Here is a 56,515-nt window from a genome sequence, read left to right on the forward strand (position 1 = left end):
ACACCCGACCGCAAGAAGCTAGGCGGCGTGGACAAATTTGAGCCAGTATCTTGCGGCGACGATGTGGACCATGCTGAGGAAGCTTTCAGCGAGCTGGTCATAGCGAGGGGCGATGGCGCGGTTGATTTCCCTCTCCGCCAAAGGGTCTAGAAGAACGCATGAAAGCTGGAAATGACCGGTTTTCCGTGGTCGATGCGAAAGCCCTCAAATCGCAAATCGGGGGTGAGATAATTTTCCTTTACCGGTTCCTTGCGAACCAGATCGGTCGATAGATATTTCGTTTGGTTGTCGCACAAAACAGTGCCGATCACCGCCGTACGACCAGGGTGTTCCCGCAATTGCAATTGTGCCGCCTTGACCGCCGCCACGATGTTGCCGCCAGACGATATGCCGACGCCGACGCCCAGTTCGCGGGCCAAGCGTTGCGCCATCAGTATGGCGTCGCCATCGTCCACCGCGATGATGGCCGACAGTTCGTCCAGCTTGACGATCGCCGGGATGAACTCATCCGATATTCCCTGCATCCGGTGCTGACCGACCTTGTGGCCAGTGGATAGAGTTGGCGACGAAGCCGGTTCGACTGGATGGACGGGCATTTCCTGGCCTGCCCTAGCGAAATAGCGTGCGGCTCCCATGATCGTGCCCCCAGTCCCGACGCCGGCGACGAAGCCGGTCAGCACGCGGCCGCAGCGGGCCGCCTGCGCGGACAGTTCGGGAAGCGTAGCGTCCAGGTGCACGTGGCAATTGTCCTCATTGGCAAACTGGTCCGGCAGGAAATGTCCTTGGGCCGCCGCCATATCCTCCGCCATCGCGACTGCGCCGAGGAACCCGCCCTCGTCGCGCGAAACCTGGCACACGACGGCGCCATAGCTTTCGATAAGTTGGCGCCGTTCCACGCTCATCCAGTCGGGCATAAAGATTGTGACGTGATGGCCCAGCGCGGCGCCGATGGCTGCAACGGCAATCCCTGCATTGCCGCTGGTCGCCTCAGCAATGGGCTGACCCGGCACCAGGGCACCCCGCCGATAGGCACAGCGCAGGATGTTGAGCGCCATCCGGTCCTTGATGCTGCCAGACAAGTTGTACATTTCCATCTTGGCGATGATCTCGATGCGCTGTCCGCGAAGGCTGCACGCAAGGTGCAAGGCGGGGGTATGGCCGATGGAGGCGTCCACCACCGCGAAGGGGCAGTCGGGTATGAACGGGCGAAGCGGCGCGGTGTCGAGATCAAGCATGAACGAAGAATACCGTGCCGGATAAGTAAATGCATTGCAGAAATATTCCGTTTTTGTATGAAAATGGCAAGACCATCCCGGAACAGCGAGGCTTTGCCGAATGATCGATGAAAACGATAGAGCGATCCTGCGACTGCTGCAGAACGACGTGACCCTGTCGATGGAGGCGCTGGCAGCCCGTCTAAGCATGTCCGCGAACACCGTGTGGCGACGAATCAAGCGGCTTCAGACCGACGGCGTGATCGCGCGGCGGGTGGCTCTGGTCGATCCTGCGAAAGTCGGCCTGGACCTCACCGTGTTCGTGACCGTGCGCACCACCGATCACAGCAGCGAATGGCTGGAGCAATTCGGCAGTGCCACCCAGGCGATGCCCGAAATCATGGAATTCTATAGGCTGGCGGGGGATACGGATTATCTCATCAAGCTGATGATCCGCGACGTCGCGGATTACGACCGTGTGTACAAGAAGCTGATCGCCTCCGTGCCGATCGCCGATGTGACTGCCAGTTTCGCGATGGAAACGATCAAGAACCAAACCGCGTTACCGGTCTGACGCTTGCCACTTACCGTTTGACATGAGCCGTCGTTGCGGCAAACTTGTCCGGACAAATTTTGTCGCGAGAAGCATAATATGACAGCCGATCTTCCCCCGCCCTATACCGCGCTGACCCGGCATCCGATGATGGCGCGGACCAGCCATGACGAGGCGGCGCGGTTCAACTTCCTCACGCATTTCAACCGGTACCTTTCCGGCACCATCGGCAAGGGCAATACGCTGGCTTACGCAAAGCGCGCGATGCCTGCCTTTCGCGCCGAACATGGCCGCGAGCCGACGGACCGGCACGAGGTGCGCGATGCGATGAACCGTGATCCATGGCACCGAACCTGGTCCGCGCTGAAGCGCAATTCGATGGAGATGCGCCAGCAGAACGGGCGGCAGACCGTGCTGCGGCAGTTGGACGATCTCGACGCCCGGGCCCAGCGATACAATGCCGCCTCGGGCCAGCTGGAGCTGGACCCGGCGGTGGACCAGCCCTGGTACCAGCGCGCCATCGACATTCACTGCCAGCCCGGCGGCTATCACTCGGTCGAGCGGGCAGGCGATGTGGTGGCCGGCGCGAATTACGACATCGGTATTTTCGCCACGACCGGCGGCGCGCTGGGCGGGCTGAACGATGGCGGGGGACAGGCGGTGGTCGAATGGGCGCAGCGCGAGCGCCCCGAGTGGCAGCCGAAACGCATTCTCGATATCGGTGCCACCGTGGGCCACAACGCCGTGCCGATCGCGCAGGCCTATCCCGACGCCGAAGTCGTTGCGATCGATACGGCGGGTGCATCGCTGCGTTACGGCGCGGCCCGGGCGGCGGCGATGGGCGTGACGAACATCCGCTTCGTCCAGGCAAGCGGCGAGGATTTGTCGCGCTGGGACGACGGGCATTTCGATTGGGTGCAGACCACCATGTTCCTGCACGAACTCAGCGCGAAGGCCCTGCCGCGGTTGCTGGCGGAGGCGAACCGGGTGCTGGCCCCTGGCGGGCTGATCCTGCATATCGAACAGCCGCAATATTCGGACGATATGCCGTTGTTCGAACAGTTCATGCGCGACTGGGACGCGTTCAACAACAACGAACCGTTCTGGACCGCGATGCATGCGCAGGACCTGAAGCAGGTCATGGCCGAGGCTGGTTTCCCGCGCGACAGCCAGTTCACCGTCGGGGTGCGCGCGGTGGTCGATCCGGCCATCTTTCCGCCGTCGCCCGACGATGCGGAAGAGGATTTCGGGCGCGCGGCGGTGTGGAACGCTTATGGCGCGTGGAAGCCGGCTGTCTGGGCCATGGCGGCATGAGCGCGGGCGACATGGACGAGACCGAACCACTCGACTGGGTCGCGCTGTCGGGCAAACGCGCGAAGGGCCGACGGCCGGAGTTCTTCGAGGACCCGGCGCTCGACCGGTTGTATTCGGTGGTGTTCGCATTGGCGGGGGAAGTTTCCGTCCTGCGGGAGCGGCTGGATACGGTGGAGCGGTTGCTGGAGCGGAACGGATCGGTGAACCGCGCGGATATCGAAGCATACGAGCCCGATCGTCAGGCCGGGGAGGAGCGGGGCCTGGCCACCCGGGCCTATCTCGCGCGGATCATGCGCGGCTTCCAGCAGGAAGTCGAAGCGATGGAAGCGGACGACCCGCCGATCGGCGAGCTGGTCGAGAAACTGGGCAGGGAGTAGCGCGCCATGCCCGCTTACATGATCGTCACCGCCAAGATCGCCGACCGCGAGGCCTTCATAGCGGGATACGGCAAACAGGCCGGCGCGCTGGTCGAGCAATTCGGCGGGCGCTACGTGCTGCGGGGTCCGGGCGTGGAACTGCTCGAAGGCGAATTCGGAGACGGCGCTTCCATGGTCATGTCCGAATGGCCGGACAAGGCGGCGGCAAGGGCGTTCTGGAACAGCGCCGAATACGCGACGGTGAAAAAACTGCGCGAAGGCATCGCGGATTGCCAGGTGCTGCTGATCGAGGCGCCGAAAATCGAGTGACTCACCCGCGCCACGCCGCCCAGGCGACAAAACAAAGCGGCACCACCGCGACCAGATCGACGATCGCGATGGTCCGCAATGCCCCTTCCGGCATTCCGGCACGAACATAGAGGAACAGGAAGCCGAGCACGCTGACGGCGACAACGCCTGACATCGCGCGCCGGACCCCGGGATCGACGATCGCAAACAGCGTGCCGACGATGATGGCTAGAAACAGCGCACCCCGATGGATGATCAGCAGGCCGACATCGCCCGTCGGGCTGATCCCGTAAAGCTTCTCTGTGGAGCGAACAACACGGCAGCCGGCATCGCATGGACGAGAGCCAGGCTGAACCATGCAGCCTTCAGTATGATTTCCATGCTTGGTTCCCTGTTTAGAAGCAACATCAGGCGCGTTGTCGCCGCAGGGCCATTAGTTGAGCAACTGGTTGATCTCCACCGCGATGCCGTCGGGGTCGAGCACATTGCACCCCATCACTCTTATGTCCGGCCCGCCGTCGCGCGAGGGATAGGTCTGCAGGCGCGGCTCGCCCGTGACCGTCACGCCCGGAACGCGCGCTGCGGCGGCACAGCGTGCGGGCACGTCATCCGTATTGACCACGATCACCGTGCTGCCGACTCCCAGTCGCCGGGGATAGTCGGGTTCGGGGAGTTCCGGTTCGATCAGCTCCATCAGGCCTATCCAGCCGATGAAGGCGTCGTTCGCGTTGAGCAGCACCAGCCGCGCCCGCGTTCCGGGCGATCCCACGGGCAGTGCCACGCCCGATAGCTTTACCTCGGTGTCGTAATTCATCTTCATGCCGAGCACGCCCTGCCAGAAGGCGAGGCTGCGACCCATGTCGCGCACGATCAGGGTCGTTCGGCGGATGTCGGTCGGTGCGCGGGTGCTGGTGTCGACAGACGACAGGCTGGAGCCCGGCGCCGCAGGAGCAGGCGGGGAAGGCGGGCCGGGGGTCCCGCCATCGACCACCGAGACGCATCCCGCCAGCAACGCTGCCATGGCCACAACGGAATATTTCATAGACTGCTCCCTGCCGCGCCGCTTTCGATCAGCCGCGTGATTGCCTGTTCATCATAACCCAGGTCCGCCAGAACGCGGCGGGTGTCCGCCCCCGCCTGCGGCAAGACATGATGCGCGTTCAGGCGGTTGCCGCCCATCTCCAGCGGGATTGCCGGCAGCCGCGCAGCCCGGCCGTCCGCCAGCGTGACCTCTTCCAGCCCACCTGCCGCCATGTGCGGATCGCCCAGCAGATCCTCCGGTCTGCCGATGGGTGCGAAGGGCAGGCCGCTGCCTTCGAGCTTCGCAAGCGCTTCCGCGCGGGTCAGCCTGCCGATCAGGGTTCGGATAACCGGCATGATCCGGTCGCGCGCCGCCACCCGGGCGTTGTTTTCGCGCAGGGTCTCGTCCGCCCACAACTCGTCCAGCCCGAACAGGTCGCAGAACTTCGCCCACAGCGCATCCGTAACCACGCCGATGAACAGCGGCTCGTCCTGGGTCTGGAATACGTCGTAGATCGCCCAGGCCGAAACGCGCGCGGGCATCGGGGCTGCGGGTGTTCCAGTGACCGCATATTGCGCCATGTGCTGCCCGACCAGATAGGCCGTCGTTTCGAACAGGCTGGCGACCACCTTCTGCCCGCGCCCGGTCCGGTGGCGTTCCTCCAGGGCGGCCAATATGCCAATCACACCGAACATGCCGCCGGTCACGTCGATCACGCTTGCGCCCGCCCGCAGGGGCTGTCCCGGGGGCCCGGTCATGTAGGCCAGTCCGCCCATCATCTGCGCCACTTCATCCAGCGCGGTACGGTCTTCGTAAGGTCCTGGAAGGAAACCTTTTTCGCTGCAATAGACAAGGCGCGGGTTCGCCTGGGCGCAGGCGTCGTATCCCAGGCCGAGCCGGTCGAGCGCGCCGGGGCGGAAGTTCTCCACCAGGATGTCGACGTTCGCGATCAGATCGCGTGCGACCTGCAGCCCCGCCTCGCTCTTGAGATCGAGACAGATCGACGCCTTGCCGCGGTTGTACATCGGGAAATAGCCCGCGCCCGACCCCTTGAGGGTCCGCGTGCGGTCCCCGCCGATGGGTTCGATACGCGTGACCTCCGCGCCCAGCCCGGCCAGGATATGCCCGACGGTGGGCCCCATCACCATATGGGTGAATTCGACGAGTTTCAGCCCGGCGAGCGGGGTCGGCGCGCTGGCTTGTGCGCTCCGGATCATACCGCGCCCCCGCGCAAGACGCGCGCCGCATAGTCGAGCATCGGCCCCGCATCGGGGGTGAAGCCGTACAGCGGTTCGTCCGGCAGCGCCTGTTCCACGATAGCGCGCACGCCCAGCAGAGCCTCCAGATCGATCCCCGTGTCGCAGCCCATCGCGTTCAGCATCAGCACCAGATCCTCGGTCACCAGATTGCCGCTGGCCCCCGGCGCCCACGGGCATCCGCCTAACCCGCCGAGCGAAGCATCGAAGGTAGTGATCCCTTCCTCCAGGCCGGCAACCACATTGGCGAGACCCAGCCCACGCGTGTTGTGCAGATGCAGTGTGGTGAGCAGGCCGTCTCCCACTGCGCCGCGAACCTTGCGCACAAGGCGGCGCACCTGCGCGGGATCGGCATAGCCGGTGGTGTCCGACAGGCTCAGTTCCTGCGCGCCCGCCTCCACCGCTTGCGCCGCCAGCCGCACGACCTGTTCCTCGCTCACCGCGCCTTCCATGGTGCATCCGAAGGCGGTGGACAGGCCGACCGCGAAGTGGATGCCGTGTTCGCGGGCGATGGCTGAACACGCCGCAATCTCCTTCAGCATCGCCGCGTGGTCCTTGCGCAGGTTCTTGATACTGTGTGTCTCGCTCATGGAGAAAGGCAGGCTCATCGCATGCACCCGCGCCCTGGCGGCGTTGGTTGCGCCCGTGGCATTCGGCACCAACCCGACCACGGTCAGCCCGCCGATCCCGCGTGCGAAATCGACGAGCTCGGCTGTATCGGCCAGTTGGGGCAGCAGCTTTGCCGGGACGAAGCTGCCGACCTCGATTTCCCGCACCCCGGCAGCGGCTTCGGCTGCGATCCAGCGCTTCTTCGCTTCGGTCGGCATCACCGCGTCCACGGATTGCAGACCATCGCGCAGACCGACTTCGGATACGAGAATCACTGGCGCCGTCTTGTGGGATTGCAATATCGCATTCACAGCCCAGCTCCCCGCGGACTGATTGCCGCCACCAGGTAAATCCAAGGCCGCGCGATGCGGTCGGTTGCGAGCCAGCCTTCGATCGCCTCGGCCTGCGTCATTGTGAGATCGATCGCGTCCAGCCCATGGGTCAGCATAAGGTGCGCTTCCGTGTCGAGAGTGAAAGGCAGCACCATATCCAGCGCATTCACCTCTCGCGCTTTCAGATCGACCATGACGCGCGCATTCGCCAGGCTCTCCACATCCGCCCGCCCCAGCGCGATCGGCACGATGCCGTTGCGGATGCAATTGCCGTGGAAGATCGGAGCGAAGCTTTCCGCGATAACGCAGCGAATGCCCCATTCCCTCAGCGCCCAGACGGCATGCTCTCGGCTCGACCCGCAACCGAAATTGGCGCCGCCCAAAAGAATGGAGGCACCGCGATGCTCGGAGCGGTTGAGCACGAAATCCGGGTTTTCGGTACGCAGATCGGCGTCGCTGTAGCGCCAGGGCGCGAACAGCCCGTCTGCAAGCCCTTCGCGGCCGGTCGAGCGTATCTCCCGGCTTGGGATAATCGTGTCGGTGTCGACATTATCCACGATCAGCGGCGCGGCGATGGAAGTGAGCGGTTGGGGGAAAGGAGCATTCATCGCGCATATTTCCGTGGGTCGGCGATGCAGCCGGCAAGCGCGCTGGCGGCCACCGTTTCGGGCGAAGCGATATGCGTGCGGATGCCCGGACCCTGCCGCCCTTCGAAATTGCGGTTGGTGCTGCTGATCGTGCGGCTACCAGGCGCGAAGCCTTCGCCGCCGGCATAGAAGCACAGCGAACAGCCGCTCATCCGCCATTCGAACCCCGCTTGCGTGAAGATGCGGTCCAGCCCTTCGGCTTCGGCCTGACGTTTCACCGCCATGGAACCGGGGACGACCATGGCCGTCCTGATCGATGGCGCGATGCTGCGCCCTTCGAGCAACGCCGCCGCGCGGCGCAGATCCGAGATGCGCGCATTGGTGCAGCTGCCGATGAAGGCGACATCCACCGGCGTGCCGGCGATCCGCGCGCCTGGGGGCAAGGCGATATAGTCATGAACCTTGGCCGGTCCTTCCGGCACCACCCCGTCGATCGGGATGGCCTGTTCCGGGCTGGTCCCCCAGCTGACCATCGGGCGGATATCCGATGCGTCGATGCGGATTTCGGCGTCGAAGCGCGCGCCTTCGTCGCTGTGCAGGGTTTGCCAATAGGGCGCGTCGAAATCTTCCGGGGCGTAGCGGCGGCCGGACAGATAGGCGAACGCCGTGGCGTCGGGCGCGACGAAGCCCGCCATGGCGCCGAATTCGGTGGCCATGTTGCACAACGCCATGCGCGCTTCCATGTCCAGCGCAAGCACGCCGTTCCCGGCGAATTCCACCGCGTGGCCTGCACCGCCGCCCGCGCCATGCGCCGCGATCAGATGCAGCGCCATGTCCTTCGCCGTTACGCCTGCCGCCAGTACCTTGTCGAACGTGACGCGCATCGATCCGGGTCGGGCCAGGCGCAGCGTCCCTGTCGCCATGGCGTGTTCGGCTTCCGAGGATCCGATGCCCCAGGCGAGCGCACCGAATGCGCCCTGCGTGCAAGTGTGGCTGTCGGGTGCGACCAGCGTGCAACCGGGCAGCACCACACCCAGTTCGGGCGAAATGACATGGACGATCCCCTGATCGCGGTCGTTCACGTCAAAGAGGGTGATCCCGGCCGCTTCGCAGGCAGCGCGCGTTTCGGTGATGAATGCCTGCCCGCCCTTGACCAGGGTGCCATCGCCGCGGCCCAACCGCGTGTCCACGATATGGTCCATCACTGCGAACACCCGCGCGGGATCGCGCACCGTCCGCCCCATCTCCGCCATCCGGCCGAGCGCCGCTGCGCCGGTGCGTTCGTGCAGGAACACCCGGTCGATCGCGATCAGCGCCGCCTCTGCCGCGGTATCGGCGACATGGTGCGCGTTCCAGATCTTGTCGAACAGTGTCTGCGGCATGGCTGACCCAGTCTAGCCCCCCAGTCCGGGCCCGCTGCCGAATTCGACCACGGTGCCGCTGTCCGCCGCTTCCTTCATCCGGGCATCCATTGCGCGCCAGTCCCTGGTCACAAACACCTCCTGGATCGCGGTGCGCGTTTCCAGGACACCGTTTCTGATCCAGTGCCAGGTGCGGCAGCGGTTCTGCCCGTCGTCGGAAATCTGGATCTGTTCGTAGAGGTAGAGGCTGGGATCCCCGGTGCGCTGCCAATAGAGCATCATCGTGCGGTTCTTGTCGTCGAGTGGAACCTCCGCCGCCCAACCCTGGATAAGGTCGTTGTCCCACCAGATGCGCCCGTCGCGAAACTCGGCGGGAAACTCACGGATTTCCGTCCTTCCGTCGGCCCAGCGATAGTGGTTCGTCTGGTGGTAGGGCGTCTTCTCGCCCCCTTCCTCGGCGCTCGGCATCCGGCACAGGAGGCGGCTGGCATGTTCGTCCACCTTTTCGTTTTCGCCGTTGAAATAGGAGTAGGTTCCGTCCCACACCCCTTCGTGCCGGGCCAGCAGCGGCATCTCCTTGGCGATATCGATCATGGTGCGTCTCGCTTCTGCGTCAGGACATGGTGATAGCGCGCGGCTGCGTGTCCTGCACGCAACCGCGCCCGCGCGCGTTTGGCGATGGCGGAGGGGGCGAGCGCGCAAGGGTCTACCGGCAGCGCGTGACTAGGCTCGGCGGCATACCACGGATCGAACAGCGCCTCAGCCCGCGCCGCGCCCCATGCGCGAGCGAGATGCGTTCCGAAGCGATCGGGCGCAAGGCTTGGGTAGAGCAGGGCGGGATCGCCGGCGGGGGCGGCGGGCCAGTCGATCTCTCGGGCTCCCAGAACCTGGGCTGCGCGTTCGATGCTTGCAGCGATATCGCCCGCATCGTCGCTAAGCCCATGCCCCGGCACGTCGATGGCGAGCGTTCCTGCCGACGGCGTCTCGGCTTCATGCGCAGGGGGATGCAGCACGAGCCGAGCCGAGCCGCGTTTCCCCATCCAGTGCACGAGCGTGCCGTCCAGATTCAGCCATCCTTCGTCCCCATCTTCGGCCAGGGTGGGGCTGGGCTCGTCGCCAGCAAAACTCCGCAGGAAGGCGAGCGAGCGGTCTTGGTGGGCGACGGGGGTGGCGACCTTTGCCGCTTCCCACCCCGCTGGCATATCGCCCAGCCGATCGATATGCTCCTGCAACGGGTCGCCATCATAGGCGGTGATCAGCACCGGGGGCGTGTCGGCGTTGGCGGGCGGAATATCGCGCGATGCGCGCAGCACCGCGCCATAGCCCGCACGATAGGCGTTCCCGGCGTCGAGCATCTCAGTCACCGCCTGATCCACCTTCGCCACATCGGCATGCGCGACCGACAGGCGCGCTGCGTCCCGCACGTCGAACCAGGGAAAGAACCAGCTTTGTTCCAGCATCCGGCTCCAAAGCCAAGTCAGGTGCTCGCCGTAAGCGATCGGATGCCATTCGGGCAGATAGCGCTCGCCGAACAGCGCTATCTCTTCCGGCGTCCAGATGGCGTAACCGCCCACCGCAAGGCAGCTGAACAACTCCGGGTGCCGCTTCAGCGCGGTCACCAGAATGATGCCGCCCGAATGAAACCCGTAAGCGGCGCAGCGCGTCACGCCGAGCGCGCCGAGGAACGCTTCCAGGGCATCGGCGAAATCGTCGATATGCGGCTCCTGTCCGTCTGTCATCGACAGCGGATCGGATTGGCCGAAGCCGGGCGTATCAGGCGCGATGCAGGTAAAATGCGCGCCCCAATGCTGCATCAGCGCGGCGTATTCGGCGGAACTGCGCGGGCTCTGGTGCACCATAAGCACCGCGGGCCCTTCGCCGCAGCGCCGGTAATGCACCTTACGGGCCGGCTGCGAGCCGGTGGCGGGAAGGGTCAGGATGTGCCGTGTGATCATCGATGCTGAGTTGTCCGGACAAATTCTGCTCGACTTCGCTCTAGGCCTGATTAATGTCGGGAGTCAAAGCAGGATTTTGGAGCAGGGTTATGGCGGGACTGGGGACGAAACTTAGTGCGGAGCCGGTCGCCGGAATGGTCGGGATACGGATGATCGAGGACGGCAAGACGGCACGCGAACTGTTTGATGCGGTAATGGCCAATCCCGCGCGCAAGAAGTTCGGATTTGGCGAAAAGCTCGCCATTGTGAATGTCGATGTGCAGCAGGCCTACACCCGGCCCGACCTGTTCCGCACCGCATACGAGACTGATCCCGCACAGATCGAGCATATCAACCGCATCAGCCACATGGCGCGCGAACGCGGCCTGCCGGTAGTATGGAGCCGGGTTGGGTACAAGGACGATGCGGGCGATGCGGGTGTATGGGGCACCCGCACCGATTCCGAAGATAGTCTGCAGAACATCAAATACGGCAGCGAGCGCCACGCTTACGATCCGCGCTGCGACATCCAGCCGGACGATCTGCAATACACCAAACGCATGCCGAGCGCCTTTTTCGAAACGCCTCTGGCCAGCTATCTTACCTGGCACCGGGTGGATACGGTAGTAGTTACCGGGGGCAGCACGTCGGGATGCGTGCGCGCGACGGCGGTGGATGCGTTGAGCCATGGCTACCGCACCATCGTTCCGATCGAGACAACGGCAGACAAGCACGCAAGCTACCACTTCGCCAATCTGACCGACCTGCAGCTGAAATACGCCGATGTGGAGTCCGTGCAGGCGGTGGTGGACTGGCTGGAGGCCGGTTGATGGGTTCTCGCCATTGCGAGCGTAACGAAGCAATCCAGGGCGGCTGGGTGCAACGCCTGATTGCCGCGCCGGATTCGCCTCCTCGCAAGGATGGTGGAAACCTATGAACGAAAACGCCCCCGATCCCGCCCTGTACGACTATCACCCCTACAAAGACCGCCAGAAAATCGTCTGGCCCGGCGGCAAGACATGCGCCGTATGGGTCGCGCCCAATCTGGAATATTACGAGATCGACCCACCTACAAATCCGCACCGCAAACCGTGGGCCCGCCCGCATCCCGATGTGGTCGGCTATTCTTACCGCGATCATTCCAACCGGGTCAGCCATTGGCGCATGGCCGATGTGATGGAACAGCACGGTTTCCCCGGCAGCGTCAGCCTGTCGGTCGCCTTGTGCCAGCACCATCCCGAAGTGGTGGCGGACGGAGCCGCTCGCGGGTGGGAGTTCTTCAGCCACGGCATTTACAACACCCGCTATTCCTACGGCATGGACGTGGCCCAGGAGCGTGCCATCATTGAGGATTCCATTCGTACCGTGCGCGAAGCGACCGGCCAGACCATCCGCGGCTGGCTCGCTCCCGCGCTTACTCACACGCCGCGCACGCTCGACCTGCTGGCGGAGTACGGCCTCGATTACACGTGCGACCTTTACCACGACGATCAGTTGCAGGAGGTGAAGGTTACCTCGGGCAAGCTGGCCTCCATCCCTTACAGCCTCGAGGTCAACGACCATTACGGCTTCAATGTCTATGGCATGAGCGGGCGCGAATACGCCGATTGCCTGATCCGGCAGTTCGAACGGCTCGCATCGGAGGGCGAATATTCCGGCACGGTCATGTGCATCCCGCTGCATGGCTATCTGATCGGCCAGCCGCACCGGATCGGCCCGTTCGCCGAGGCGCTGCGTCACATCGCCGCCGATCCCCGCTGCTGGCAGGCGAAAGCCGGCGAGATCGTCGACGCATGGAGGGATCGGGCAAACAACCCCTCTCCCCACGTGGAGGGGAAGCGATGAGTCTGCCTGACAGCTATTTGGATTATTCCAGGCGCCGCAAGGGATACGACCACGATCTCTACCGGTGGTCCAATATTCACACTCGCGAACCGGTCCGCTGGCCCGGCGACGCGTCGGTGGCGGTGTTCGTGTGCGTCAGCCTGGAATGGTTTCCAATCCTGCCGGTGGACGAACCCTTCCGAGCGCCGGGGCACATGGTCACGCCGTATCCAGACTACCGTCACTACACCGCGCGCGATTACGGCAACCGGGTGGGGGTGTTCCGCATGCTCGAAGCCTTCGCCAGAGCTGGCGTGACCGTTAGCTTCGCGGTGAACGCGCTGGTGGCGGAACGCTATCCCGAACTGATCGACACCGTTAAGGCGGGCGGTCACGAGATCATTGCCCATTCTACTGATATGAACGGTACAATCGATTCCAGCCTGAGCGAGAGCGACGAGCGCGCCTTGGTTGGTGATGCGCTCAATCGGCTGGAAGCGGCGACCGGGGTGAAGCCCGAAGGCTGGCTGTCCGTCGCCCGCTCGCAAAGCTGGCGAACGGCGGACCTGCTGAAGGAACACGGCCTAGCCTATTGCTGCGACTGGGTGAACGACGAACTGCCCTGGCGCTTCGCCAACGGGCTGATCAACCTGCCGCTTAGCGTCGATCTGTCGGACCGGCAGATCGTGGCGGTGCAGCAACACTCGGCCGAAGCGTGGGCGCAGATGATGCGCGATGCCTTCGACTGGCTGGCGGCAGAATCAGTCGCGCAATCCTCCGCTCGTGTCCTGCCAATGCAGTTGACGCCCTATATTATGGGTCAGCCATTTCGGATCGACGCGCTGCAAACTCTCCTAGTCGAACTGGCCGCGCGAAAGGAAGCCTGGTTCGCCAGCGGCAACGCCATCGTCAAAAGCTGGGCGGCGCAGTCGTGAAAGCGGTGAACCCGCGCACCGGTGAAGCGGACTACACGTTCAGCGCGGCGTTGGCGAAGGATGTGGCGCGGGAGGCCGAACGCTTGCGCGCTCGGCAACCCGCTTGGGAGGCGTTGGGGCCGGAAGGGCGGGCAAAAGTGTTCCTGCGCCTCGCCACCCGGATCGAGCGCGGCGCACAGGGAATCATCGATGCATTGGCGATCGACACCGGACGCCGCGCGATCGCCAGGATCGAGGTTGAGGGGCTGGCGCGGTCCCTGCACAAATGGGCACAGCGCGGGCCTGAGCTTTTCACGGCGTTATCGTCCGGGCCTGCACCTTCGGCCACCCCCGGAATCGAAATGGTGCCCAGCTTTTCGGCTTACCCGTTGTTCGGGGCGATTTCGCCGTGGAACTTCCCCGTGGTGCTCAGCCATATCGACGCGGTGCCGGCACTGATGGCGGGCTGCGCGGCGATGGTGAAACCATCGGAGATAACCCCCCGGTTCGTCGAACCGATGCGCGCCATCCTGGCCAAATGTCCCGAACTGCCCTTCGCCTATGTGCTGGGCGGGGCGGAGACGGGGCAGGCTCTGACGGGTGCGGTCGACTATATCTGCTTCACCGGATCGACTGCCACCGGACGCAAAGTGGCGGAGGCGGCAGCCCGGGCATTGATCCCCGCCAATCTGGAACTGGGTGGCAAGGATCCGCTGATCGTGACTGCCAGCGCCAACCCAGTGGCGGCAGCGAAGGTCGCGCTCCGGGCGAGCATCGTGGCGACCGGGCAGGCATGTCAGTCGATCGAGCGGGTCTATGTCGCGCGCGCCATCGCCGAGCCGTTCCTGGCGGAGCTTGTCCGTGGGGCCAAAGCGGTCCGCCTGACCGATCCGGACTCGGCAAGCGGTCACCTGGGACCGTTCATCTACGCGCAGCAGGCGCAGAAGGTCGCGGCGCAGATCGCGGATGCGCGGACCAAGGGCGCGAAGATCCTGACCGGGGGATTGGTCGAGCATCTGGGCGGAGGCGCCTGGCTCCGGCCGACAGTCCTTACAGATGTGACGCCGGACATGGCGGTAATGCGCGAAGAGACCTTCGGGCCGCTGATCCCCGTGATCGTGTTCGACGATCTCGACAAGGCGGTGGAGTCAGCGAATGCGAGCGAATACGGGCTGAGCGCGGCGGTGTTCGCAGGCTCTCTGGACGAGGCCGAAGCGGTCGGTCGCCGACTGGATGCGGGCGCGATCAGCCTGCAGGACGCCGCTCTCACCAGCATGGTCGGCGACGCGACGAACCATTCGCGAAAAGGGAGCGGTCTGGGTCCGAGTCGCATGGGCGATGAGGGCATGCTGCGGTTCCTGCGGCGCAAGGTGCTGATCTGCCAGACCGGTGCGCCTCTGCCCATCGACGCCTATGCCGAGGGCGCCGCATGATGGGCAATTGTGCGCAAGTTCGAGCCGCCATGCCCGCCATGCTGCTGCACGAAGGGTGGTGGGACGGATGGTACCGCGATATCGACACCAACGGCAGCCTTATCGACGAAAAGCGGGTAAAGACGCGTTGTGAATTCCCGGACACCGGGCCCTGGCATTACGTCCAGCACAATTGGCTGGAATGGGCCGATGGCCGCAAGGAAGCTTACGAATTCGGCGGCGCGTTGCGGGGCGACCGGCTGGTCTGGGACACGGATCGGTTTGCCGGTTCGTGCTGGCAAACGGATGGAGACGTACTGCTGCTGCGGCTGGAACGACGCGACGTGGGCAGCGCCTATTATGTCGAGATGATCAATTTGTCCCCGGACGCCCGTACGCGCGCGCGAACCTGGCAATGGTTTCAGGACGGCACGCCCTGGAAACGCACACTATGCGACGAATGGAGAATTGACGGATGATCTGGCTCACTGCTCTGGCCCTCATGGCGCCTAATGGGCCGCCCGCAGACACCCCTGGTCCCTCGCACCCCGCGTGCGACAAACCCGTGCTGATGGTCATTACCGGGACCACGCACGACGGCGTTCGCATGCGCGCTTACGGCCAGGCGATCGCAGACAGCAAATTGTACGAGGAACTGGGCGGTTATTACCTCAACTTCCCTGCTCCCCTGGCGCATTTCGAAGGGGAAGCGGAGCCGGGCCATACGACGCTCATCGTGCGCTTCCCGTGCATCGAGAACGCGCGGTCCTTCTGGTATAGCCGCACATATCAGGAGGAAATCCGCCCGCTGCGCCTCGATCCAAGTGCAGGCGATTACATCGTGCGCGTCTATGCCGAAGCGCCGATGCGCGGGGATCTGGCGGGAAAGGTGGAGAGCAACGCTTATCTCGAGAAGTTCAATCCCGACGGTATCGAACAGGTGGAAACCCAAGCTGCGCCCTAGCGGTCTAGCGCGACCAATTCGTAGCGGTTCATCATGTAACCGCCCACCGCGCCATAGACGAGTACCGCGTCGTCATCCGCTGTCACCCAGATATCGTAGTCGGGATGCGATGTGCCGCCCATGCCACCCGCGCTGTCGTCCACGAAGCGGAAATGCCGGCAGGCGAAACTGCCTGCTGCCACGGTGCGCGGCTCATCTCCCACATATTCCAGCCTGATCGTCACCTCTGCGATCTGGGGCGGGGTGGCGCCGCGATGGTCGGGAGAGGGGAGGAACACGCGAAGATTTCGCGCATGCGGACCTTGCGACACATCCATCACCCGGCTCAGGAACCCGTCGCCGACCACCGGATGCGTCCCGAAGCCGTCGAACGCGCCGACATCCGCGCGCATCTCCGAATTGCGGCCGATATCCGGGCCGTAGCTTTCACATTCGAGTGTACCAGCGCCCGCATCATGGCGCATCCAGCCGGACCCCAGGAATTCGTCGTCCAGCGTCAGATGCACTAGCAGATGACGGGGCATCATGTCCGGTCCGATATGGTAGACTATATCGCGCAGGACGGTGGGCTCCGGCTCCTCGATTTCGCACCGGGCGCGCAGGATGACGGACCCGTCGGAATGATGGGTGAAGGCGAATTCCTCGCGTCCTCGTTCCGTTCCTTCCATGCCCGGCTTTTCGGAAGTGTAGCGGATCGTGCCCGAGACCGTGCGGTGGCGCATCAGATCACCCCGGCCTTGTCCAGCCGGGCAATAACGGCCTCCTGCGTCCGTTTGAAATAGTCGCGATCGGGTATGGTGGGCGCGCCGCCCTCGATCATGCCGTCTGCCCTGTGGAAATCCTTGCCGAACTCCGCATAGGCCCGCGCGAACAACGAGGGGCGCTGGCGGGCCGGATAATTGGTCATCGCCGGAACCCGCCGCGCTTCGCGCAAGGCGGTTAGATCGATCGGGGCAAATGCGGTAAAGGTTTCTCCGTCGCCGGCTTGCGCCATGATCTTACCCCTGTAATCGGCCACCTGGCTGTTGCCGTCGGCTGAGGCGAGCGGCATTGCCGTGCCCGCGATCCCGGCGGTGTTGGCGCTGACGACATAGGCCATGTTCTCGAACGCGCGCGCCTGTTTCGCCACGTCCTTGTGCGTGGCGACAGGCGATCCGATCTCACTTGAGGAATGGCAGAACACCTCCGCCCCTCGCATCGCCAGGATGCGTGCGATTTCGGGATAGAGGATTTCTTCCGAAGCAATGCAGGCCAGCCGACCGATTTGCGTTTCCGCCACTGGAAACACACCGTCCAGACCGTATCGGTCCAGATACGCCTCCCACACATCGTGCGGGCTCGGCGCGAACATCGACAGCAGCCTGCGATAGCGTAGCACGACATCGCCCGATGGCGCGACGATGAAGCTGGTCTGGAAATAGAAGTCGGGAAACGCTGCATCGGTTTCATAGGCGTTACCGGAGAGGAAGATACCGAGCCGCTGTGCCAGCCCGCCCAGCGCCGCATATTCCGAGCCGTCTGCCGCAAAACCTACCCGTGCGGCGAATTCGGGGATGGTGACGCGTCCCGGATAGGAGGTGAACAGATATTCCGGCAGTACCGCCAGCTTCACCGGCCGCCCCGAATATTGCTCCACGAAGATCGCCGCAGTGCGGATTTGCGGTTCCAGTGCGGCGATATGGTCAAGCATCGCGGCGCGCGCGGCAGTCGTGTCGGCATGTTTGTCGAGCGAACGGGCCGTCAGCTGCATCGCCACAGCGGAATAGATTGGGGGCGCGCTCACAGGCCGAGCGATCCGGGGTTCATCAATCCGCGCGGATCGACCTCGCGCTTGATCGCGAGCAGCAGCGCATCCGCCCGCGGGTCGAGCGTTTCGCGATAGGGGTAGGCGCGCCCGATCTGAAAATGGGCCGCATCATGCGCCTGGAAAATTGCGATGATCGCGCTTTTCAATTCCTGCGCCAGCGCCCAGGCGGGGGCGTTCGTGGCCAGCTTCGGCACTTTCTTCAGATGGGCGGGTTCGATGGTCGCTTCGATCACCGGGTTGCGCGCATCGGGCCAGTAGAGACATGGCTCAATCAATGTGCCGCCACCACCGACCGCGGCCACGAGCGTGCCGTAATGGATGCCGAGTGCCTCCATGCGCCCGGCATGTTCAGTGAACAGCGCCAGCAGGGAGTCGAAACAGGGCTGCGCTCGGCCGTGCGAAATCAGCCCGTGAATGGGCGCCCAGCGTTCACCATCGGGACCGAGGATGGAGTTCAGCGGTCCGAACGGGTTGGCGCGCACGATTTTGGGGATGGTGTTTTCGACCTCACGCCCGCCAAATTGCTGCGCGACGTCGCGCGCGGCGGCGATATCCGCATCGGCGGCAGCTTGTATCCTTCCTTCCGTCAGCACGTGGAGCGAAAAGTTCGCGTTTTTCAAAAAATCCCGCCCGGCGGCGACCACCTTCGCGCCTTCCTTTAATCCCTTCAGAAACCCGCCCTGCCTGCGCATCATGCCGATTAGTTGCTTTGCGTCGGTGGCCAGGCTGTCCCGCTTCATGCGGATGGCGTTCAGATAGGGATCGAAGCCGAAACATTCGGTGGCAATACCGCGCCGCTCGATCTCGGCGGTCGCATCCAGCCATTGCGCATGAGTATCGAAAGCGAAACTGGCATAGCCATGGCACTCCGCTTCCCGGACCAGGCGCAGCGTGATTTCTGTCTTGATAGCCAGCGCGCCGGTATCGGCCAGGAACAATCCGGCAAGATCGGGCCCATAGGGGCGAGTGTGATTTTTGCCGAGAGCCATCAGCGTTCCGTCCGCCAGCGCCACCTCCAGCGCGGTGCAGCTTTGCACCGCGCTGCCGTGCCGCCCGCTGCCCCAGAACATCCCGTTCTGGCTCATCCCGCCGCCTACGGTTGCCTTCAATCCAGACAGCGTTCCCCACATGGGCGTGCGCAGGCCGAGCGGGGTGAGGGCATCGCGCAAGGCAGCCCATCTGCAACCCGGCTCCACCGTTACCGTCATCGATACGGGATCGACGGCCAGCACGCGGTCCATTCCGGCGAGATCGAACATTACGGCGCCCGCCGCGTTCGCAGTGTAACCGCCGGTATAGCTCATCCCGCCGCCACGTGGGATCACCGCGTGGCCGGCATCGGTAGCGGCGCGGATTCCCGCGGCCAACTGGTACTTGTCCGCCGGGCGCACCACGGCTTCGAGGTCGGCCCCGCGCGCGTAGATATCGTGGGCGTAGAAATCGAGACTTTCGGCGTCGTTCAGCACTTCGGCGCCGGTCCTTGCCAGTACGTCGGCCAGCCTCGGTTTGGCCATGCTCACCATCAAGCCGCTCCTGCTGAGGCCCGCACCGATATGGCGGCAGAGGTTTCCGTGAGGTCTTGCGGAAACGCCTGCGGATATCGGCCGAGCAGCAGCAGCAGCCCGCCGCCCACGACATACATAAATATCGCTGCCGTCAGGATCGGATCGTAGCTGCCCGTGGTGTCTCGGACATAGGCGTAGACGATCGGCGATGCCGCGCTCGCCAAACCGAAAGGCATGTAGAGCATGCCGTAGATCTTGCCGTAATGCAGCATCCCGAAATAACGGCTAGCGAGATAGGCGATCAGGTCGCTTTCCGCGCCGGCCGCGAAGCCGAGCAGGAACCCGCCAACCGCGGCCCAAGCGAAGCCGCTGTCGGTGCCGAGCAGGACGTAGCTGGAAATGGCGGGCAGGCACAGCAGCGGAAAAGCGACGTAGCCCGCCCAGAATCGGTCGAGCAGGACGCCGGTGATGATCCGTCCGGACAGGATGCCGAGACCCAGTATGGTCATCACCGTGGCCGCGACTTTCGCCGGTAACCCATGATCGGCGAGGATCGGCACCATGTTCACGAACGCCCCGCCGAACGCGAAGGCGATCGTGAGGATCGACAGCCAGATCAGCCAGAACCGGTAATCGCGCAGCGCCTGCCCCAATGTGACGCCGGTCAGCGCGGTCCCTCCGGTGGCGTCGGTCTTCGGCCGTTCTTCGGGCGCCGGTTCGCGGAAGAACGCGATCCCCAGCGGCAGCGCGATCAGCAGCGGGAAGGCGGCGATGATGACGAACATCATCCGCCATCCGTAATTGGCGATGGCCCATTGCGCGACCTGCGGGATGATGATCGCCGCGATGCTGGTACCCATCAGCAGGATCCCCAGTGCCAGCCCCTTGCGTTTAAAGAACCACATGTTCACCGCGCGGCTCCAGGTGATCGGCGTTGATCCGATGCCCACCAGCCCCACCAGCACCCACAGTCCGTAATAGCTGTACAGCGCGGCCTGCGCGTCCCCGCGTGGAGTGAAGGCGATGGCGGCGAAGGCCAGCCCGAACGCAGCCAGCGAGGCGAGCGCCACGCGCCGCACGCCGTACCGGTCGGCTAGCCAGCCGAACAGGGGAGCCAGAAGCGATGCGATGATACCAAAGATGGTGATCGGAATCACCGCCTGCGTCCGGCTCCAGCCGAATTCTGTAGCCAGCGGCTCAATCGTAAAGCTGATGATGTTGAACGGAATCGGCGATGCGCCGAAGGCCACCCCGAACACGGACACCAGCAGCACCTTCCAGCCGAGCGAAAACTCGCCCCGTTCGCGTGTTGCATACCCCGGGTGATCAATCGCCATGCTGATAGAACTCCGTCAGATTTCCGTCCGGATCGCGGACCGAGAACAGGTTCGTGGGGCCCATGCCGCCGATCATGACGTTTTCGCCCGCATAGACAATGGCGACGCCGTTTTTCCGCAGCGCTGCGCGATACGCGGCGAGATCGCGCACCGGATACCGAACCGACAGGATACCCAGATTGGGCGGCACCGCCCGCGCCGAATGGTCGCGCCCCGTCAACCCTTCGATCTGCATCAACTCGACCCGCCCCGTTTCTCCCGCACGCGGATAGAGTGCGGTGGCGGCCCGCGTGGCTTGCGGCGTCAGATTGTAGGGTATACCAAAATTAGAGAAGGCAGGCTCCGCCGGTTCGCGGTCGAAATCGAACAGCACTCCGAAGCCGAGCCGACCATAGTAGAAATCGCGCGCGGCGGGGCGGTCTTTCACCATGCGCATGGAATTGAAACTCTGGCTGATCCGGCCTAGCGGGAAGGCGGTGAAGGCGGGCGACACGCGCTCGTAGACCGCAATGTTGATACCGTGCGGCCCTTGCAGAACCACATTGCGCAGGTCCGAACCGCCGAAGGCGAACCGGATCGGCGGGCTTTCCGCCCACCAGCCGAGAGCCTGCGCCTGGTCGTACAGGGCCGACACGTCATCGCTGCGGGCCATGAGCGAATAGATGCCGCCCGTATCCCACGCGCGCGCGGCCGGGCGGATCGGCTGCTGCGCCACTCCGGTGAAGCGCACGAAGCGAATGCAGCCGGTGTCGGCTGCGGCCGCGCACCATTTTTCGAAAGTGGCTTCCGCAGAGGCGGGCAAAGTCCAGTAAGCGAGCTCGCCGCGCGACACGGCTCCCGACGCCACCAGACGCCACCCGCCAGCATGGCGGAACAGAGCCGTGACCGGTTCGAACGCCGCCACGGACAACACCGCCTCGCTCCACGGTTCCACCCCGTGTTCCGCGGCGATCGCAGGTGTATCCTGCGCGGCGGCGGACCCGCCCAGGACGAGTCCCGCCGCTGTCGCAAGTGTCTGCACCCATCTATGAAACTGTGCCAGGTTCGTCATCTCAATCAAACTTGAAGCCGACATCCACGCCGAAGGTCAACGGCGCGGCAGAATAGACCTGGTTTGGTCCGGTACTGGCGCGGAAATATTCGCGATCAGTCAGGTTCTTGCCCCACAGGGTGATGCGCAGCCCGCTATCGAGCGATCGGTAACCGATCCGCGCATCCAGTCTCGTGCCCGGTTCCACCAGCGATCCCGGCGTGTTGGACACGAGCGCGAAGCTGTCGTCCTCGTATGAAACATCGCCGCCGAAGAACACCTCCCCTGAACCGAACGGGCCCGATGCCACGGGAATGGTATAGGTGAAACCGGCGGTCGCCTTCCATTCGGGTGCGTTCTTCAACTCAATGCCCAGCGCGCAGGCGACCACCTGATCGCTGAATTGCTGGGACGGGCCGGTTGCCGTCACGCCGGTACAGGCGGGGCCGATGGCGCCGGTGTTGATGTTGGAATTGGTCAGCGTCCCCGCTTGCAGCGGCGTCAGGTCTTCATACTTCGCATCCAGCCAGCTGCCATTGCCGTAGAACACCAGGCCGTCCACCGGCTCCAGGCTGAATTCCACCTCGACTCCCTGGATCGCGGCGTTGGCCGCATTGGTCCGCGTGAACACCCCGCCGCCCGTCGTCGCGCTGATCTGGAGATCGGAGTAATCATTGTTGAAATAGGTCGCGTTGAAGGTGGCGCGGCCGTTCAGGAATTGCGTGCGGAGACCCCCTTCGATGCTCTTCAGTTCTTCCTTGTCGACTGGCAGGAAGCATGCGGTCGGGGCGAAGCAGTCGGCGGAAAAGCCGGGCGATTTAAACCCTGTCGCGTAACTGCCATAGACCAGGATATCGGGCGTGATTTCGTAGCTTGCTTTGCCGGTATAGGTGATGTCGCTCACCCCAACATTGCCAGTGACGCGCGGAACCACCGGCGATGTGCCCGTGAAATCGCGATCCTCGTCGGTGTATCGCAACCCTCCCGTCAGCGTCAGCGCATCGGTAAGGTTGAGACCGACCTGCCCGAAGACGGATGCGCTCTCGGTCCGGATGCGGTTGGTTATGGGCAGGATGAAGGTGAAATCGAGAACCGCGTCCTCGCTGTAGTAGAACGCGCCCGCCGTCAGATCGATCAGTTCGCCGATGCTGGTGTTGACCAGGAATTCCTGGCTGAACTGATTTTGGTCGGTCGTCTGGAAATAGGGGAAGGTGATGCTGGTCGAAAGATCGTCATTCAATGTGCGGTACGCGGTGACGGACGAGACCGAGAACCCGTCATATTCACCGCTCAACTGGTAAGAAACGCCGAACGCATCAACCTCGCTGTTGAAATCGGTGAAGCAGCCGACCGGCCGGAAGGTCGGCGGGGTACGGGCGCTGCATGTCACCCTGGGTGCGGGTTCAATGGTGAAGATGTCTTGGTCGCGATCGGTCACGACGGTGGGATTGTCGCTGAATGCGATGACCGAACTTGGCACCGGATCGGATTTGTCCTTCGTGTAATCGACGATCGCCAAAAACGACCATACGTCCGACAATTCGCCGTAGAAGCTGCCGCGCACGGCATAAACTTGCTCCCCGCCCGGTTCGGACCCGGCCTGATTCGCGAAATCGCCATTGGGGTTCAATGTGAAATAACTGTCGCGTTCCCGGTAGAGGCCAGAAATGCGCAGCGCGCCGCTATCCCATAGGTCCAGATTGGCACTCGCCTTGCCCTGAATGCGATTATAATTGCCATAGCTCGCTTCGGCGGTCAGGCTGGTTTCGTCCAGTTGCGGGCGGACCGAACTGATCTTGATCGCGCCGCCATTGGTGTTGCGGCCGTACAATGTCCCCTGCGGCCCGCGCAACACCTCCACCTGTTCGATGTCCACCAGATCCACCAGGCTCCCAACAGTGCGCCCGAGATAGACGTTGTCGATATAGATCCCGACCGCGGGATCGATCGCGCCGCGCGATTCGTCTTCCCCCACGCCGCGAAAATAGATGCGCGCACTGCTGGCGGTTCCGGTGCCGGTAGAAATCACCACGTTCGGGATCTGGTTGGCGAGGTCGTTTGTGTCGGCAATCTGCCGGTTCTCGAGCATTTCGGCCGAGAGGGCGGTCACCGCGGCGGGAACGTCCTGCAAATCCTGCGCCCGGCGCTGGGCGGTCACGATGATCACGCCGTCGCCCGCCATGGGCGCGACGACCGGTTCGTCGGTGGCAGACTGATCCGCCTCTTGCGCGGAAACCGCAACTGGAACCAGCAACCCCGTCACCAGCACGGTAGCGATCGCAGTGTGACAGGCACGTTTCGACATACGCGTGAATTGACGATTGTTCATGGCATTGGTCCCTCAAACAAGCATCCGGCGCGGGGGCGCACTGGATTGGCCGACGCAAGGACACCGTGGAAATCGGACGTCCTGCTCAACCCCAAGTTGTCCGGACAAATTTGCTTTTGTCAAGTTATCCGCTATCGCGAGCTCGCTGTTGAACGATTATGGCTGCCCGATGCGGCCTTCGCGTAACAATCTGAGGAGCCGTGCTCGATGATCACCCTCTACAGCCTGCTGGTGTTCGCCCATCTGATTGCCTTCGTCCTCTGGCTGGGCGCGGATGTGGGCGTGTATTGCCTGGGACAGCATTTTCGCAAGCGCACCGTCTACACGCTCGACCAGCGGATCGCGTTGCTCAAGCTGCTGGTGCTCGTGGATTTGACGCCGCGCAGCGCTTGGGCGCTGATGGTGCCGTTGTCGCTGAGCGTTGTGGCGGCGGGCGGTTATTGGGATGTGCCGGTACCACTGTTGTGGGGCAGCTGGATCGTGGGCGCATTCTGGTTGTTTCTTGTCTGGGATACGCATGCCCACGACCAGACTGCGCGAGCCGCGCGAAATCGGCGCATCGAAGGGGTGCTGAGCTGGATCATCGGCGGGTTCTATATATGGCTCGGCCTGCAGAGCATTCTGACAGGCGCGCCGCTCACGATGAGCTGGCTGGCGTGGAAGGCACTGCTGTTCGGGCTGATCTTCGTGGCGGCTATCATGATTGACCGCACGTTCAAGCCGGTCGGCCCGCAACTGACTGCCGTGCTTGAACAGGGGTCGAGCGATGCGACCGAGCTCCCGCTGCTCGGGACTATGAACGCCACACGCAAATGGGTTTGGACGATCTATCTGCTGCTGCTCATCACCGCATTTCTGGGCAATGTGAAGCCGTTCTGACCGTAACTGCGACCCAAACGCCATAAGCCTGAAGAGAGAATTGGAGCGACCGAAAATTTGTCTGGACAAATTCTACTGATGCAGTGATTTCTGGTCTTATCGGGAGGCGGCATGGTCCGCCATGGGGAGATTGATGATGAGGGCACTATTACGCGCCGGTCTGCTGGCGGCTTCGATCCTGACACCGCTGGCCGTGCCTTCGATTGCCAGTGCACAAGTCCGCGACACCGACGGCAATCCCGAAGCGGAGCAGGCGGGAGCGGAACCCAGCGGCAACATGATTATCGTCACCGCGCGAAAACGGGAAGAAACGCTGCAGAACGTGCCGACATCCGTGTCTGTCGCGACAGCGGAAACCATCGCCCGGCTCGGTCTCGACAGCGTGGCGGACATCGCCAAGACCACGCCGGGTCTGGTTTTCGACGACAGCTTCGGCCGGTCGAGCAATTCTCCCGTCATTCGCGGGCAGGCCAACCTGCTCGGTGATAGCGGCGTCGCTTTCTTCATCGACGGCATCTACTACACCGGCAGTATCGCGGATTACGATGTCGACACGATCGAACGGATCGAGGTGGTCAAGGGGCCACAGAGCGCGTTGTACGGGCGCAACACCTATTCCGGCGCGATCAACATCATCTCCAAAATGCCGGGCGACAACTGGGAAGGGCGTATAACCGCCGACATTTCAGAATTCGACCGGTACGAAGTGACCGCCGGCATCCGCGGCCCCATTTCCGACGGGCTGGGTGTGGGCATCAACGGGCGCTATTACGATTTCGGGGGCGAGTTCATCAACCAGTTCGACGGGAAGCCGGTAGGGGACCAGATGTCTTATTCCGTGTCCGGCGTTCTCAACTGGGACGATGGCGGCCCGTTCACCGCCGCGTTACGCGGCTATTTCAACCGCACCGACGACGGCCAACCCGCGATCTTTGCACAAGGCACCCAGTTCAACAACGTCCTGCCCGATGACAGCGCCTTGTATGGCGGGGGCGGGCGCTATTTTTCCGGGCCGATCCGGCCACGCCCGATCAATACCGATTACCGCCGCCAATTCCGCGATCCGGACGATGTCGGAATCGAGGGCGACACCTACAATGTCAGCCTGCGGATGGAATATGAACTGACCGACCAGTTCACGCTGACTTCGCTTTCGGGCTTCAACGATCGAACGCTGACCCAGCTGACCGACGGCGATTATGGCCCGAACAGCTTTCAGACTGCGCGATTTTCTCGTTTCCCGATCGGCGCGCCGGTCGGCTTCGGTCCCCGCGGCCCGCGCTTCCCCTTCGGGTTCGTCGGCAGCACGGTCGATTTCAGCTTCGCCAACCGTCAGGAAACCCGGGACTATTCGCAGGAACTGCGGCTGAGCTATCTGAGCGACAGGTTCGACGTGATCGTGGGCGGTTACTATTTCAATCAGGACGATGACAGTTTCTCCATCCGCGAGGTGCCGGACGACGCGGCGGCGCGCGCCGCAGCCAGCTTCGGCCAGGCGATCGCAATCGAACGCGCGATCTGCACTGCCAATCCGAACTGCGCCAGCGTGGTGCCGCTGTTCGGCCCGTCAGTGCCCAATTCGCGCAATGAAAGCCTGCTGGACATCCGCAACATTGCGGCTTTCGGCGCGGTCGAGCTGCATGTGACACCCACCATCAACATCGGGTTCGAGGGCCGTTACGCCGAAGAGCGCATCCGGCAATCGGCCTTTATCTTCAACCAAGGTAGTCCCCGCCCGGCATCGATCGATGCGGAAGCCACCTTCAGGGAGTTTACCCCGCGCGTGACGGTGGATTGGCAGCCCAATCCCGACACGCTGATCTACGGTATCTATGCCGAGGGGCAAAAACCCGGCGGTTTCAATGGCTCGCTGGCCGTACGCGCCGTGCAGAACGATCCCACGCTCGACATCGACGTGTTCGATGCGGAGGACAACACGTCTTACGAGCTGGGAATCAAGAACCGGTTCCTGGACGATGCGCTGGTCGTCAATCTGGCGCTGTTTCACAACGAAATCGAGGGGTACCAGCTGACCCAGAACGTCTCCGTTCCGCCGAACCAGGTCAGCGTGGTGCGCAACGCGGGTAATGCGCGGATCAACGGCGCGGAGCTGGAAATCCTGGCGCGGCCGAGTCGGAATTTCGCCGTCACCGCGAACTACGCGCTTGCCGATACCAAATTCACCTCCGGCTTCGACGAGAACCAGGGTGTGCTGAACGACGTGGCCGACGACCGGCTGGTGAATTGTTCCACGGGCGACCAGTTCCCCGAGATCAGAGGGTGCCAGAGCCTGTTCGGTTCGATCAGGGGGCAGCGTATCCCGCGTGCGCCGGTTCATCGGGTGTTCGTGGACGTCGATTACCGACAGCCGCTGGGTGATGGCGACTGGGAGTTCTTCGCCGGCGGCAATGTCACCTTTACCTCCGAAGCGTTCGTTCAGGTGAGCAATCTGGCGAGCTACGGCGATAGCACGGTCGTCGATCTGCGCGTCGGGCTCGGCAACGGTTTCTACAAAATCCAGGGCTATGTCGACAACGCGACCGACGAGGATGCGACGGCCCAGGGGCTGCGCTTCGCTGATGGCGATGCCAGCTTCCGCCGCAGCTTCATCGGCGGCCTGCGCCCCGGACGGCGCTTTGGTGTGATCGTGTCCGCCGGTTTTTGATATGCTGACGACGCGCACGAAAAAAGGGGCCGCCGGAGAACATCCGGCGGCCCCTTTCTTATCTCTGGCCTGTCTCCGGAACCTACTCGCCGCGTGTCGAAGCGGGTCCCGCCTTGGTCCGCGCTTCATCGGTCAGCAACTTGAACTTGGTCCAGGTGGTTTCGTTGGGCCGCATATCGTCCTTCGGCGGCGCGCTTTCGTAGATCGGGTAATTGGTCCGGATTTCCTTCTTCAGGACGTCCGGCAGATCCTCGAACCCGCCGGGCAGCTTGCGGCCCATGGCGTTGAACACCATCTGCCCCGGCCTCGATCCCATCTCCATCCACGGCGCCCAAGGCGATATCCGCACCCAGCTGATGATCGGATAGGCGGTCGGCCGCGTACTGTCGTACAATTCGTCCTTAAGTGCGGCAAAATCGAATATTTCCATCGCGTGGTATTCGTTGCCGACAAATTGTTGGTAATCGCCGGCCAAAGGATTGGGATAGAACAGCGGTGCTTCGAAGGGCATGAACACGAACGGGCCTTCTTCGCGCAGACTGTCCAACGTATAGAGCGATCCGTCGGCTCCACGCGGGAAATTCGGACGACCGTTCACCGGATCGTTGTGGATCTGCATCACGTCCACGGTTTCCCCGGTATAGGGGTTGTCCCAGCGATCGATCACCTCGCCCGTTTCGGGGTCCAGCATCAGCATCACTTCGCGACTGATCATGCGCCAGCCGCTGCCGCGATCCGCGTCGGTCACTTCCACGCAGCGGCGGATGTTCATGCCTTCGCCTTTGAACAACAGCTTGTCGCGGATGCCCGGGCTGCGGCCATAGATATTGCCCGACCAGTGATAGACTGCCGGTTCGTCCGCTGACACGCCGCATTGCAGGCGCTTGGCGATCTCGATCGCGTCTTCCGGTACATCGGGGTCCAGCGTTCGCGCCTGCGCCGGACCGGCGGCCAGCGTGAAAGCGGACGCGATCCCCGCCGCCGCGATTAGTTTGTTAAGGATTGCCATAAACGTTTCTCCCTCGGTTTTCCGGTCCTGCGTCCCGCATACAATCTGGTGTGAACCTGCACTTACGGGTTGACTTTAGATTTGTCCGGACAAATTGTGAAGCGCCATTTGCAAAGGTGCTCGTTCGGTCCCCATACGGACCCCCTACCGACCGACCCGGATTGGGTCTTCGACTGTCTAAGGAACTGTCCCTACGTGTTTGCGAGCAACAGCCTCCTGTTCGTACCCGGATCGCGCGGCGACCGTTTCCAGAAGGCGGCGGCGGCGGGCGCGGGCGTGACGGTCATCGATCTGGAGGATGCGGTCCCGGCGAAGAACAAGCTTGCAGCGCGAACGGCCGCGCTGGCCCATGTCGCCGACCGGGGCGGGTCGGGGTGGGCGATCCGGATCAATCCGGTGGCGACGGCCGCCGGCATTGCGGACTTGGCGGCGTTGGAGCATGTTTCCGCGCCAGAAATGCCGCAATTCCTGATGCTGCCGATGGTGGATAGCCCACGCGACTGCGCAATCGTGGCGCAGGTGCTCGGCGATCGCTGCCCGGAATTGATTCCCCTGATTGAAAGCCCATGCGCGCTGCGCCGTGCGCTGGACATCGCGAAGAGCGGCAATGTCGGGGCGGTGATGTTCGGCGGCGGAGATTTCGCAGCGGAGCTGGGAGTGAAGCTGGCGTGGACACCGCTGCTGGCCGCACGGCAGCAATTGATCCTCGCCTGCGCGGAAGCGACCGTACCCGCCATCGACGTGCCGTTCATCCACCTGGACGATGCGGACGCGCTGGGACGGGAATGCGCTGCCTCGCGCGCGCTGGGTTTCAGAGCCAAGGCTGCGATCCACCCGCGCCAGATAGCTGCCATCGAAGCCGCCTTCGCACCTGGCCAGGACGAGGTGAACGAAGCCGCGGAGGCCCTGCGCGCCTATAATGATGCAGGCGGCGCAGCCATTGTCTACAAGGGCCGGATGCTCGACGCGCCCATCGTGAAGCAATACCGTGCCGTGATCGAGCGGAGCCGGACCAACCAGACCGAAAGACTAACCCATGCGTGATGGCGTCGTCGAAGTTTCCCCCGGTCGGTTCCGCGAGGTCCAGGGCCGCTATTTCGACGATTTCGTCGTCGGGCACGTCTATGAACACCGCCCCGGCCGCACCATCACCGATGCGGACAATGTGTGGTTCACCCTGCTGACCATGAACACCCACCCCGCCCATTTCGATTACGAGTTGTCAAAAAAAACCGAGTTCGGCAGACCGCTGGTGGTAAGCCCGCTCACCATCGCGCTGATGACCGGAATGAGTGTGAGCGACACCAGCGGCAAGGCGATTGCCAATCTGGGATGGGACGAGGTGCGCATGGTGCATCCGCTGTTCGTGGGCGATACGATCTATTGCGAAAGCGAGATTCTGGACAAGCGCGAAAGCAAAAGCCGCGAAGGGCAGGGCATCGTGACCTTCAAGACGACCGCTAAGAACCAGGACGGTGTGGTCGTCAGCCATTTCAAGCGATCGGTCCTGGTATGGAAACGCGGGCACGGCAATCTGGACGATTGAACGCCCCTACATTCCCTCCAAACACGACTCGCACGCAAAGCAGCCCGGACGCAAACCAGGAATGATACATGGCCACCGCAGCATCACTCGAAAGCCAGATCCGCACCATCGATCCAGACGAGGAACGCGCCTTGATGAACTCCATCGATCGCTGGCTGGAACGCGAGGTGATCCCAGTGGTGAAGCATCACGACCATGGTGATATCTGGCCTGAAGAGCTGGTCGGGCAGATGGCGGAGATGGGTCTGTTCGGCGCCACAATCGGGCAGGAATATGGCGGGCTGGGCCTACCGGCTACAACCTATGCCAATATCGTGGCGCAGATTTCCAGCCACTGGATGGCGATTACTGGCATCTTCAATTCGCATCTGATCATGGCTGCGGCCGTCGAACGGTTCGGCACCGCGCAGCAGAAGGCGAAATGGCTGCCCAAGCTGGCCACGGGCGAACTGCGCGGCGGGCTGGCGCTGACCGAACCCAATGCCGGCACCGACCTGCAGGCAATCCGCACCGTCGCGCACCGGAACGATAATGGCGATTATGTGCTGAACGGCACCAAGACCTGGATTTCCAACGCGGTCAACGGGCATGTCTTTGCCCTGATCGCAAAGACCGATCCCCATGCCGACCCGCGCTACAAGGGGATGAGTCTGTTCATCGCGGACAAGCGCGAGGGCGAGACATCGGGCCTCACCGTGGGCAAGCAGTTCGAGAAGCTGGGGTACAAGGCGATCGACAGCGCGGAGCTGGTGATGGAGGATTACGTCTTGCCTGCCGACCAGCTGATCGGCGGCACGGAAGGGCAGGGTTTCTTTCAGGCCACCGGCGGATTGGAACTGGGCCGGATCAATGTCGCCGCTCGCGGGGTCGGCCTTGCCGAAGGGTCGTTGCGCCTCGCCACGCAATATGCGCAGCAACGCGAGACGATGGGCAAGCCGATCGCGCAGCACCAGGCAATCCAGCTGAAGATCGGCGAGATGGCCACACGCGCGCGCGCCGCCCGCCTGCTGACGATGGATGCGGCCATGGCTTACGACAAGGGCGAGCGTTGCGACAAGGAAGCGGGAATGGCGAAATATTTCGCTTCCGAAGCGGCGGTGTCTAACAGCCAAGAGGCAATGCGCGTCTATGGCGGCTATTCCTATTCCAAGGAATACGACATCGAACGGTATTACCGCGATTCCATGCTGATGTGCATCGGCGAAGGGACCAACGAAATGCAGCGGATGATCATCGCGCGCCAGCATTTCAAGGAGAATCCCGCCTGAGCCTGCACCTGCCCCTCACCGGCTTCCGGATCCTGAGCGCGGAACAATACGGCGCCGGCCCTTATGGCACGATGCACCTGGCGCAACTTGGCGCGGAGGTGATCAAGATCGAACCGCCGCGCGTGGATGGGAGAGGCGGGGGAGATACCGCGCGTGCCGTCGGTCCACACTTTCTGAGAGATCATGAAAGCCTTTATTTTCAGGCTTTCAATCTCAACAAGAAGTCCCTGACGCTGGATTTGCGCGAGCCGGCCGGCGCGGAGGTGTTCCGCAAACTCGTCGCCACCAGCCATGCCGTCGCCAACAACATGCGCGGCGATCTGCCGGAAAAACTGGGGCTGACCTATGCTGCGCTGAAAGACGTCAATCCGGCCATCGTCTGCGCGCATTTGTCCGCTTATGGCCGCGACAACGCCCGCGCGACATGGCCGGGCTATGATTACCTGATGCAGGCCGAGGCCGGCTATTGCCAGATGACCGGCGAACCCGGCGGGGAACCGCAGCGCATGGGTCTGAGCATGGTGGATTTCATGACCGGGACGCTGATGTCGATCGGGCTTCTGGCCGCGTTGATGGATGCGCAGCGGACCGGCACAGGGCGCGATGTGGATACCGATCTGTTATCCGCGGCCGTGCACCAGACCAGCTATCCCGCGTTGTGGTATCTCAACGAAGGCGATGAGACCCAGCGAACTGCGCGCAGCGCTCATCCCACCGCCACCCCCAGCCAGATGTTCCGCGCCGCCGATGGCTGGATATTCATGATGTGCCAACTGCCCAAATTCTGGAACGTTCTGGTGGAACGGCTCGGGCGCGAGGATCTGCGGGATGATCCGCGGTTCGCCGACAACCCCGCCCGGCTGCGCCACCGTGCGGAACTGACCGGACTGCTCGATGCGCAATTCGTGCAACAGCCGATAGCGCACTGGCAAGAACTGCTGGCCGGGCACGTACCAGTAGCGCCGGTTTACGAGCTCGCGGACGCGATGGACAATCCATGGCTGGTGGAAACGGGGATGCTCGACAGCGTCGACCATCCGGATCGGGAGGACATGCAGGTTCTGGCCAGCCCCATCCGGCTGGACGGAAACCGTTTGCCGAACCGCGCGGCGCCACTGTTGGGGATCGACAGCGACCAATTGCTGCGCGAAATCGGGTACGATACCGAAGCGATCGATACGCTGCGCGCAAAAGGCGTGGTCTGACCGATGGGCAGACTGTCAGGCATCACGGTCATCGATCTGACGCAGTTCCTGCCCGGCCCGATGATGACCGTAATGATGGCCGATCATGGTGCGCAGATCATCAAGATCGAGCCGCCGTCGGGCGACCCGGCACGCCGGCAGGCTCCTTTCGAAGGCGGTCATTCGGTGTGGTTCGCCAACCTCAACCGCGGCAAGCAAAGCCGGGTCCTGGATCTGAAAACTGCCGACGGGCAGGCGGGTTTGCGCGGGCTTTGCCAGAAGGCGGATGTGTTCGTCGAGGGGTTCCGCCCCGGCGTGATGCAGCGTCTGGGGTTCGACTATGCTGCGGTGAAGGCGATCAATCCCGCGATCGTGTATTGCTCGATCTCCGCGTTCGGGCAGGATGGCATACTGGCTGATCATCCGGCACACGATATGGCGGTGCAAGCCCTGACGGGCTTTCTGGCTGTGAACGACGATCCGGCCGGCAACCCGGTGGTGCCCGGCGCTCCGTCTGCTGATATGGCCGCTGGGCTCACGGCCCTGTCGGCGGTGCTGATGGCACTGCTCGGGCGAGAGCGGTATGGGGAGGGTGCCTATATCGACTGCGCGATGTTCGACAGCCTGCTTCCATGGAGCGCCCATATCGCCGGGGCCGCCATCGCGGGGGGGGACGCTCCGCGCTCGTCTGAACAGCGGTCGTTGGGCGGGGCCGCGCTTTATCAGGTTTATCAGACCAGCGATGGCAAACACATTGCGCTGGGCGGCCGCGAAACCAAATTTGCGCAAGCGCTGTTGACGGCCCTGGATCGCCCGGACCTGATGCCTCAGGCGGAAAATGAGGCAGGACAGCAGAACGAACTGATCGAATTTCTGCGCACGACGTTTGTTCGGCGCAGCCGCGCCCGATGGATTGCGTGGTTCGCCGACAAGGATATCGCTTTCGCGCCGGTCCTGGATTTTCGCGAGGCGCTCGATTCAGCGCATATAGCCGAGCGCGGCCTGCTCGTCGAAGATGAATGGGGCGCACACCATATCGCCTCGCCGATCCGTTTCGCCGGGGAGTCTTGGCAGCCTGGGCCAGTTCCGGAGCTGGGGCAAGAATGACGAAGGCTTGCTGCCTGCTCTCAGATATCGAGATCGATATGCATCGCGTAGGCAAAGCGGTTGCCGGGGTGATGGCTGACCGAAATTTCGTACAAACGACCCTTGGGGTCAAGATAGCATCGGATGATCCGCAGGACCGGCGTGTCTTCCTCCACTTCCAGCGCGACCGCGGTTCCGGTATCCGCAGCGACAGCCTGGATATCCTGCGTCACCCGGCCGATGCTGACCCCGGCAAGGCGTTCGATCTGACTGAACAGCGTCCCCGCGGAAAGATCGAGCTGATCGATCGCATGGCCCAGCCGTTCATGAAAATAGGCGCGGGTGGTGGCGATGGGCAATGCGTCCGACGGTCTGCGCCGGATACCGTAGAAACAGCGCCATTGCCCGCTCGCTTCGCCTTCGATCTGATCGCCCACGATGGCCGGCAATGGTCCGCATTCGTGTTCTGCATACACTACCGTACTGTCGCGCGCATATTGCAGCAATTCGCCAACATTGCCCATCGGCTGATGCAGCGCACCGCCCCGCGCTGCGGCCGGCTGCACGGTGGTGCCGGAACCGCGCTTGCGGGCGATCAGCCCCTCGGCCTGCAGCCGTTTCAACGCTTCGCGAATGGTGAATCGGCTAGCGTGGTAGGTTTCGCACAAGAGGGTTTCGGTGGGAAACTGCCTGCCGTCGGCATAATCGCCAGCCCCGATCGCATCGCGCAAATCCGCAGCTACCTGAAGATAACGGGGCATCTTGTCGGTCGCAGGAGGCAGGGCGGCATCAGCCAAAACAGGGTTCCGATTGCAGTGTGCGGGGGTGTTGCGAGGATATGAGCGATACCCTGCTTACGCAACTGGCAAACCGGCTTGCCCGGCCGGTGGAACCCGGCGTCCGGGACCGGGCGCGCCTGCATCTGCTGGATTGGCTTGCGTGCATTGCCGGTGCTCTGCGTACGGAGGCGGGGGCGCTCGGGCGTGCCATCTCGCCCACCGCGTGGGAAAAATCGACCTATCTGGGCAACGCGCTGGAAATGGACGATGTGCATCGCACGGCATTGCTCCACCCCGGTCCGGTCGTGTGGCCCACGGCCCTGTCCTACCCATCCGCATCTTTGGCGGAGCGGCTGAACGCAGGCATTCGCGGATACGAGGCGATGATCGCGATCGGCGGCATGCTGGACGCGCATCATTACGCGCATTGGCACCCTACTGGGACGATGGGCGGGTTCGGCGCTGCAGCCGCATTCGGTTCTCTGATCGGGTTCGGTCCGGTGCAATATGCGAATGCCCTGGCCAACGCCGGTTCGGTTGCCGGCGGTGTCTGGCATATGCGGCACGACGATGTGCTGACCAAGCAATGGCACGTTTATCACGCCGTTCGAACGGGACGGGACGCAGTTTTGCATGTGCATTACGGCGCGACCGGACCCGCGGCCTTGTTGGAAGGCCCGCAAGGCGTGTTCGCGGCAATGGCGCGCCAACCGGGGCCGATGCCCCACGGGAAGGGCTGGTTGATACGCGAAGTCAGCCTGAAACCTTATGCCGCCTGCCGCCATACCCATCCCGCAATCGATGCCGCGATGGAACTTCGTGCGGTGGGCAGATTGCAGGCTCCTTTCGAAGTGCAAACCTATGCGGACGCATTGGCGTTTTGCGACCGCCCCGATCCGGTCACGGAACTGGATGCGAAATTTTCGCTGCAGCACGCGGTGGCAATTGTGTCGGCTGGCAGACATGCAGAACCGTCCGATTTCAGCCTCGGTGCGATCGCCGAACTCGGCTCGCTGCGCTCACAGGTCACGGTATGCGAAGACCCCGCAATCACGGCGCGCTACCCCGCCCATTTCGGCGCTACGGTCAACGGGTTCGAACTGGTCGATGCGCGCGGCGATCCGGAACGGCCGATGTCGCGCGAGGACGTGATTACCAAGCTCCGATCGCTTTGCACATGGGGCGGTTTGTCGCCGGAGGAGCCGGACCGGGCGATCGCATGCGTGCTCGAAGGCGACGACGCCGAAGCGATCGACCGGATGCTGCAGGATTGGCTGACATGAGCGCGACGGCCGATCTCCTGCGCTTCGCAGCGTCCGATCATGCGCTGCCCGCCGATGTTCGTAGCGATGCGATCCGCCTGCTAGGCGACACGCTGGCCGTGGGCGCAGCGGCAGTCGGCGCGCCGGGGGAACGGGCTATCCTGGAAACAGCGCGCGGGTTCGGAAAGGGGGCCGATGCCCGCCTGATCGGGACGGCGGAACGCCTGCCCGCGCCGGGCGCAGCCTTCGTCAACGGCTATCGCATCCATTGCCTCGAATGGGATGCTGTGCACGAACCCGCGGTGGTTCATGGGATGAGCGTGGTGACCGCTGCCCTGGCTGCAGCGATCGACCGGCGTATCGCCGCGGGGGGCGAATGCGATGCCGAAAAAGCGCTGGTAGCGCTGTCAATCGGGGTCGACATCGCGTCCGGCCTGGGTCTGTGCGCCGACAGCGCGATGCGGTTCTTCCGGCCTGCCGTTACCGGCGTGATGGGGGCGGCGGTGGCGGTCGCCCGGTTCGATGGCTTTTCCATCCCCGATGCGCTCGGGCTGGCCTATTCCTCCGCAGCCGGAACGATGCAGGCCCATGTGGAAGGCAGCGAAACCCTGCCGTTCCAGATTGCCAACGCCGCGCGAGCGGCGATCACGGCCAGCGATCTGGCCAGCGCCGGCTTCGGCGGACCGAGGGACGCCCTGGAGGGCCCGTTCGGATATCTGCAACTATTCGAAAGCGGCGATCTGCGGCGCTACACCGAAAATTTAGGGAAGGTGTGGCGAATATCCGAAATCAGCGTGAAGCCGTTTCCTTCCGGTCGTGCCAGCCATGCCGCTCTCGGATTGCTGCAGCAGCTATCGCTCACCCGCAAACAGGTCCGCGATCTGACGGACATCGAACTTGCTTGTCCACCGCTTATCCGCCGCCTAGTCGATCGGCGCTGGTCGCCGGAAATGACGCCCGCCTGGGCCAGGCTGTGTATGCCCTATCTCGTCGCCTTGTTGCTGACGGATGGCCGGATCGATCCACGGCGCTTCACCGCGCAAGACTTCATCGATCCCGCGCTGGCGCATATCGCGGCAAAAGTGCGCCTGACCGATGACGGCACTACCGACGGTAACGCCCTATTCCCTCAGGAGCTTACGCTGACAGTCGCGGATGGGCGGAGACAGAGCCGCGTCATAGCGCACACCTTGGGCAGCCCGGACAACCCACTCGACGCATCGCAGGCAGAAGCGAAACGCGTGCTCGCCAGAGACTTGGCGCCCGCCGATGCCGACCCGCGCATATTCGACAACCCCTTGGCCTATTTCGTGGAGCCGCGATGACCTATCCGTCCTATTTCGAAGCCTTCGATCCGGCGCAGATGCTCCAGGATTATCCGGTCGGCGCAAAGTTTCTGGATCGGTATCGCACCATGAGCCGGGATGAATTGTTCGGCTTGCAGGATCGGCAGTTTCGCAAGCTCATGCAGCGCGGTTGGCAATTGCCGTTCTATCGGCGCCTGTGGGGCGCTCAGGGGATCGAACCGGGCGATATTCAAGGCCTTGCCGATATCGTCAAACTGCCGGTCTACGACAAAAGCGACCTGATGGCGTCGATTGCCGAACATCCGCCGTTCGGGGATTTTCACGGAATGGGGCCGGCGGCATCGCGATCACCGATCGTGTTCCACACCACCAGCGGGACCACCGGGAAACCGCAGGTGCTGATGTTCGGACCCAAGGGCAGGGAAGTCGGCAATCTCCTGGTCGGCCGGATGTATCGCTGGATGGGCCTGCAATCCGATGACGTGGTGCAATCGGTCTATGGTCACGGTATGATCAACGGCGGCCATTATATCCGCGAGGCGGTGACCAAGTTCACCAATTCGATATTCCTTTCCGCCGGAACCGGGATCGAAACCCGCAGCATCAGTCAGGTGCAGCTGATGGCGGACTTCGGCGTGACCTGCCTTGTCGGCTTCGTGGATTACGTGCGCAAGCTGGCCGCTACGGCAGAGACGGAGAAGCTGTTCGACCAGATAAATATTCGGATGATCATCGGCCACCTGGGAACGGAGGATCGCGCCGGTACCGAAGCTGCCTGGCACGGCGCGAAGGCGTTTGACTGGTACGGCGTCGGCGACACCGGGTGCATTGCGGGTGAGGGGCCTGAACGCGACGGGCTGTATGTCTGGGAGGATGCCCAATATCTGGAAATTCTTGGCGTCGATGACAGGGCGCCGGTCGAGTCGGGCGACACAGGCGATATGGTGGTCACATGCCTGTACAAGGACGATATCGCGCCCTGCATCCGTTTCAACACGCACGACATTACGCAGGAGATGGCGGGACGCGGCGACATCGCGTTCAAGCGGATCACCGGCTTCAAGGGCCGCAGCGACAATATGGTGAAGCTGCGCGGCATCAATGTGTTTCCCCATGCGATCGGCGCGATCATTGAAAACCGTGGCGATCTAACCGGCGAATATGTCTGCCATCTAACACGCGATGCGGACCGGAAGGACACCATGCGGGTGACGCTCGAAAGCCGGGGCGGAACCGACGCGGCGGCGCTTGCCGATCTGTTGAGACGGGGGCTGGGCGTCGAAGTGGATGTGGAACTGGTCGAACCGGGCGGAACCGCTGCCGCGACGGAGATCGACCAGCGCCAGAAGCCGCTGCGCCTGATCGACGCCCGCAATGCGTGACATGGTGGACTTGGCCGATCTGAAACGGCGCAATACGCCGTTCAATGCGTTCGTCGATTTCGACGAACGGGCGCAGGGCGGCAAAGGTTCGCTGTCGGACCTGACCATGGGCGTGAAAGCAAATATCATGGTGCGGGGGCTTCCCTGGACCAGCGGGTTGGCCGCTTACCGCGATCGGGTGGCGGACCGCGATGCCCATGTAGTGACGTCGCTGCGCCGGGACGGTGCGGCGATCCTGGGCGCCCTCAACATGGAAGAGGCTGCCTTGGGGGCCAAGACCGACAATCCACATTACGGAGCGACGCAGAATCCGCATCGGATCGGACATTCTCCGGGTGGTTCGTCCGGCGGCAGCGGTGCTTCGGTGGCGGCGGGACTTTGCGATGCGGCCCTGGGAACGGACACGATGGGTTCGGTGCGCATTCCGGCGGCGCATTGCGGGGTGTACGGGTTCAAACCCGGCACCGTCCGTGTCAGCCAGGACGGGCTGGACCCGGCGGATCCCTCGCTTGATGCGATCGGGGTGTTGGCACGGGACATCCTTACGCTGCAGCGAGTAACGCGCGTGATTTCGGATATCAGCAGCATGCCGGGCAGCGCCGAAACAGCGATCCTCGCGGATCATGGGGTGCCTCTCGATCCGGCGGTTGAGCGTGCCTTCGCCAGGGTGGTGGACATGCTGCCCGAGCAATGCGCGACCGTCCGGCTCTATCTTCCGCTTTCCCGCATTCGTTTCGCGGGGTTCCGGCAGGTGTCCCAATCGCTCTACACCCATTTACAAGACGTCGGCGAATTGAGCAAAAGACTGCGCCGATTGCTGACCTTCGGCCCCGATCGGTCCGTCCAGGAGGTTGGCGCCGATCGCGCCATACTCGGCGCGACACGCGATCGCGTGTCGAGCATTGTCGATAGGCACGGATTCCTGATCATGCCCACCGTTCCCAATCCGCCATTCGCGCACGATACCCGCGAACCGGTCGAACAGGCTGATTTCACCTGCCTTGCCAATATCGCCGGACTGCCGGCGATCAGCGTGCCGATGGGCTGGACCGACGGTGGTCTGCCGCTTGGTGTTCAAGTCGTCGGGCGGATAGGGGCCGAAGCAGAGCTGTTCGCGTTCGCTCGCGATCTCGATGCGAAACTCGGCGCATATCGCGCACCATACTGAAGGAGAGGAAGCATGCGTATCATCGTCCTGTTTGACCTGAAAGACGGCGTCAGCATTTCCGAATATGAAGACTGGGCCAGAACCCGCGACATTCCGGGCGTCAACGCTCTGGGCTCGGTTGCGAACTTCTCGATACACAAAGCGGTGGGCGTGTTCGGCGACGACGCCGCGAGCCCGCCCTATCAGTATTTCGAGATCATCGACATCGATGCGATGGACGGGTTCGTCGCGGATATCTCGACCGAGGAATTTCAAGCTGCCGCCGCACCGTTTCAGGAATATGCCGCGGACCCCGTGTTCGTTCTGACGGAAGACCTCTGATGGCCGGAACGGCGCAAGGGCGGTTCGCCGGCAAGACGGTGGTCGTCACCGGTTCGGGTAAGGACCGGGGGCTGGGCCAGGGCATTTTGCAGGCGTTTGCCGATGAGGGCGCCCATTGCGTCGTGTCCGACGTGACCATCGATGCGGCGGCCGAGGCGGTCGCCGCGGAACTGCGCGAACGCGGCGCCGAGGTGGCAACCATAGCGTGCGACGTGTCAGATGCCGGAGATTGCCGCGCGCTGGTCGCCCAGGCGGCCGAGCGGTTCGGCGGCGTGGACGTGTTCGTCAACAATGCCGGTATCGGCTTCAAGATGAAGCCTTTGCTCGAAGTCGATACGGTCGACGAATGGGACCAGGTGCTGGCGGTCAATCTGTCGGGCGCATTCTATTGCACGCAGGCGGCGGCACGGCAGATGGTGGAACAAAAGCGGGGCGGAAGGATCATCAATATCGCGAGCCAGGCCGCCAAGACCGGGTTTCCGCATCTGCCGGCCTATGTTTCGTCCAAGCATGGCATGATTGGGCTCACCCGGGCCAGTGCGGTTGAGCTGGGCACGCATGGCATAACCGTGAACGCGATCTGCCCCAACCACGTCACCACCGGGCTGGGCGCGCAGCAGAATGCGTATTTTTCCAAGCTGCTCGGTTTCGATAATGTGGACGCATACCTGGCAAGCATGAGCGCGAAGAACCCGATGGGCCGACCGGGCCTGCCGGCCGATACGGCTGCGGCCTGCCTCTGGCTGGCAAGCGCGGATGCGTTCTATGTGACGGGCGAGGCGCTGAACGTGAGCGGCGGGGAGGAAATGCACTGATGACCCCCGGACCCATCCTGCCCGAGGAACGCATCGATTGGCCCGGCGGCGCGAAGCTGGCGCTGAGCGTGGTGGTCAATGTCGAGGAAGGCAGCGAGATGACCATCGCCCGGGGCGACCGGGGGATGGAGCCGGTGGACGAGCTGGGCGTGTTCGTAAAATCGAACATTCGCAACTATTCCAACGAATCCAATTACCTCTATGGCATCAAGGCCGGCGCGCCGCGGATCGTGAAGCTGCTGCAACGCTACGATATGATGGCGAGCTGGACCGTGGCGGCGCTGGCGCTGGAAAACCATCCGGACATCGCCCGCGCTATCGTGGAGCTGCGCCACGAACCGGTCAGCCATGGCTGGCGTTGGGTCCACCAGTTCAAGATGGACGAGGACGCCGAGCGCGCATTCATCCGCAGGGCGGTCGCCAGTATCGAGAAAACCTGCGGGATGCGTCCCTATGGTTGGCTCAGCCGTTACCTGCTGACCGACAACACCCGGCGCCTGCTGTCGGAAGAGGGCTTCCTCTATCACATGGACGATTATTCGGGCGACATTCCGTTTTGGGATCGGGAGACGATACCGGGAAAGCCGATGTGCATCGTGCCCTACCAGCTCGACAACAACGACATGAAGATGTGGACCGATCCCGCGCTGACGCCCGATCAATGGCTCGGCTATGCCAAGGCGAATTTCGATCAGCTTTACCGGGAGGGGGAAGAGGGCAACCCCAAGATGATGAGCGTGGGCCTCCACCTGCGCATCGTCGGGCGTCCGGGACGAATCTGGGCGCTGGAGGAGTTCTTTCGGCATGTTCGGGCTCACGATGAAGTCTGGATCGCCACGCGCAGGCAGATTGCCGACCACTTCATGACGCAGCAGGCCGCGTGATGCTGCGCCTGGAACATATCGGGCCCATCGCGCATCTGGTGATCGACCGGGCGGATCGCCGGAACGCGTTCGACATGGAAATGTGGCGGGCCTTTCCAAGCCTGTTGGACGCGGTAATGGCTAGGCCCGGCGTTCGATTGATGATCGTGCGCGCCGCGCGAGCCGGGGTGTTCTGCGCCGGCGCAGACATTCACGAATTGCTGGCAAACAAGGACGACGCGCGTTGGCGCGCGGCCAACCAGGCGGCGATCAACCAGGTTCAGCATGACTTGGCGCGGTTCGCTCTGCCGACTGTCGCTTTTGTAGAAGGGGACTGCATCGGCGGGGGGTGCGGGATCGCGATGGCATGCGATATCCGGATCGCCACTGCGGACGCCCGGTTCGGAATCACGCCTGCAAAGCTGGGTCTGGTATATCCACTGCATGATGTGAAGCTGCTGATCGATCTTGTTGGACCCGGTCAGGCAAAGCGCCTGCTGTACACCGGCGCGCTGATTTCTGCCGATGAAGCGTGCGCGATCGGTCTGGTCGAGGAAGTCGCCGACAGTCCGGCCGCGCTGGCAGCGCAGATAGCGGCGGCAAGCCCCGATTCGGTGCGCGAGATAAAGCGGCTGGTCCGCCGCGTTCTGGACGGGCAGGTCGCGGACGACGACGCGACGCGGCGCATCTTCGGCGAAGCTTTTTCCGGTCCCGATTTCCGGGAAGGAACGACCGCTTTCGTCGAAAAACGCACACCCGAGTTCGGCGCATGAACACCGGGCACGGCTTGATCCTTGGCGGTCTGTCGACCGTGGCGGATCTCGATCTGGGCATTGCTGCCTATCGCGATACGCTGGGGCTTGAGCTGGTCGAGCTGGGCGAAGTGTCTGGCGAACTGAGCCGGGCGTGGAACTGCCCGACAAACGCGGGATCGCGCTATGCCGTCTTTCGTCCCGCCAGCGGCGCGCCCTGCTGGCTTCGCCTGGTCGAACAGCCCCATCATCCGGACTTTCGGCCGACCCGCAGTTACGGATGGGCGGCCTTCGAATGCACGGTGAAGGACGTCTGGCACTGGCCGGACAGACTGCCGAAAGCGCATTTCACGATCGTCGGACCGCCCAAGGAGCTGAGCGGTATCGAACCGGCCTTCATTCCGATGCAGGTCCTGGGTCCGGGCCGCGAGATGCTTTATCTCAACCAGGTTCTGCGGGATATGCCGGGCAGCGATTTGCCCCGGGCGCAGGCGCCGATCGACCGCATCTTCATCTGCGTCCTGGCCGCACCCGACCGGGAGCGGGCTGTGGCTTGGTATACTCAACGGCTGCAGCTCGATCGGGGTGCGGATTTCACCATTCCCTATTCGATGATCAACCGTGCGTTCGACCTGTCGGCGGAAACCCTGACCACGCTGACCATGATATCGGCGGGACGAATGCCGGTGGTGGAGGTCGATGACTATCCCGCGCAGGCTGACACGCGTTCGCGTCATGCCGATATGCTTCCGCCGGGCAACGCGGTAGTCACACTGGCCGTGCGCGATCTGGCATCCTGCGCTTGCACCTGGCTGGCCCCACCGGCGCGGCGTACGGGGGAACTCTACGAAGGCAGGCTGTCCGCGGTCACCAAGGGCCCGGCGGGCGAGCTGCTCGAACTTATCGAGATCGGCTGAAGCTTAGCGCCTACGGCAGGAGTATGGTCGATCCCGTAGTCCCGCCGCTTTCCAGATCGCGATGCGCCTGGGCCGTGTCGAGCAGCGGGTAGGTCTGCCCGATGTTTATCGACAGGACGCCGCTTTCGACCAGATCCCAGACCTTCTGCGAACCTTCTGCGCGTTCGCCGGGGTCGTCGTAATAATGGAACAGCATCGGGCGGGTGTTGTAGAGCGAACCTTTCATCGCGAGCACGCTGACATCGACCTCACCGACCGGCGCGTCAGCATTGCCATAATTGATGATCAGTCCGCGTTTGCCGGTCGCATCGAGGGAGGTCTCCCACGTCGATCGCCCGATCCCGTCGAATGTCACCCGAACGCCGGCACCGCCGGTAATTTCGCGCACCCTTTGGGCTGTGTGCTCCTGCTGGTAGAAGACGATGTGGTCCGCCCCGGCCGCGCGTGCGGCATCGGCCTTGGCTTCGGTGGAGACGGTGCCGATCACTTCGGCACCGATGTGCTTGAGCCACTGGACCAGCATCAGCCCGGTCCCGCCCGCCGCGGCATGCACCAGGACAGGCCAGCCTGCTTCGACCTTGCCACATCGGTCGGCAAGAAACTCTGCGGTGAAGGCCTTGATGGCCGCGGCGGCGGCGGTCCGGTCGTCGATCAAGTCCGGCAGGCGGAAGAGCTGCGCCGCGGCGATATTGCGGATGGTCGCGTAGGCGCCGTTCTGGGGTCCGATCGTAACGACCCGGTCGCCTTCGCGGTAGCCGGAGACATCCGGCCCCACCGCGACGATCCGGCCCGCCCCTTCTAGACCAAGCCCGCTCGGCAGTTCGGCAGGATAGATCCCGCGACGGTAATAGGTGTCGATGTAGTTGAGCCCCACGGCGCCGTGTTCTAAAGTGACTTCGCCGGGGGCCGGGGGCGGCAATTCCTCCGTTACCCATTCGATGACTTCGGGTCCACCAAGCTGGCGGATGACGGCGCGCGTGGTTTTCATGTCTGCTCCTCTACAGGACTGCAGCTGGCCTGGACCCATCGCAGGTTTATCCCGATCAGCGTCGCGTCCGGCGATGCCCAGCTATAGGCTTCCGCCCGTTCGGGATCGTCCTTGTGCATGTAGATGACCAGCGACGGCTTGTTCCGGCTGCCCTTGGACCAGGTCACGTTCCGCATGCGAAGGGTGACGTCAGGCGCGAGCCCGCTGCCTGGAAAAGCAATGCGCCCACCCTGATCGAACACCGGAAGGTTGCCAGTAAAGCTCCAGTCAGGATTGCCATCGGCCTTATCGGTAAATTTGCGCACCGACACCCAGCAGGCGAAGGGCCGCGCCCGTCGTAGTTTAGTCGCACCGATCGCCCATCCGCTTTTGTCGAGAAGTTTGAGATCGGCAGGCGGATCGCTGCGCCATTCGCCTTCGATGCCACCATATGCGTCGAGCGGACGCCAGAATCCATCATCGCGAAATTGGAGAAACATGTCGGCAGATTTGATCCGGCCTTCTTCCTCGGCAAAATACGCATCCTCGACATTGGTCCAGATACCTTCAGGGGGCAGCGCGTGTCCGCTCAACGCGGAAGCGAGCATGGCCAGCAGCACCAGGATTGGAAAGCCTTTCATCCCACGCGATGTAGCATACTGAAACGCGCAGGGAAGAGTTGTCCGGACATATTTCGCTTGACGTGCAGCCGGGTATTTTCGACGGCTACGGGCACGGGCATTCGATCGGCGATGAGGATCCAGCGATGATGGTACACGGCCAGACGGCGAGGGCACTTGTCATCCTACTTGCGGCTATCGCCGGCGGGTGCGGACCTCAGCAAACCGCAAACGGTCCGGACAATGCCGCGCAGGAGACGCCGCCAAACAATTCGCGGACTGCGACGCTCTGGAACGATCTCAGCCCGTTGGCGGAACAGGGCCGCGACGTGTATGCTCGGTGCAGTTCCTGCCATGCGATTGCGCCTGGCGGCGCGCACGGGATCGGACCGAACCTCCACGGTATCATGGGCGCAAGGATCGGCGCGCAAGACGGATATGTCTACTCGTCCGCTCTCGCACGAGCCGACGGTGTCTGGACGGAAGAGCTGCTCGATTCCTGGCTGGAGAAACCCCGCGACAGTTTCCCCGGCCATAAGATGGCGTTCGGCGGATTGCCGAACCCTGACGATCGGGCCGCCGTCATCGCCTACATCGAAGCGGCGGGACGATAAGCGAAAGCGGGTAGAGTTGCCGATTTGCGAGCCGCATAGTCACAGGTGTCCTGTCCAAATGCCGCGGTCGTCGGAGAGGTCCGCTTTGCGCCCAAATACAAGCATTCCGATGAGCCTGGGTCGATCCTGTAAGCTGCCGATCGTTCAGCAACGGATCGGAGTTTCTCGGGTCCGCATTTTGACCCTGAATGCCAATTTGACGCGAGGTGACAACATCAATCGGGTTCGTAAGCGGCGCGGTCTACGTCACGAGCGATTTCATCCCAACGCGCAGCCGGAATGTGCGCAAGGATGTTTATGGTGCCATCATCCTCGCGATGCAGCACCAACGCGTCACCTTCGTCGAGTAACCGCGTCGTAACGGCGTCGATCGTGCCGTGGTGGCCCAAAAGGACGAGCAACCCTTCCTTCGGTCGTTCATTCTCGATCAGTCCCGTAACCTCGGCCAGCACGTCGTCGTAATCGCGCATTTTGCCGTCGGGTCCAATCAGTTCCGGAGTAATTTTATGGACTCCTCCGAACATCAAGCGCGCGCTTTCAACAGCGCGGCAATAAGTTGACGAGATTACGCGCCGAACTGGTAGGTTGAGCTTCTCAACTGCCATTCCAATTGCTCGAGCGCTTGCGCGTCCTGCTTCCGATAAACCTCGCTGCTGCTCGCAGGAACCAGCGACATACGGCTCAAAGTCCCAGCGCCCAGTGGTCTCGGTGCGGTCATGACGAAACAATAGGATGAGGCGTTCACTGCGTAACCGCTCGATCAGCGGAGCATAGGCGGGGCCTAATCTCCCGCCCTCAATCACCGGCTCCGGTATTTCTGCACTCGGTGTTTGCGCCATGATGGGTGAGGCAATCGCGATCAACATCGCGGCAAAGAAGGGTCGCATCTCAGAAACTCGCCGCTAAGCCAACACCGGCGACACGCCCACGCGCAACTGATGCACCCTCGACACCAGGGCCATAAAGCACCCCATTGAGCTCCTGCCGCGCATCCAACAAATTTCGTGCGAACAGATAAGCCTCGGTATCGCCGAATCGCAGGCCCAGCCGTGCATCGACATTGTGATAGGCAGGCATATCAAAACTGTTCGCCACATCGGCGGCGCGCTTGCCGGCATATTGGTGGGTCAGCGCGAAAAGCGGTGTGAATGCGCGCCCGCCAAGCGAGGCCGGCTTGCCTGCATAGCTGAGCGTGACTGTGCTGCTAAACTCTGCGACATTGGGTATGCGGTTGCCGGGCACCGCGCCAGATTTGGCATCAGCGCTGCGGATCTCTCCCTCTGTCCATTGCGCTCCGCCCGCCAGCGACCAGCCTTCGGCGAGAGCAACTTCAGCCTCCGCCTCGAGGCCATAGCTGCGCGTATCGAGATTGACCGGCACGAAAGTGAAGGTGATGAAGTCAAGCACGAACAACTGTTCATCGGTCACGTCATTGTAAAAACCGGCAAGGTTGAAGCGGGCACGCCCGTCGAGCAACCGTGCCTTGAGGCCGGTCTCATAGGTCCAAGACGTGGAAGCCGCATAGGATGCGCTGGCGATTCCAAAAGCCCCGTTCAACGTAAAGCGGGGAAAACCTCCGCTCTTCGCGCCGCGCCCGACGGTGGCATAGAGGTTGACGTCATCACTAGCTTCCCAGTTCAGCGCTGCGCGACCAGTCCACAGGTCGAAATCGGCACGCGAATTTTCGCTAAAGCTGGCTACGCTGCCGGGGAAGCCGACTCCGGTAAATGACGCATCGAGCGTCTTCTCATCGCGGGTATAACGGCCGCCCAATGTCGCCTTAAGGCGTGGGCTGCCCAGCGGCGCTGTCACCTCGCCATAAATGGCATAGGAATTGATGATCTGCTGCGCATCGCGGTCGCCGTTGAGGACCGGCGAGAAGCTCGAGCGGTTGTCGAGTTCGACATCGAAATCGGAGCCGAAATATACCGCACCTGCTGCCCAAGCGACGGCCTGTTCAGCGGGACTGGAGAACCGCAACTCTTGGTAGAGGCGGCGCTCGCGCTCGCGCCAGTCGGAAAAGTCGAGCGGCGACAGGAAAGCCGACGACGGCAGACCGCCGAACAGCGGACCATAGATCAAGCCATCTGTGTCATCTGTGAGCTGCTCATTGTCGAAGCCGTTGATCGCGGTGATCGATGTGAAATCGACTCCGCCTAACGGTGCTTCTGCCTTCAGGCTCAACCCCCAGCCGGTGCGCTCGACCCGGTTTTCGGGATCGAGCTCGACGACATCGCGGGGTTGGCCGCGCAGCACATAATAAAAGGGGTCACTATCCTGCCGGTCGATATTGGCGGTCAGAGTAAAGCGCGCTCCGCTCTGTCCGCCAGGTGTGAACACCAGCGTGCCGCGCGCAGCATAGCTGTCGCGGTCGCCGAGGCCTCCACCACCCGGCGCTATGTTGCGGATAAAACCGTCCATCGTTGATTTGCGTGCGGTCAACCCTGCCGCGAGCCGGTCGGTGACCAGCGGTCCTGACAGCGATGCCTGAGCAAGACCAAAATCATTCTCGCCGCCTTCGAGCCGGACGTCCGCCGCGAATACTTCCCCCGGCTGCCGTGTAGTAATGTTAAGCGCGCCGCCCTGACTGTTCCGGCCGAACAGGGTGCCCTGTGGTCCTCGCAGGACCTCGATCCGCTCCAAATCGAGATAAGCAAATTCTGAAGCATAAACTGGTTGTGGCACGCCATCGACGTAGGTGACCACCGACCCGTCATCTGGACTAATCGCTTGGCTGAGCGGTCCGATACCACGCAACTGGAAGTAAGCGAACCGGCCATCATCGAAGCTTGTCAGCGAGAGGCCCGGCACTTGTCGAAAGAGTGAGAGAGTATCGTCAATACGTCGCGTAGCAAGCGTATCAGCGTCGAGCACAGTGAGCGTAAATGGAACGTCGCGCGCTCGCTCTTCGCGCAAGCGTGCGGTCACAACGATTTCGTCGTCCTGCACTGAGGGTTCTGCTGAATTTTGGGCGGACGTCGATGCTGGCATGGCAGCCATGGCGGCCGACGTGAACAAAATGATGGATTTAAAGCGCATACTGACCCCTAATCGAGGGACGCACTTATCCTAGCGGGACAGACCTCCGTCCGTGCCGCGCGGGAGTTTCAACCGTTGGATCCGGGAGCATTTGCTTAGAAAGCGCGGGTCACCTCGCTCGGAAGTTTTCCGAAATGCCGACGGAATGCATCGGCGAAGCAACGGGGGCAGACATAACCTGCAGCGGCGGCGGCATCGCCGACCGACAGTCCGTCATACAGACTGTCGGCAGCCCGCTCCATGCGCCGCTGGCGAACATAACCGAAAATGGTGGTGCCGAAAGTCGCTTTGAAACTGCGCTTGAGCTTGAAGTCATTGATTCCAAGGAGCCGCGCAAGCTCAATGATCGAAGGCGGATCGTCGAGGTGCTCGTCGAGCCAGGCACGCGCATCATGCATGTGCCTATCATTGGCTAAATCACGCATAGCTCGTTCATTCCGAGTTACAGCGTTGATTTGTGCTGCAAGTAGTCCGAGCGCGCAGGATTCAAGAAACATTGTTCGTGCCGCTCCCGTATATGGGGTGGCAAACATTTTCTCGGCTATTAGCGCTGATGAGGCGTCGAGAGGGGCGAGGCGTGAAACACTAACTTGAGATGACGCATGACGCGCCATCTCGTCGAGCAAATCACCACTTTGGTGATGCCTTCCGAGAAGCTCGCGAAAAGCATCAGGCTCGAAACGTAGGGATACGGTTCGAAAACCACTCTCTGGTAGGCAAAAAATTGACGATGTGCCACGGGACGCAGCCCCGGCCCACACGTCGAGTGGGCACGTCCTAAATTCCTCTCCTTCCATATCGAATGCTGCGCCGCCTTCCAGATGAAAGCCGATTCCGAAAACGTCAGCAGGTTCTTGGAAATGGAATAAGCAGCCGTCTCCTGCCGTCTGGCTGAGAACCAGATCGAACCCTTCTTGGAGGGACAAGGTTTCGACTGATGAAGACGCCCAGCGGGCCATAGGCGACCATGGCTCACTTTCGATTTCAACATCGCTACGCGCCGCTGTGTCGCTACGTCCCATATGATACAGTGTATCAATGTTACCTTCGGCGGTCGACGCTTTTGTCTGCTTCACACAGAGCCTTCAAAACCTTCGCGCCGCTTACGGGATCGCACGTCTCTCTTGCAGTCTAGCGGAAAGCTGCCTAACCGCCCTAGAGATGTTGTAACATATTGCCTTGGAGAATCCCCTTGAAGAAGTTTGCGCTGCTGGCGACCACCGTCCTCGCCAGTCCGGCTTTGGCCCAATCCGCCCCCGAAACGAATCGCGACCCCGTCCACGGCGACGAATCCCGGGTGATCATCGTCACTGCCGACTTTGTTGACGAACTCGATATCCTCGCCGGCACCTCGATCGTGACTGGCGATGAACTGCTGCGCCAGCTGGAACCGCAGATCGGCGACGTGCTCGCCCGTCAGCCCGGCGTTTCCGCCACCTCCTTCAGTCCCGGCGCCTCGCGGCCCGTGTTGCGCGGCCTTCAGGGTGAGCGCGTCCGGGTGCTGACCGACGGGATCGGCACGCTCGACGTGTCGAACACCTCGGTCGATCACGCGGTCACCATTGATCCGCTTGTGACCGAGCGGATCGAGATTTTCCGCGGCCCTGCTGCCCTGTTGTTCGGCAGCCAGGCGATCGGCGGCGCGGTCAACGCGCTCGACCGCCGCATTCCGCGCGCGATCCCCGAGAATGGCTACCACCTCGATGCGATCGGCTCTTATTCTTCGGCCTATGACGGCTACAGCGGCAGCGCGGCAGCCGATATCGCGCTGGGCGAGCAGTTCGTCGTCCATATCGATGGTAGCTATCGCAAGACTGAGGATGTCGAAGTCGGCGGCTTCGTGCTCACGCCGGCGCTGCGTGCCCAGCAACTCGCGATCGCCGAAGAAGAATTCGAAGAGGGCAATTTTGGCGAGGCCGAGGAAGCGCTCGAATTTGCGGAATTGCGCGGCGTGCTGCCCAATAGCGCGACCGAGACCTACACTCTGGGTGGCGGCTTCGCGTTCATCAACGAGGGCGGCAGCCTCGGTGCATCAGTCAGTTATTTTGACAGCCGCTACGGCGTCCCCGCGCGACCGGGCGCCGAACATGCTCATGGTGAAGAGGGTGAAGAGGGCGAGGAAGAAGGCGAAGAGGAAGAAGGCCCCGTCACGATCGATCTCAAGCAATATCGCGCCGATCTGCGCGGCGAGGTATTTACCGGAGGGGGCTTCCTCGAAAAGATCAAGTTCCGCTCCGGGTTCTCCGATTACCAGCACATCGAGTTCGAAGGCGATGAGGTCGGCACCGTGTTCGACACCCAGGGGTTCGAGACCCGGCTCGAGCTGGTGCAGAACGATCGCAACGGCTGGCGCGGTGTGACCGGTTTCCAGGGCTCGACCCGCAAGTTCTCCGCGGTCGGCGCCGAAGCGTTCGTTCCGCCCAACGATACCGATCAATACGGCATCTTCACGCTCCAGGAATTCGAGTTCGGCCCGATCGGTGTCGAATTGTCCGGGCGTTACGAGCGGACCGACGTGCGCTCGGACAGCGTCGCGATCGGGCTCGAGGAGGATGCGATCATCACCGCCGTCGATCGCGACTTCAATGCGTTCTCCATCGCCGGCGGCGTGAATTACGCGATCGCGCCCGATGTGAAGCTGGGGCTCAATCTCAGCCGCGTCGAACGCGCTCCCTCGGCCGAGGAGCTGTTCTCCAACGGACCGCATATCGCGACCCAGGCCTTTGAAGTCGGTGATCCCTTCCTAGAGAAGGAACGCAGCCTTGGCGCCGAGGCTTATCTGCGCGGCGAGGCAGGAGCCGCACGCTTCCAACTGGCTGCATATTACAGCCGCTTCGACAACTTCATTTACGAAACCGACACCGGGCTCGAAGCCGATGGCCTACCGCTATTCCAATTCCTGCAATCGGATGCCGACTATTACGGCTTCGAGGCCCAGGCCTCCTACGATCTGATCGATCGCGAAGGTCTGAGAGTGACCATCGACGGTGTCGCCGACTACACTCGTGCAAAAATCGACGGCGACGGGCCCGCACCGCGAATCCCGCCGCTGCGGATCTTGGGCGGGGTCGAGGCGGAAACCGGCAGCCTGGGCGCTCGGGTCGAAGCCGAGTGGGTCGACGACCAGAACCGGACCGCCTCGTTCGAACTGCCGACAGAAGGCTACACCATGGTCAACGCCTCGGTGTCGTGGCGGCCATTCGGCGCGCGCAACGAAACGCTGCTGATTCTCTCGGGCGACAATCTGTTCGATGTCGATGCCCGCCGCCATGCCAGCTTTACCAAGGACTTCGTGCCTCTGGCTGGGCGCAACATCAAATTGTCGGCTCGTTTGAGTTTCTAAGGTGCATCGCCGGCTGTGTGCTGCAAAGCCGCAGCCGGCGACAGCTTTTCGTGGCCAGCTCCTTTGAGCCACTAACAGGCTAAAGCAAAACTGTGGTTCCCCGGAGAGAGAGTTGTAATTTTGGCAAATATTGACAGCGCTGCAAGAGCCCTGTGACGCCGCGAATATTGTTAGCTTTTAATCGCAATCGTGGCAGCGTCCGGCAATCTCTGTCGGACGGGCTGACAGTTGAAAGCCGATCGTGTCGCTGCATTGATCGAGAAGGTTGCGCACGCCCTTGGCGCTAACCTCGATTACATGACCGCAGCCGTCACACGTTATCAGGATGTCGGCAACGCCATCAGGCATGCCAGATAGGCAATATGTTTTCTTACTTTCAACACGCCGAACTAACCCCGCGGCCGAAAGCAGCTTGAGTATGCGATAGGCGCTGTTCGGGCCGATCCTGCGCCCTTGTGCTTCACTAAGCTCTGAGATCAGTTCGTAGGCACTTCGAGGTGATCTGGCTTTCCACAAACCATGCAGCACCGCTTCGCGAAGTGGCGTCAATGCGATGCCCGCTTGATCGCAAGCGATCAATGCGCGGTGCCGAAGGGATTTCCACTCATAGCCTTCATGCATAATGGCAACCCTCCTCAGGCTATGGCAAAAACTAGCCGCTCGCCCAATCAGAATGATCCTTGTCATTCGACTGGGTCTGGAATGAAATCTGCATTTGTTCTCAACCGGGGCGAGCATCCTTGAGCACATAGAAGATGCCACTCTCATCGTATCCAGTAAGCTCGAGCACTCCGGTGACCACGATCGCTTTGTCCCCGCTGAGCGGGAAAGCGCTGCTGGCCTTGACCTCAATGTATTGATTGGGTGCCGCGTGAAAATGGAACGGGCAGCCAGGCGGATAAGCCATCAACAGAAAGTGGGTCTGGCGGCGCCCCGGTTCGAAGGCATCCATCCACCCGGCGACCTTGACGCGTTTGCCATCCAGCCTCTTCACCTGCGCTGTAAAGCTGGGTTTCGAACGCAGGTAGCCATCCGGACCCTTGCGGGCGATTTCCTTCGTCGACTCCAGCACCGCCCACGACACGCCGCCCTTTGGGGTCGCCGCCGGGCGCCAGACATCCTGCTGCACATTAGCACGCTGCATAGCTGCTGCACCCGACGCTGCGATCGGAACAAGCAGCAACGCGGCGATAATCGTGAGGGCGCGATACGTCATGGCAGGACCTTTGTGTCAGTTGCGATCTAGGATGGGGGCGAGGTTGTTGCGAGTGACGTGCCAGGCAGGAAGCAGAGCGGCGACCATTCCGACCATCACTGCGCCTGCCACGATCCAGACTTCCTCTGGATAGAACCGAAAGGGGGAGATTCCTGCTTCGGCGACGCTGCGATAGCTCTGCGAAGCGAACCAAAGTAATCCATGCGCGAAGAGCAATCCGGCCAGCGCTGAAAGAAGCGCAATGATGACGCCCTCGAGGAGGACTGTGCCGAATATCGAGGCTCGGTTCGCTCCCATCACACGCAGCAACGCCAGATCACCCTCTCGGGCGCGCACTGCATTCCACAACGTGACGAAGATTGCGAAAGCACCGGCGCCCCCCAATAACAGACCCAGCAGGCTCAGAGCCTCGATGGCAGGTTCGAACAGGGTCAGCAGGCGCGTGCTCTCGCGAGCCGGCGAGGCGGCCTGCAAGGCAGTGTCGCGGTTGATGCTGGCAGGCAGGCGGACAGCGGCAGCAGGGCTTCGGTAGCTGACCAAGATGGCGGTGATATCGGCATCGCTGCTGTGATGCTCCATATCGTCGGCAGCTTGACTTTGACCTGCCTCGCTGTGGCCATGCTGGCTTCCAGAACCTTCGGTGTCGGAATGTTCGATACCGTGCACGTCCCAAACGCTTTCCATGCTGGTCAGTATCAGCCTGTCGACTGGCTTGCCGGTTGGAGCCAGGATTCCGACTACGACGAACGGTGTCGCGTCGTGCCCCTGTTCGCCGCCGTCTTCGGCAAACCCGTGGCTACCTATGAACAGCTGGCCAAGTGCTGCCCCGGTTGCAGCGGCTACCTCCGCACCGATTACCACTTCGGCGGACTGCGCGAAGCCCCTGCCTGCGGCCAGTTCTGCTGCGTAGAGGTCGACAAGTGCAGGCTCGGTCCCGACGATCCGGAAGCCACGAAAATTATCCCCGAGAGCGAGGGGAATGGCCGATGAAACCATCGGGTTCCCCCGCAGCTCTGCAAGCGCTGTGCGGGGGATATTCCCGGTCGGCTGATCGAGATGATAAACAGAGGAGAGGACAAGTTGAAGTGGCGAGCCCTTGGCTCCCACCACCAGGTCGATGTTCTCCGCACCGTCGAGAAAGCGTTCCTCCAATTGCCGGGTCGACTGCAACAGCAGGATCAACATGCCCACCGAGATCGCGAGCAGAAGGATGTTGAGCGCTGTAGTGAGCTTGCGCTCTGCCAGATAGGCAAGGACCAGCCGGATCACTGTGCTGACCCTTCGACGGTTGACTTCAGTTCCGTAACCGCCGGGAAAAAGGGCCGCAGACGGTCGTCGTGGGTGGCAATCAGTAGGCTGGTTCCGTGAGCTTCGGCCAGACGCAGCAGCATTGCACCGACATTCTCCGCATTGGTCTGGTCAAGGGCTGAGGTCGGCTCATCGGCGATGAGCAAGGCGGGCTGTGCGATCAGAGCCCGGGCGATGGCTGCGCGCTGCGCCTCGCCATGGCTGAGCTGATGCGGGCGGGCATGGGCCTTGTCGGCAATCCCCAGCTCGGTGAGCAGCCCGAGCGCCTCCTGCCGAGAAGATCGAAGCCCCGCCAGACGGGCTGCGAGCAAGAGGTTAGCGCTGATATCGATTGCGGACACGAGACGCAGCGCCTGGAAGACCACAGCGATATGCGCCTTGCGCACTGCGTCGCGTGTAGCCTCGCTCCCCTCGGAGATGAGCTTCCCCGCAACACGAATGGTCCCACGGTCGGGCCGGAGAAATCCGCAAATCAGATTGATCAACGTCGACTTCCCCGAGCCGGAGGGCCCGATCAGCAGGCGTTGCTGGCCCGGCGCCATAGACAGGTTGAAGTCGCGAAGGATCGAAACCTCGCCGTAACCATGGTGAATATTTGCAAGGTTCAGCGCGGGGACGACGTCGGGGATATCGGTGGCATCAGTCAGACGCGGCAATGCACCCTCCGTCGCCAGTTGATGATATGCGCGCTGGCAAGCAGCACAGCGCCGATACTGGTCACTATGGTTTCGAGCGATTCGCCCTCGACCAAGAGACCAGCGGTCATTGCGGAAAGGCCGGCTATTCCAAGCCAGAACGGCTGCCAGGCGCGTGCAGACTGGCGTGCCGCTCGCCACAAAACCAGCGAACTAAGCGGCAGTGCTGCAAGCAACAGCGAAAGATGCACCGTCTCGGGCAGGTCCAGCCAACGCGACCACGCCGGCAAAAGGGCGATAAGCGCGGGCAAGGCAAGGCAATGGATCAAGCATGCCGTTGACACGGAGACTGCCAGCCCATCGAGCCAGTTTGCAAAATTTCGACGGGCGATCATCACACCGAAGAGTTTTCGTTGGCCAGAGATGGCGTATCGATGACCAGCACAAGGCGTCTCACCCGAAGATCGGCGGCCGGGGGCGAGCGGTGCAGGCAGGCAGAATGGCCCTCACCAAAGAGTCGGCCCTTGAACAGCCCGACCCAACCGGCCGGGACCGACCAGAGGTTAGACTCGAGCTTCTCTGCGCCCATCGGAAGCACCTGCGTGCCGGGTCCCGCATAGGTCGTGATCAGCCGAAGGTCAGTGTAATCCGAATGGATTTTCCGGCAGGAATTGGTCACGACGAGTTCGAGCCGGATGCGAACCGCGCCCGCATGCATAATCGCGTCGAAACGCGTGGCCAGATCCAGAATGTCGGCAGCGAGCGGGGGTGGAAGAACTCCTAGCGCTGAGACCGCCTCTTCAGGTATCCCTGTTCCGATGCTCTCAAATGGATCCTGGTTCACCAACCAGTCGATGGCACTAGAGAGGTGTGCAACATCGCGAGCTTCGAGAACAAGCGACCGTTCGAAGTCCTCGAGATCACGCCATTGAGCCCCGACTGCGTCCGCTACGAGAGGGGTCACGTTTAAGGACGATGACGGAGCGAGACTGTCGAAGCTGAGCCTGGAAACAGATCGAAATGGGCCGGAAGCCAAAGCTGCCTTAGCGAAATCGGGTGATGCTGATGGCATTTGGGTGGTGCTCGGTGGCTGTGGATCTAAATCGACTGGGACGGGGCTAGACAGTCTCGCCAACTGGGTCAATGATATGTTATTGCATACCATCTCACCCGAGGGTAATTCCGGCGGCCGATGTAGCTAAAGGAACTGTAACTAGAACGTAGGCTCGGTCCCCCACCTCGTGATTGACCACCGCTTCAGGAAAGATTCCATGCCATCCAGTCTCGAGCAGCTCGACTTCGTCCCCAGCAATCCCACCCTCGGCCAGACGGCGACGATCGGCGAGCTTATCGACCAGCGCTATTCGCGGCGCGGAGCGATGAAAGGAATGTTGGGTGCGGCGACGATAGCCGGTATTTCTACCGGGCTGGGGGGCTGCGTAACCGCTGGGACGCAGGCGATTGGTCAATCGACCTTTGTCGAACTCAAGCGCGGCGTCGACACCATGCATCATGTCGCTCCCGGACATGACGCGAATATTTTGATCCGCTGGGGCGATCCGCTGATGGAGGGAGACGGCGATTTTAATCCATTGCGGCAGA

Annotated in this window: 57 protein-coding genes (1 of these 57 cut by a window edge); 29 read left to right on the top strand and 28 right to left on the bottom strand. The window is 62.5% G+C overall.

Going from position 1 to position 56,515, the window contains the following annotated elements:
• Positions 1-146: 146 nt before the first annotated feature.
• Positions 147-1,424 carry a PLP-dependent cysteine synthase family protein gene (locus A9995_RS14270; protein WP_233998229.1) on the bottom strand — a complete coding sequence of 426 codons (1,278 nt, stop codon included), beginning with the start codon at positions 1,422-1,424 and terminating at the stop codon, positions 147-149.
• Here A9995_RS14270 and A9995_RS14275 point away from each other — a divergent pair.
• The 4 genes from A9995_RS14275 (at position 1,396) to A9995_RS14290 (ending at position 3,767) form a co-directional block, all read left to right on the top strand.
• A complete protein-coding gene (locus tag A9995_RS14275; RefSeq protein ID WP_233998230.1) occupies positions 1,396-1,788 on the top strand; it encodes an Lrp/AsnC family transcriptional regulator in 393 nt (130 codons plus the stop codon). The two genes, A9995_RS14270 and A9995_RS14275, sit on opposite strands and share 29 nt — an antisense overlap.
• Positions 1,789-1,866: 78 nt before the next feature.
• Positions 1,867-3,081 carry a class I SAM-dependent methyltransferase gene (locus tag A9995_RS14280; RefSeq protein ID WP_067614221.1) on the top strand — a complete coding sequence of 405 codons (1,215 nt, stop codon included), beginning with the start codon at positions 1,867-1,869 and terminating at the stop codon, positions 3,079-3,081.
• Between the two features lie 11 nt (positions 3,082-3,092).
• Entirely contained in the window at positions 3,093-3,458 is a 366-nt protein-coding gene (locus A9995_RS14285) for a hypothetical protein (RefSeq protein WP_145916988.1), read from the top strand.
• A 6-nt stretch (positions 3,459-3,464) separates the two neighbouring features.
• Positions 3,465-3,767 carry a DUF1330 domain-containing protein gene (locus tag A9995_RS14290; RefSeq protein WP_067614223.1) on the top strand — a complete coding sequence of 101 codons (303 nt, stop codon included), beginning with the start codon at positions 3,465-3,467 and terminating at the stop codon, positions 3,765-3,767.
• Position 3,768: 1 nt separating this feature from the next.
• On the opposite strand, the gene A9995_RS14295 is transcribed toward A9995_RS14290, so the two are convergent.
• The 8 genes from A9995_RS14295 to A9995_RS14330 all read right to left on the bottom strand — a co-directional run bounded on the left by A9995_RS14295 (position 3,769) and on the right by A9995_RS14330 (position 10,867).
• Positions 3,769-4,104 (bottom strand): hypothetical protein, encoded by a 336-nt coding sequence (locus A9995_RS14295; RefSeq protein ID WP_067614225.1) that lies wholly within the window; start codon positions 4,102-4,104, stop codon positions 3,769-3,771.
• Between the two features lie 75 nt (positions 4,105-4,179).
• Positions 4,180-4,788, bottom strand: coding sequence for a VOC family protein (locus A9995_RS14300; RefSeq protein WP_067614227.1), 609 nt, complete (start codon positions 4,786-4,788; stop codon positions 4,180-4,182).
• Entirely contained in the window at positions 4,785-5,984 is a 1,200-nt protein-coding gene (locus A9995_RS14305) for a CaiB/BaiF CoA-transferase family protein (RefSeq protein ID WP_067614231.1), read from the bottom strand. Before A9995_RS14305 ends, A9995_RS14300 begins: the two co-directional genes overlap by 4 nt.
• Positions 5,981-6,907: a hydroxymethylglutaryl-CoA lyase gene (locus A9995_RS14310; RefSeq protein ID WP_067614233.1), complete on the bottom strand. Its 927-nt coding sequence runs from the start codon at positions 6,905-6,907 to the stop codon at positions 5,981-5,983. Before A9995_RS14310 ends, A9995_RS14305 begins: the two co-directional genes overlap by 4 nt.
• Positions 6,908-6,939: 32 nt before the next feature.
• A complete protein-coding gene (gene leuD, locus A9995_RS14315) occupies positions 6,940-7,572 on the bottom strand; it encodes a 3-isopropylmalate dehydratase small subunit (protein WP_067614234.1) in 633 nt (210 codons plus the stop codon).
• Positions 7,569-8,933, bottom strand: a complete 1,365-nt coding sequence (locus A9995_RS14320; protein ID WP_067614235.1) for a 3-isopropylmalate dehydratase large subunit — start codon at positions 8,931-8,933, stop codon at positions 7,569-7,571. The genes leuD and A9995_RS14320 overlap by 4 nt, the downstream gene beginning before the upstream one ends.
• A 12-nt stretch (positions 8,934-8,945) precedes the next feature.
• Entirely contained in the window at positions 8,946-9,506 is a 561-nt protein-coding gene (locus A9995_RS14325; RefSeq protein WP_233998231.1) for a DUF3598 domain-containing protein, read from the bottom strand.
• Complete coding sequence (locus A9995_RS14330; RefSeq protein ID WP_067614236.1) at positions 9,503-10,867, bottom strand: alpha/beta hydrolase; 1,365 nt, start codon at positions 10,865-10,867, stop codon at positions 9,503-9,505. The genes A9995_RS14325 and A9995_RS14330 overlap by 4 nt, the downstream gene beginning before the upstream one ends.
• 89 nt (positions 10,868-10,956) lie before the next feature.
• On the opposite strand from A9995_RS14330, the gene A9995_RS14335 reads away from it, so the two are divergent.
• The 6 genes from A9995_RS14335 to A9995_RS14360 all read left to right on the top strand — a co-directional run bounded on the left by A9995_RS14335 (position 10,957) and on the right by A9995_RS14360 (position 15,960).
• Positions 10,957-11,676 (top strand): isochorismatase family protein, encoded by a 720-nt coding sequence (locus tag A9995_RS14335; RefSeq protein ID WP_067614237.1) that lies wholly within the window; start codon positions 10,957-10,959, stop codon positions 11,674-11,676.
• A gap of 103 nt (positions 11,677-11,779) precedes the next feature.
• A complete protein-coding gene (locus A9995_RS14340; RefSeq protein WP_067614238.1) occupies positions 11,780-12,691 on the top strand; it encodes a polysaccharide deacetylase family protein in 912 nt (303 codons plus the stop codon).
• Positions 12,640-13,605: a polysaccharide deacetylase family protein gene (locus A9995_RS14345; RefSeq protein WP_233998232.1), complete on the top strand. Its 966-nt coding sequence runs from the start codon at positions 12,640-12,642 to the stop codon at positions 13,603-13,605. Before A9995_RS14340 ends, A9995_RS14345 begins: the two co-directional genes overlap by 52 nt.
• Positions 13,602-15,017, top strand: coding sequence for an aldehyde dehydrogenase family protein (locus A9995_RS14350; RefSeq protein ID WP_082992763.1), 1,416 nt, complete (start codon positions 13,602-13,604; stop codon positions 15,015-15,017). The genes A9995_RS14345 and A9995_RS14350 overlap by 4 nt, the downstream gene beginning before the upstream one ends.
• 29 nt (positions 15,018-15,046) lie before the next feature.
• Complete coding sequence (locus A9995_RS14355; RefSeq protein WP_082992764.1) at positions 15,047-15,475, top strand: hypothetical protein; 429 nt, start codon at positions 15,047-15,049, stop codon at positions 15,473-15,475.
• A complete protein-coding gene (locus A9995_RS14360) occupies positions 15,472-15,960 on the top strand; it encodes a DUF1330 domain-containing protein (RefSeq protein WP_067614244.1) in 489 nt (162 codons plus the stop codon). The genes A9995_RS14355 and A9995_RS14360 overlap by 4 nt, the downstream gene beginning before the upstream one ends.
• Here A9995_RS14360 and A9995_RS14365 read toward each other — a convergent pair.
• From A9995_RS14365 to A9995_RS14390, 6 genes are read right to left on the bottom strand one after another with little or no spacing between them, the layout of a single operon-like run.
• A complete protein-coding gene (locus tag A9995_RS14365; RefSeq protein ID WP_067614246.1) occupies positions 15,957-16,682 on the bottom strand; it encodes a hypothetical protein in 726 nt (241 codons plus the stop codon). The genes A9995_RS14360 and A9995_RS14365 overlap by 4 nt on opposite strands.
• The gene (locus tag A9995_RS14370; RefSeq protein ID WP_233998233.1) at positions 16,682-17,743 is read right to left on the bottom strand and encodes a nitrilase-related carbon-nitrogen hydrolase; all 1,062 of its coding nucleotides are present in this window, start codon (positions 17,741-17,743) and stop codon (positions 16,682-16,684) included. Before A9995_RS14370 ends, A9995_RS14365 begins: the two co-directional genes overlap by 1 nt.
• Positions 17,740-19,290, bottom strand: coding sequence for an FAD-binding oxidoreductase (locus tag A9995_RS14375; protein ID WP_067614248.1), 1,551 nt, complete (start codon positions 19,288-19,290; stop codon positions 17,740-17,742). The genes A9995_RS14370 and A9995_RS14375 overlap by 4 nt, the downstream gene beginning before the upstream one ends.
• On the bottom strand, positions 19,290-20,609 hold the full coding sequence (locus A9995_RS14380; RefSeq protein WP_067614250.1) for an MFS transporter: 1,320 nt from the start codon (positions 20,607-20,609) through the stop codon (positions 19,290-19,292). The genes A9995_RS14375 and A9995_RS14380 overlap by 1 nt, the downstream gene beginning before the upstream one ends.
• Positions 20,599-21,630, bottom strand: a complete 1,032-nt coding sequence (locus tag A9995_RS14385) for a VOC family protein (RefSeq protein WP_067614251.1) — start codon at positions 21,628-21,630, stop codon at positions 20,599-20,601. The genes A9995_RS14380 and A9995_RS14385 overlap by 11 nt, the downstream gene beginning before the upstream one ends.
• A 31-nt stretch (positions 21,631-21,661) precedes the next feature.
• Positions 21,662-23,968 carry a TonB-dependent receptor gene (locus tag A9995_RS14390; RefSeq protein ID WP_082992765.1) on the bottom strand — a complete coding sequence of 769 codons (2,307 nt, stop codon included), beginning with the start codon at positions 23,966-23,968 and terminating at the stop codon, positions 21,662-21,664.
• A gap of 207 nt (positions 23,969-24,175) precedes the next feature.
• Between A9995_RS14390 and A9995_RS14395 the strand changes: the two genes are divergently transcribed.
• Both A9995_RS14395 and A9995_RS14400 read left to right on the top strand, forming a co-directional pair.
• Positions 24,176-24,847, top strand: coding sequence for a hypothetical protein (locus A9995_RS14395; protein WP_067614253.1), 672 nt, complete (start codon positions 24,176-24,178; stop codon positions 24,845-24,847).
• A gap of 136 nt (positions 24,848-24,983) precedes the next feature.
• On the top strand, positions 24,984-27,512 hold the full coding sequence (locus A9995_RS14400; RefSeq protein ID WP_233998234.1) for a TonB-dependent receptor: 2,529 nt from the start codon (positions 24,984-24,986) through the stop codon (positions 27,510-27,512).
• Positions 27,513-27,594: 82 nt separating this feature from the next.
• Here the strand turns inward: A9995_RS14400 and A9995_RS14405 are convergent, their stop codons facing one another.
• Entirely contained in the window at positions 27,595-28,521 is a 927-nt protein-coding gene (locus A9995_RS14405) for a DUF1838 family protein (RefSeq protein WP_067614257.1), read from the bottom strand.
• A gap of 81 nt (positions 28,522-28,602) precedes the next feature.
• On the opposite strand from A9995_RS14405, the gene A9995_RS14410 reads away from it, so the two are divergent.
• The 5 genes from A9995_RS14410 (at position 28,603) to A9995_RS14430 (ending at position 33,626) form a co-directional block, all read left to right on the top strand.
• Positions 28,603-29,565 carry a CoA ester lyase gene (locus A9995_RS14410; RefSeq protein WP_233998235.1) on the top strand — a complete coding sequence of 321 codons (963 nt, stop codon included), beginning with the start codon at positions 28,603-28,605 and terminating at the stop codon, positions 29,563-29,565.
• On the top strand, positions 29,558-30,067 hold the full coding sequence (locus A9995_RS14415; RefSeq protein WP_067614261.1) for a MaoC family dehydratase: 510 nt from the start codon (positions 29,558-29,560) through the stop codon (positions 30,065-30,067). The genes A9995_RS14410 and A9995_RS14415 overlap by 8 nt, the downstream gene beginning before the upstream one ends.
• A gap of 68 nt (positions 30,068-30,135) precedes the next feature.
• Positions 30,136-31,335: an acyl-CoA dehydrogenase family protein gene (locus tag A9995_RS14420; protein WP_067614266.1), complete on the top strand. Its 1,200-nt coding sequence runs from the start codon at positions 30,136-30,138 to the stop codon at positions 31,333-31,335.
• Between the two features lie 8 nt (positions 31,336-31,343).
• Positions 31,344-32,540: a CaiB/BaiF CoA-transferase family protein gene (locus A9995_RS14425; protein ID WP_255360163.1), complete on the top strand. Its 1,197-nt coding sequence runs from the start codon at positions 31,344-31,346 to the stop codon at positions 32,538-32,540.
• A gap of 3 nt (positions 32,541-32,543) precedes the next feature.
• Entirely contained in the window at positions 32,544-33,626 is a 1,083-nt protein-coding gene (locus A9995_RS14430; RefSeq protein WP_067614267.1) for a CaiB/BaiF CoA-transferase family protein, read from the top strand.
• Between the two features lie 20 nt (positions 33,627-33,646).
• Here the strand turns inward: A9995_RS14430 and A9995_RS14435 are convergent, their stop codons facing one another.
• Entirely contained in the window at positions 33,647-34,402 is a 756-nt protein-coding gene (locus A9995_RS14435) for a GntR family transcriptional regulator (RefSeq protein ID WP_067614268.1), read from the bottom strand.
• 41 nt (positions 34,403-34,443) lie between these two features.
• Between A9995_RS14435 and A9995_RS14440 the strand changes: the two genes are divergently transcribed.
• Genes A9995_RS14440 through A9995_RS14480 form a run of 9 tightly spaced genes read left to right on the top strand, consistent with a single transcriptional unit; the run spans position 34,444 to position 43,171 of the window.
• Positions 34,444-35,667: an MmgE/PrpD family protein gene (locus A9995_RS14440; protein ID WP_082992766.1), complete on the top strand. Its 1,224-nt coding sequence runs from the start codon at positions 34,444-34,446 to the stop codon at positions 35,665-35,667.
• Positions 35,664-36,971, top strand: a complete 1,308-nt coding sequence (locus A9995_RS14445) for an MmgE/PrpD family protein (protein WP_067614269.1) — start codon at positions 35,664-35,666, stop codon at positions 36,969-36,971. Before A9995_RS14440 ends, A9995_RS14445 begins: the two co-directional genes overlap by 4 nt.
• Positions 36,968-38,335 (top strand): phenylacetate--CoA ligase family protein, encoded by a 1,368-nt coding sequence (locus tag A9995_RS14450; protein WP_067614270.1) that lies wholly within the window; start codon positions 36,968-36,970, stop codon positions 38,333-38,335. Before A9995_RS14445 ends, A9995_RS14450 begins: the two co-directional genes overlap by 4 nt.
• Positions 38,328-39,503 carry an amidase gene (locus A9995_RS14455; RefSeq protein WP_082992767.1) on the top strand — a complete coding sequence of 392 codons (1,176 nt, stop codon included), beginning with the start codon at positions 38,328-38,330 and terminating at the stop codon, positions 39,501-39,503. Before A9995_RS14450 ends, A9995_RS14455 begins: the two co-directional genes overlap by 8 nt.
• 12 nt (positions 39,504-39,515) lie before the next feature.
• Positions 39,516-39,824: an REDY-like protein HapK gene (locus tag A9995_RS14460; protein WP_067614273.1), complete on the top strand. Its 309-nt coding sequence runs from the start codon at positions 39,516-39,518 to the stop codon at positions 39,822-39,824.
• Entirely contained in the window at positions 39,824-40,639 is an 816-nt protein-coding gene (locus tag A9995_RS14465) for an SDR family NAD(P)-dependent oxidoreductase (RefSeq protein WP_067614275.1), read from the top strand. The genes A9995_RS14460 and A9995_RS14465 overlap by 1 nt, the downstream gene beginning before the upstream one ends.
• Positions 40,639-41,523: a polysaccharide deacetylase family protein gene (locus tag A9995_RS14470; protein ID WP_067614277.1), complete on the top strand. Its 885-nt coding sequence runs from the start codon at positions 40,639-40,641 to the stop codon at positions 41,521-41,523. Before A9995_RS14465 ends, A9995_RS14470 begins: the two co-directional genes overlap by 1 nt.
• Positions 41,523-42,275: an enoyl-CoA hydratase/isomerase family protein gene (locus tag A9995_RS14475; RefSeq protein WP_369815859.1), complete on the top strand. Its 753-nt coding sequence runs from the start codon at positions 41,523-41,525 to the stop codon at positions 42,273-42,275. Before A9995_RS14470 ends, A9995_RS14475 begins: the two co-directional genes overlap by 1 nt.
• Positions 42,272-43,171, top strand: a complete 900-nt coding sequence (locus A9995_RS14480; protein WP_067614283.1) for a VOC family protein — start codon at positions 42,272-42,274, stop codon at positions 43,169-43,171. Before A9995_RS14475 ends, A9995_RS14480 begins: the two co-directional genes overlap by 4 nt.
• 10 nt (positions 43,172-43,181) lie before the next feature.
• Here A9995_RS14480 and A9995_RS14485 read toward each other — a convergent pair whose 3' ends face one another.
• A complete protein-coding gene (locus tag A9995_RS14485) occupies positions 43,182-44,159 on the bottom strand; it encodes a quinone oxidoreductase (protein ID WP_067614284.1) in 978 nt (325 codons plus the stop codon).
• On the bottom strand, positions 44,156-44,758 hold the full coding sequence (locus A9995_RS14490; RefSeq protein WP_145916981.1) for a hypothetical protein: 603 nt from the start codon (positions 44,756-44,758) through the stop codon (positions 44,156-44,158). Before A9995_RS14490 ends, A9995_RS14485 begins: the two co-directional genes overlap by 4 nt.
• Positions 44,759-44,841: 83 nt before the next feature.
• Here A9995_RS14490 and A9995_RS14495 point away from each other — a divergent pair, with 83 nt between their 5' ends.
• Entirely contained in the window at positions 44,842-45,372 is a 531-nt protein-coding gene (locus tag A9995_RS14495; RefSeq protein WP_067614288.1) for a cytochrome c family protein, read from the top strand.
• A 215-nt stretch (positions 45,373-45,587) separates the two neighbouring features.
• On the opposite strand, the gene A9995_RS16805 is transcribed toward A9995_RS14495, so the two are convergent.
• The 3 genes from A9995_RS16805 to A9995_RS16200 all read right to left on the bottom strand — a co-directional run bounded on the left by A9995_RS16805 (position 45,588) and on the right by A9995_RS16200 (position 49,487).
• Complete coding sequence (locus tag A9995_RS16805; RefSeq protein WP_233998237.1) at positions 45,588-46,238, bottom strand: hypothetical protein; 651 nt, start codon at positions 46,236-46,238, stop codon at positions 45,588-45,590.
• A 22-nt stretch (positions 46,239-46,260) separates the two neighbouring features.
• Positions 46,261-48,411 carry a TonB-dependent receptor gene (locus A9995_RS14505; protein ID WP_082992768.1) on the bottom strand — a complete coding sequence of 717 codons (2,151 nt, stop codon included), beginning with the start codon at positions 48,409-48,411 and terminating at the stop codon, positions 46,261-46,263.
• Between the two features lie 95 nt (positions 48,412-48,506).
• Positions 48,507-49,487: an AraC family transcriptional regulator gene (locus A9995_RS16200; protein ID WP_145916984.1), complete on the bottom strand. Its 981-nt coding sequence runs from the start codon at positions 49,485-49,487 to the stop codon at positions 48,507-48,509.
• Between the two features lie 116 nt (positions 49,488-49,603).
• Here A9995_RS16200 and A9995_RS14515 point away from each other — a divergent pair, with 116 nt between their 5' ends.
• The gene (locus A9995_RS14515) at positions 49,604-51,754 is read left to right on the top strand and encodes a TonB-dependent receptor (protein ID WP_233998238.1); all 2,151 of its coding nucleotides are present in this window, start codon (positions 49,604-49,606) and stop codon (positions 51,752-51,754) included.
• 177 nt (positions 51,755-51,931) lie between these two features.
• Here A9995_RS14515 and A9995_RS16205 read toward each other — a convergent pair whose 3' ends face one another.
• From A9995_RS16205 to A9995_RS17120, 6 genes are all read right to left on the bottom strand, one after another.
• On the bottom strand, positions 51,932-52,375 hold the full coding sequence (locus A9995_RS16205) for a Fur family transcriptional regulator (protein WP_168157412.1): 444 nt from the start codon (positions 52,373-52,375) through the stop codon (positions 51,932-51,934).
• 100 nt (positions 52,376-52,475) lie between these two features.
• Complete coding sequence (locus A9995_RS14520) at positions 52,476-52,970, bottom strand: DUF3299 domain-containing protein (protein WP_067614305.1); 495 nt, start codon at positions 52,968-52,970, stop codon at positions 52,476-52,478.
• A 15-nt stretch (positions 52,971-52,985) separates the two neighbouring features.
• On the bottom strand, positions 52,986-54,239 hold the full coding sequence (locus A9995_RS14525) for an ABC transporter permease (RefSeq protein WP_067614307.1): 1,254 nt from the start codon (positions 54,237-54,239) through the stop codon (positions 52,986-52,988).
• The gene (locus A9995_RS14530) at positions 54,236-54,934 is read right to left on the bottom strand and encodes an ATP-binding cassette domain-containing protein (RefSeq protein ID WP_233998239.1); all 699 of its coding nucleotides are present in this window, start codon (positions 54,932-54,934) and stop codon (positions 54,236-54,238) included. Before A9995_RS14530 ends, A9995_RS14525 begins: the two co-directional genes overlap by 4 nt.
• Positions 54,922-55,308 carry a MerC domain-containing protein gene (locus A9995_RS14535; RefSeq protein ID WP_067614309.1) on the bottom strand — a complete coding sequence of 129 codons (387 nt, stop codon included), beginning with the start codon at positions 55,306-55,308 and terminating at the stop codon, positions 54,922-54,924. The genes A9995_RS14530 and A9995_RS14535 overlap by 13 nt, the downstream gene beginning before the upstream one ends.
• Positions 55,308-55,757 carry a DUF1826 domain-containing protein gene (locus tag A9995_RS17120; protein WP_168157413.1) on the bottom strand — a complete coding sequence of 150 codons (450 nt, stop codon included), beginning with the start codon at positions 55,755-55,757 and terminating at the stop codon, positions 55,308-55,310. The genes A9995_RS14535 and A9995_RS17120 overlap by 1 nt, the downstream gene beginning before the upstream one ends.
• Before the next feature lie 427 nt (positions 55,758-56,184).
• Between A9995_RS17120 and A9995_RS14545 the strand changes: the two genes are divergently transcribed.
• Positions 56,185-56,515, top strand: partial view of a PhoX family phosphatase gene (locus A9995_RS14545; protein ID WP_145916985.1) — the beginning only. The gene runs 1,607 nt beyond the window's last position; the window shows 331 of its 1,938 coding nt (coding positions 1-331); it begins with the start codon at positions 56,185-56,187; its stop codon lies beyond the right edge, outside the window.

The sequence above is a fragment of the Erythrobacter sp. QSSC1-22B genome, assembly GCF_001678665.1.
Lineage (GTDB): Bacteria > Pseudomonadota > Alphaproteobacteria > Sphingomonadales > Sphingomonadaceae > Qipengyuania.

What these genes read in the sequence shown, in the direction of transcription:
- A9995_RS14300 (WP_067614227.1), bottom strand. Translation starts at nt 4,788, where the DNA reads ATGAAATATTCCGTTGTGGCCATGGCAGCGTTGCTGGCGGGATGCGTC.
- A9995_RS14470 (WP_067614277.1), top strand. Translation starts at nt 40,639, where the DNA reads ATGACCCCCGGACCCATCCTGCCCGAGGAACGCATCGATTGGCCCGGC.
- A9995_RS14290 (WP_067614223.1), top strand. Translation starts at nt 3,465, where the DNA reads ATGCCCGCTTACATGATCGTCACCGCCAAGATCGCCGACCGCGAGGCC.
- A9995_RS14460 (WP_067614273.1), top strand. Translation starts at nt 39,516, where the DNA reads ATGCGTATCATCGTCCTGTTTGACCTGAAAGACGGCGTCAGCATTTCC.
- A9995_RS14320 (WP_067614235.1), bottom strand. Translation starts at nt 8,933, where the DNA reads ATGCCGCAGACACTGTTCGACAAGATCTGGAACGCGCACCATGTCGCC.
- A9995_RS14450 (WP_067614270.1), top strand. Translation starts at nt 36,968, where the DNA reads ATGACCTATCCGTCCTATTTCGAAGCCTTCGATCCGGCGCAGATGCTC.
- A9995_RS14270 (WP_233998229.1), bottom strand. Translation starts at nt 1,424, where the DNA reads ATGCTTAGACGGGCTGCCAGCGCCTCCATCGACAGGGTCACGTCGTTC.
- A9995_RS14520 (WP_067614305.1), bottom strand. Translation starts at nt 52,970, where the DNA reads ATGACGTATCGCGCCCTCACGATTATCGCCGCGTTGCTGCTTGTTCCG.
- A9995_RS14295 (WP_067614225.1), bottom strand. Translation starts at nt 4,104, where the DNA reads ATGGTTCAGCCTGGCTCTCGTCCATGCGATGCCGGCTGCCGTGTTGTT.
- A9995_RS14285 (WP_145916988.1), top strand. Translation starts at nt 3,093, where the DNA reads ATGGACGAGACCGAACCACTCGACTGGGTCGCGCTGTCGGGCAAACGC.
- A9995_RS14275 (WP_233998230.1), top strand. Translation starts at nt 1,396, where the DNA reads ATGGAGGCGCTGGCAGCCCGTCTAAGCATGTCCGCGAACACCGTGTGG.
- A9995_RS14340 (WP_067614238.1), top strand. Translation starts at nt 11,780, where the DNA reads ATGAACGAAAACGCCCCCGATCCCGCCCTGTACGACTATCACCCCTAC.
- A9995_RS14375 (WP_067614248.1), bottom strand. Translation starts at nt 19,290, where the DNA reads ATGGTGAGCATGGCCAAACCGAGGCTGGCCGACGTACTGGCAAGGACC.
- A9995_RS14355 (WP_082992764.1), top strand. Translation starts at nt 15,047, where the DNA reads ATGCCCGCCATGCTGCTGCACGAAGGGTGGTGGGACGGATGGTACCGC.
- A9995_RS14535 (WP_067614309.1), bottom strand. Translation starts at nt 55,308, where the DNA reads ATGATCGCCCGTCGAAATTTTGCAAACTGGCTCGATGGGCTGGCAGTC.
- A9995_RS14415 (WP_067614261.1), top strand. Translation starts at nt 29,558, where the DNA reads ATGCGTGATGGCGTCGTCGAAGTTTCCCCCGGTCGGTTCCGCGAGGTC.
- A9995_RS16805 (WP_233998237.1), bottom strand. Translation starts at nt 46,238, where the DNA reads ATGTTGATCGCGATTGCCTCACCCATCATGGCGCAAACACCGAGTGCA.
- A9995_RS14325 (WP_233998231.1), bottom strand. Translation starts at nt 9,506, where the DNA reads ATGATCGATATCGCCAAGGAGATGCCGCTGCTGGCCCGGCACGAAGGG.
- A9995_RS14400 (WP_233998234.1), top strand. Translation starts at nt 24,984, where the DNA reads ATGAGGGCACTATTACGCGCCGGTCTGCTGGCGGCTTCGATCCTGACA.
- A9995_RS14395 (WP_067614253.1), top strand. Translation starts at nt 24,176, where the DNA reads ATGATCACCCTCTACAGCCTGCTGGTGTTCGCCCATCTGATTGCCTTC.
- A9995_RS14380 (WP_067614250.1), bottom strand. Translation starts at nt 20,609, where the DNA reads ATGGCGATTGATCACCCGGGGTATGCAACACGCGAACGGGGCGAGTTT.
- A9995_RS14505 (WP_082992768.1), bottom strand. Translation starts at nt 48,411, where the DNA reads ATGCGCTTTAAATCCATCATTTTGTTCACGTCGGCCGCCATGGCTGCC.
- A9995_RS14345 (WP_233998232.1), top strand. Translation starts at nt 12,640, where the DNA reads ATGGAGGGATCGGGCAAACAACCCCTCTCCCCACGTGGAGGGGAAGCG.
- leuD (WP_067614234.1), bottom strand. Translation starts at nt 7,572, where the DNA reads ATGAATGCTCCTTTCCCCCAACCGCTCACTTCCATCGCCGCGCCGCTG.
- A9995_RS14480 (WP_067614283.1), top strand. Translation starts at nt 42,272, where the DNA reads ATGAACACCGGGCACGGCTTGATCCTTGGCGGTCTGTCGACCGTGGCG.
- A9995_RS14305 (WP_067614231.1), bottom strand. Translation starts at nt 5,984, where the DNA reads ATGATCCGGAGCGCACAAGCCAGCGCGCCGACCCCGCTCGCCGGGCTG.
- A9995_RS14365 (WP_067614246.1), bottom strand. Translation starts at nt 16,682, where the DNA reads ATGCGCCACCGCACGGTCTCGGGCACGATCCGCTACACTTCCGAAAAG.
- A9995_RS14360 (WP_067614244.1), top strand. Translation starts at nt 15,472, where the DNA reads ATGATCTGGCTCACTGCTCTGGCCCTCATGGCGCCTAATGGGCCGCCC.
- A9995_RS14475 (WP_369815859.1), top strand. Translation starts at nt 41,523, where the DNA reads ATGCTGCGCCTGGAACATATCGGGCCCATCGCGCATCTGGTGATCGAC.
- A9995_RS14405 (WP_067614257.1), bottom strand. Translation starts at nt 28,521, where the DNA reads ATGGCAATCCTTAACAAACTAATCGCGGCGGCGGGGATCGCGTCCGCT.
- A9995_RS14465 (WP_067614275.1), top strand. Translation starts at nt 39,824, where the DNA reads ATGGCCGGAACGGCGCAAGGGCGGTTCGCCGGCAAGACGGTGGTCGTC.
- A9995_RS14280 (WP_067614221.1), top strand. Translation starts at nt 1,867, where the DNA reads ATGACAGCCGATCTTCCCCCGCCCTATACCGCGCTGACCCGGCATCCG.
- A9995_RS14390 (WP_082992765.1), bottom strand. Translation starts at nt 23,968, where the DNA reads ATGAACAATCGTCAATTCACGCGTATGTCGAAACGTGCCTGTCACACT.
- A9995_RS14440 (WP_082992766.1), top strand. Translation starts at nt 34,444, where the DNA reads ATGAGCGATACCCTGCTTACGCAACTGGCAAACCGGCTTGCCCGGCCG.
- A9995_RS14335 (WP_067614237.1), top strand. Translation starts at nt 10,957, where the DNA reads ATGGCGGGACTGGGGACGAAACTTAGTGCGGAGCCGGTCGCCGGAATG.
- A9995_RS14330 (WP_067614236.1), bottom strand. Translation starts at nt 10,867, where the DNA reads ATGATCACACGGCACATCCTGACCCTTCCCGCCACCGGCTCGCAGCCG.
- A9995_RS14430 (WP_067614267.1), top strand. Translation starts at nt 32,544, where the DNA reads ATGGGCAGACTGTCAGGCATCACGGTCATCGATCTGACGCAGTTCCTG.
- A9995_RS14455 (WP_082992767.1), top strand. Translation starts at nt 38,328, where the DNA reads ATGCGTGACATGGTGGACTTGGCCGATCTGAAACGGCGCAATACGCCG.
- A9995_RS14420 (WP_067614266.1), top strand. Translation starts at nt 30,136, where the DNA reads ATGGCCACCGCAGCATCACTCGAAAGCCAGATCCGCACCATCGATCCA.
- A9995_RS14445 (WP_067614269.1), top strand. Translation starts at nt 35,664, where the DNA reads ATGAGCGCGACGGCCGATCTCCTGCGCTTCGCAGCGTCCGATCATGCG.
- A9995_RS16205 (WP_168157412.1), bottom strand. Translation starts at nt 52,375, where the DNA reads ATGCATGAAGGCTATGAGTGGAAATCCCTTCGGCACCGCGCATTGATC.
- A9995_RS14485 (WP_067614284.1), bottom strand. Translation starts at nt 44,159, where the DNA reads ATGAAAACCACGCGCGCCGTCATCCGCCAGCTTGGTGGACCCGAAGTC.